Raw genomic sequence first — 55,247 nt, 5'->3', positions numbered from 1 at the left:
TCCCACTCGTCGACGATTTCCGGATGACGCCCGGCGTCGATTCCGACGTGATGCCCGCAACCTACCGCGCGATCATCAGCGGGCTTTCACCGGGTGTCACATTCTTTGCCCTCCATTGCAACGCCCCGGGCGACATCGAGAGCATCGTGCCGCCCCGTGCGCATTGGCGAACGGACGAGTATCGCCTGTTCCGCGGCAACGAGTTCAACGAATGGACGGCGATCCAAGGAGTCCACCCGATCGGATTTCGTCCGATCCGCGAGCTGCTACGTCAGGCCCGAACTGAGTGACATCGTGCACCTTCGAGTGAGCGCGCTCCCGTATTGGCGTTGGAGCTCGCAACCCCAATGGGAATCTTCTCTGATCTCGCCAACGTCCGTGACCGATGCTTGGCACGCCGTTGCCACGCAGTTGATCGCGGGACCAAGTTTTAGTCGACGGACCAAGACCTTAATGGAATACAACCTTCGCCCTCCGAAGGCAGAGGTCGTGAGTTCGAATCTCGCCGGGTCCGCCAGTAACTCATCCAGACATTGCGCGGGCTACGCCGCTGCTGTTCCATCAGCAACGGCATGAGCCGGGCCAAGCGCATCGTGATCTGTGGCGGCGGCGCGATCGGCGTCGCGATCGCCTACTTCTGCAGCCGACGCGGCGCACGGCCCGTCGTGATAGAGCGTCACGCTGTCGCCGGTGCAGCGTCCGGCAAGTCGGGTGGCTTCCTGGCCTTCGACTGGTGCCGCGACAGCGCGCTCGATCAACTGACGCGGCGGAGCTTCCATCTTCACGCCGACCTCGCCGCCGAACTGGGCAATCCCTGGGGCTATCGGCGCCTCGCGACCTACGGCGGTTACGCCATCGAGAACGATCCAGCGCTCGGCCCGGGCCCGCGACCGTGGCTGGCCGGACGGGTGGCGATCACGGGTCGGCTCGGCTCGCCGCGGACGACGGCGTTGGTCGAGCCGCACGCCTTCACCATGGGCTTGATGCGCGCCGCTCAGGCACATGGCGCGGAACTGCAGCGCGGCGTGATTGCCGGGCTGGTGCGTCGCCCCGGCGGCGCAGTGGTCGGTGTCGTGCTCGAAGGCGGCGAGCTTGTCGAAGCCGACGCCGTGATCATCGCCATGGGACCCTGGTCGACGCTGGCTGCGCAATGGCTGCCCCTCCCCGCGGTGTTCGGTTACAAGGGTCATAGCCTCGTATTCGACACCGGCGAGACCATTCCTGCAGAGGCGCTCTTCCTCGAGTACCAGGAGGCGAGCGGCGAAGTCCTGACTCCCGAGCTGTTTCCCCGCGGCGATGGCACGACGTGGATCTGCGCGATCTCGACGGCCCGGCCGGTGCCCATCGATCCCGCCGACGTCGCGCCCGACGAGGGGGCGTATGCGCGGCTCGAGGCGATGTGCCGCAATATCTCGCCGGCACTCGCCGCGGCGCCGATCAGGACGCGACAGGCCTGTTTCCGGCCGGTCACCGAGGATGGCCTGCCGCTGATCGGCCGGGTGCCAGGGGTGGACGGGGCCTACGTGGCGACCGGGCACAGCGTCTGGGGCATGCTCAACGCGCCCGCGACCGGAGAGGCCATGGCAGAGCTGATCCTCGACGGCGCTGCGCGCCAGGTCGACCTGGCGCCTTTCGCGGCCGGCCGACTGCGCGCGCTCGACCCGGCGTGAGTCGGCGGAAGTCCCTTGCGCGGCCGACTGGTCCTGCCGTCACGCCGTCCGAACGAGGCGGAGCTCGGCGCCCTTGTTCCACCCTTGGCCCCTCACCTCCGCCTCCTCGAACTCGGCCGCGGCAATCGCCCGATCGAGAGCGGCGCGCAGCTCCCTGGCCGTCTCCAGGGTCAGCTCGATCCCGGCCCGCGCCCCGGGGTCGAGGCGCGTATTGATGAAATCGAGCGTGATGACGTCGCCCCGCGGCGCATGGCGCGCATGGTCGTAGGCGACCACTGCCTGCGACAGCGGGAACCATTCGTCGCCGCGCTTTGCCATGCCTTCCGCGCGGGCGATCTCGATGATGGACGTGCACATGTGAGGGTCTCCTACTTCGCCAGATGCTCGCCGAAGAAGGCGTACACCTTGCTCCAGCCGTCCATCGCCTGCTCGATCCGGTAGAGCGGTCGGTGCCAGTAGAAGAAGCCGTGGCCGGCACCGTCGTAACGATGGAACTCGTGCACCTTGCCGTGTTTCTTCAGCTCGGCCTCGTGCTGGTTCACTTGCTCGGGGCTTGGTGCGCGGTCATCGTTGCCGAACAGGCCGAGCAGCGGACAGCAGAGGTCCTTGGTCATGTCGATCGGCGCCACCGGCGTCTTGGCATTGAGTTCCTCCTTACCCATCACCACGCGGCCGCCCCACAGGTCGGCGCAGGCATCGACGTCCTTCTTCCGGCAGGCGTAGATGAAGGCGTGACGGCCGCCGGAGCAGGTGCCGATCGCGCCGACCTTGCCGTTGTGATTGGGCTGCGCGCGCAGCCATTGCACGGCGGCCTCGGTGTCGCCGACCATCTGGGCGTCGGCAATGCCTCCGTCGGCACGCACCTTGGCGGCAACATCGTCCGGATTGTTCTGGCCGCCCTCGCGCTCATAGAGGTTGTGGCAAATGGCATTGTAGCCTGCGTGCGCGAACCGACGCGTCATCTCCATGTAGTAGTCGTCCCAGCCCGGCAGGTGGTGGATCAGCACGACGCCCGGAACCTTGCCGGACACGCCGGTGGTCTTGGCCACGTAGGCGGTGATCGGGGTTCCCTTGTCGCCCTTTATGGTCACATTCTCGCAGGTCATGCCTCGGTAGAATGACATCGATCCTCCTCCATGAGCGTAAGCGTTGATGGTCCCTCGGCGCATCGGAGCGCCGCCGCGCTTGTCGATAGGCGGGCCGAACTTGCCTTTGCCGCCGGATGCCGTTGCGGCAAGTATTCGACGATCGCCTATTCGGCGCAACCGAGGCGGCCGAGCGCTTCGACCCCAGATCCGTCATTTCACCCTTGTCAGACGATCCTCGGGGAGTGGACCCTCAGCCTCGTGTACCGGGCCGCCAGGCATCAAGGGGGATGCGCATGATCGTGAACAGGCGGGCGACGATCGCGGCCTTGCTCTCTGTCAACGCGGGATCGTTCCTGGCGAAGCCGGCTCGCAGCAAGGCGCCCTCTCAGATGGGGCTGCAGCTGTACACGGTTCGAGCCCTGTTGGAGCAGGATTTCGAAGGCACCCTCGCCCGGATCGCCGCCATCGGCTACCGGCAGGTAGAATTTGCGGGGCTTTACGGTCCGTCATTCCAGCAGACAGCTGCCATGCTGAAGCGGCACGGATTGTCCGCCCCGTCGGCGCACGTGAGTTACGAACAACTCGAACGAGAACTTCCGCTTGCCATCCGGGATGCCAACGAGCTGGGGCAAAAGTTCATCGTCTGCCCATTCATCGATGAACGGCGCCGTCGGACGCTCGACGACTGGAAGCGCGTATCCCATCGCTTCAATGAAATTGGAGAGCAAGTGCGCAAGGCGGGGCTGAGCTTTGCCTATCACAATCATGATTTCGAGTTCCGTCCGATAGACGGGCGGATTCCATACGACGTCATGCTGGCGGAGACCGATCCAGGCCTGGTCAAACTAGAAATCGATTTGTATTGGGCAACGAGAGGAAAGAGGGACCCTGTCGCCTATTTCCAGGAGTATCCGCAGCGCTTCCCGCTCGTGCACGTCAAGGACATGGCGCGCGACGGAACGATCACCGATGTCGGCAGCGGAACGATCGACTTCAAGCGCATCCTTGGTCAGTCGGCGCTTGCGGGAATGGTTTGCTGGTTCGTCGAGCACGACAACCCCCGCGATCCGATGCGCAGCATCGAGACAAGCTTGAGGTTTGTGCAACAGCTCGACGTCTAGGTAGCGCGAGGCCTCGTCGTGGCCGAAGGAGCGACTGTCCGGATTCGTTCGCCGGAGGCGGTACCGGCGCGCGGCTGCAGCGGCCCGCCTCGCGTCTCGCCGCGATCGATGCAGCGGGTTGCGGGGCGGTCCGCCAGCGCTCCGGTGTCCCGCTCTGCCCGGCCTTCAGGCCATCCATCGTACGACGCGCCGGGTCTGGCATCCGGCGGCCGGTTTTTGGCCCCGGGTGCCGTTCCATGCGGGCGGTTTCTTGACAGGCTTTCGCCCGCGACGATAGGCTCCGCGTCGCCTCACCACGTGTAAACAAGAAGAGTTCCGGCCAACGCCCGGCTGCACAGGGAGGAGTGGATGACAAACCGTCGAACCGCCGGTGCGGCTGCCTCGCGCCGGGATGTGCTGCGCATTGCCGCTGTCGGCACCCTGGGATCTCTGGTCGGCGCGCCCTCGGCCGGCGCAGCGCCCAAGCCGCTGACCTTCCTCCACGACAGCTCCTTCATCCGGGACTTCGACGCCTATTTCAAGAAGGAGCTCGGGCCGCGCTACGAGAAGGAGACCGGTACCCGGATCGACTACGAACTCACCAGCGTCGGCACGCTGCAGACACGCGTCTCGGCGGTGCTGGAGACCGGGTCGGGCGCCGATGTCGTCCTGAACGGCTTCAACTGGCCCTTCCTCTACGACCAGAAATACGTCGATGTCAGCGACATCGCCGAGGAGGTCGGCAAGGCCCAGGGCGGCTGGTACGACGTCGCCAAGGAGGCGGTGGTCGTCAACGGCAAATGGAAGGCCATCCCGTTCGGCAATATCGGCCAGCTCATGAACTACCGCATCGACTGGTTCCACGAGGTCGGCTTCGACAAGTTTCCGGAGACTTGGGACGAACTCCTGGAGGCCGGGATCAAGCTCAAGGCCAAAGGCCACCCGTTCGGCTTCGAGCTTGGCCACGGCTTCGGCGACAATCACGGCTGGGTCTATCCGCTGATGTGGTCCTATGGCGCCCACGAAGTCGATCCGGATGGCAAGACCGTGGTCGTCGACAGTGACGAGATGGCGCGCTGCGTCGACTTCGCCCGCAACTTCTTCCAGAAGACCACGCTCGAGGACTGCCTCGGCTGGAACGACGCCAGCAACAACAAGGCGTATCTCAGCCAGCAGATCTCCTGCACCAACAACGCCGAGAGCATCCTCTGGGTGGCCAAGCGCGACTTCCCCGAGATCGGCAAGGTGACGGGCCAGGCCCTCAACCCGAAAGGGCCGACCGGCAAGCGCTTCCACATCCTCAATCCCTGGAGCCATTCGGTCTTCACCGGCGCCTCCGACATCGAGGCGGCAAGAAAATTCCTGCGCTGGCTGAACCAGCCGGAGCAGCTCGCCGGCTGGTTCGCCTCGGCCGACAGCTATTACGCGCCCTTCCTGCACGCCTACGACAACGCCAAGTTCTGGACCGTCGAGCCGCGCAACCTGCCGTTCCGCGATTCGATGGAGTCCTCGCACCTGCCGGGCTGGCCGGCGCCGGTCAGCCGGCCGCAGGCCGAGGTGATCGCCAAGTACGTGATCATCGACATGTTCGCCAAGGCTTGCAGCGGTGGCGCCACCAAGGATGTGATCAAGACCGCCCAGGCGCAGGTGAAGCAGATCTACGGCCAGGCCTGAGGCCGGTGACAGCCCTGCCCTCCGATTCGGCCATCGCCCTCGAGTTGCGGCGCGTTCCCCGGCCGCGTTTTCGCGTCAAGGAAGGAACGGCCTTCGGCTGGCTCATGGTGCTCCCGCCGGTGCTCTTCCTCCTCGCCTTCGTCGGCTATCCCTTCATCTACGGCATCTGGCTCAGCCTCGAGGACCGCGCCGTTGCCCGACCCGCCGTCTTCGTCGGCCTCGCCAACTTCATCACCGACGCCCACGACCCGATCTTCTGGCAGGTGGTCCGCAACACCTTCATCTACACCATCGTCGCCACCGCGCTGAAGGCGGCGGGCGGACTCGGGCTGGCGCTGGTCATGAACCAGCATTTCCGCTTCAAGAACCTGGTGCGCGCGCTCGTGCTGCTGCCCTTCATCGTGCCGACCGTCCTCAGCACCATCGCCTGGATGTGGATCCTCGATCCCGCGTTCAGCGTCATCAACTGGGTGCTGGTGCATCTGGGCGTGACGCCGCCCGGGCCGTCCTGGCTCGGCAATCCCTATCTCGCAATGGGCTCGGTCATCCTGGTCAATGTCTGGCGCGGCCTGCCGTTCTACGCCATCACCCTGCTCGCAGGACTGCAGACCATCCCCGGTGATCTCTACGATGCGGCGACCATCGACGGCACGGATTCCTGGCAACGCTTCCGCTACGTCACGCTACCGCTGCTGCAGCCCGTGCTGCTGATCGTCACCCTCTTCTCGTTGATCTTCACCTTCGCCGACTTCCAACTCGTCTATGTGCTGACGCGCGGCGGGCCTGCCAACGCCACGCACCTGTTCGCGACCTATTCCTTCGACATCGCCATGACGGCAGGTCAGCTCGGCCATGGTGCCTCGGTGGCGCTGGCCATGCTGCCGCCGCTCGCCCTGCTGATCGTGGCGCTCACCCTCTACATGCGGAGGCAGTGATGGTCGTGGCCCGTGGCTGGCGCGTGAAGCTCCTGCAGCTCTGGCTGCCGCTCGCGCTGGCTCTCGTGTTCACGCTGTTCCCCTTCTACTGGATGGCGGTGACGTCGCTGAAGCCCAACTCCGAGCTCTACAACACGCAGATGATGCCGCTGCTGCTCTATCACCCGACGCTCAAGCACTATGTCGACCTGTTCACCCAGACGCCGTTCCTGGTCTGGACCTGGAACACCATGCTGGTCGCCGTGGTAACGACCGCGATCTCGCTCGTGCTCGGTGTCATGCTGGCCTATCCGCTGGCGCGCATAAACTTTCCCGGCGCGGCGCTGATCGCCGTCGGGGTGGCGGGCAGCTATCTCGTGCCGCAGCCGCTGCTCTTCATCCCGATGGCCGACATCATCAACCGCATGGGACTCGGCAACACGCTGACCTCGGTGATCCTTACCTATCCGACGTTGCTGGTGCCGTTCTGCGCCTGGCTGCTCATGGGCTATTTCAAGAGCGTGCCGCACGAGCTCGAGGAGGCGGCGCGGATCGACGGCGCGAGCTATTTCCAGGCGATGTGGCGCATCGTGCTGCCGCTTTGCACGCCGGGCTTCATCTCCGCTGGCATCTTCGCCTTCACCCTGGCGCAGAACGAGTTCCTCTATGCCCTGATCTTCCTCACCAAGACCGATGTCCGCACCGTGCCGGTCGGCGCCATCGCCGAGCTGATCCGCGGCGACGTGTTCTACTGGGGCCAGCTCATGGCGGCGGCGCTGCTGGGCTCGGTGCCAGTGGCGATCATCTACTCGTTCTTCGTCGAGCACTACGTCGCCGGGCTGACCGCGGGATCGGTGAAGGGCTAGCTCGCTTTCCCGGAGCACGTCAGCCGGCGGCAGGATGCAGCCGGCGCCAGTGCCGCGCGATGTCGATCCGCCGCGCAACCCACACACGCGGCTGGTCGGTCAGCCAGTCGAGGGTGCGGGCAAGCCCCATGGCACGCCCGGGATGGGCAATGATCCGATTGTGCAGGCCGAAGCTCAGCAGGCGCGGCGGATCCTCCTCCAGCACGCACTGCACCGCGTTCTTGACGTAGGCCAGATACTCGTCGCCCGAGGTCATGCCCTGCCGGATGAAGCGGACGTCGTTGTGGACGAGCGAATAGGGAACGACGAGCTGGCGGCGGTGGCCGACGCGGACCCAGTAAGGCAGCTCGTCGTCATAGGCGTCGCTGTCGTATTCGTAGCCGGCATCGAGCAGCATGCCGCGGGTATGGAGCGAGGGTGCGTATCGGCTGTACCAGCCGAGCGGACGGATGCCGATCGCCTGCGCGATGCCTTCGGTAGCCAGCCGGATCTGCTCGCGCTCGTCGTCCGGCTGGAGATTGGCGTGGATCTCCCATCGATTGCCGTGGCCCGCCACGTCCCAATCCGCTTCGCGCATGGCGGCACACGCCGCGGGATTGCGGGCGAGCGCCCGGGCGATGGCGAACACCGTGCACGGCAGCGCGCGCTTGGTGAACATCCGGTGAAGACGCCAGAAGCCCGCGCGGCTGCCATACTGGAACATGCTCTCCGCGCCGAGATCGCGCCCCTTCACCGCCGCCGTAGAGCCTTCCGTCAGTGCGGTCTCGGAGGCGCCATCGCCGTCCGGCACGGCATGCTCGCCTCCCTCCTCGTAGTTGATGACGAAATTGACCGCGACATGCGCGCCACCGGGCCACTGCGGATCAGGCGGGTTGCGTCCGTAGCCCACGAAGTCGCGCACCCGGCCGGCCTCTTCTTCGGTCATGGATCGCCTCCCGCTTGCCAGTTCACCAAAAGCTTATCGGAAAAGGAAGGCGGGCGCCGATTCCCGCGCCTGCGCTCGACTTGAGATCGGCCGACGGCCGTCTAAGCTTGGTGATCGGATGAGAATGGAGGATTGCGATGGCGTCTGATGCGGCAAGGGTCGCCTGCGTGGTCGATGCTCCCGGCGCCGCCGTGCAAGCCCTGTTCACGGAAGCCGTCGCCGCCTGGCGCGAGTCGGGCGTCAAGGTCGTCGGGGTGGTGGCCGAGGCGCACGGCCTTGCCGATCGGAGCTGCGGCGCGGGCTTTCTGCGCGATATCCAGTCCGGCCGGCCCTTCACGATCTATTTGCAGGAGCGGCCCGCTCACACCTCGTGCCATCTCGATGCGGATGGCGTCAATGCGGCCTGTGCGATGGTGCGCCGGCAGATTCCCGGCAGCGATCTGGTCGTGCTGAGCAAGTTCGGCAAGCTCGAGGCCATGGGCTCGGGCCTGGCGGACGCCTTCCATGCGGCGATCGCCGCCGGCAAGCCCATCCTCACATCGGTGTCCGACAAGCATCGAGACACATGGCGGGTGATGATGCCGGATGCGACTTCATTGCCCGCTGATCACGCGGCGCTCCGAAGATGGTGGCAGGCAGCTCGAACCGGCAGGCCACCCGACGTGCGGTCCCTGGAGAGCATTTGAGTTTCGCGCAGGGCCGCGGACCCGTCCGTCACTCGGCCCAAAGCCGGCCGCCGTCCTTGAGATTGGCCAACCGAACCAGTTCGTGAGCCGCGCAACCTTGCCCCTGGCGTCCGCAATATCTGTCGAGATCGGCGATGGTGACGCGAACGCGGACGGCTTCGCCGTCCGGGCTTCCCGCCAGCCAATCCGCTTCGATGCGGTCGAGCTCTGCGACATAAGCGGGGTAAGAGGATCGAAGGCCATGAACACGGCGCGCGAATTCGGGAAAATCACGCTCCGCGATCACGGCGAGCCACGTTGTTGTCATTGGTGCGCCCCCTGGTCATCCCGCGCCCTCGTCCTGAGTTGAGGGCGCATCCCGTCCGAAGGCCGCCGACTGCCAGCCACCCCCAAAGGGCGGCAGTCGGCGGTTGGAGCTATTCCAGCCGCGGGATGGTGCTCTGCCTAGGCGTCCTTCCATCCCGCAGTGGAGCGATCGCCGTCGCACCCCACACGATGGCGCAGACGACGAGGAGACTTGCCATGATCGGATCGCCCCAACGTGCGAACCCGGCCGCAGCAAGGACGAAAGCGGTGGCGCCGATTAACTGGTACATTGCACCCTCCACAATCGAGGGCGCTATTTTGGGTAAGCTTGGTAACGCGATGATGTTGCAATCTGTTCAATCGCGTTTCGTGCGTTTCGCGGCTCCGCCGCAGCCGGCGGTGGAAACGATCAGGCTTCTGTCCGCACCTGCGGAACCGACGCGGGAATTCAGGTCTCGCAGAGAGGCCCGGCAGCCGCCTCGGGCAGGGTGATCTCGCCGCGGTCCAGGCTCGTGCCGATCAATTCGCAGGTGGCAAGGAAAGGATCACCGCGGCCATCGCGCCAGGCCGCCAGCACGTCGTCGATCGCCAGTCGCGCGCCCAGCACCAGTCGGCACCCTCGCTCGCAAAGCCAGAATTCCCACGCCTCGTCGATTGGCAGGACGCAGACCTTCAGCGCGCGGTCCTTGTAGGTGAGATCGAAGCGGCGACCCATGTTGTCCTTCCCATTCCCGCCCGATCAACGCGACGGAAATTCCGGTGGTTGCTGGTTGCGGGTTCGCCTCACATTTCGGACGGCCATCGTGTTCTGCGCGCAACACACCGTGACGCAGAGCCGACCTCGGCCGCTCCATGATTTGGCCGTGATGTCCTCCAAAGGTCACGTCGGAGAGCCGGCAGGCCGATGCCGGTGGCACTCATTTGGCCAAAGGTAAGGCCCTGATCCCGTTTGGTTTTGCGGGCGACCTCTTTCCTGTCGGACCAATGCCTCGCCGCACTCGGGGTGACGCGACGGCCAAGTTTGGCAGGGCGCGACAATCGGTGAACTGCTAAGCTAGAGGGTTGCTTGCTCACACGTTTGTGACGCTTGACGCGCTTCTTCACCTCGGCTCGGCCGTGAGCGGTGGACGATCGGGGATAGAATAGGGCTCGTTGCGTCGGCGGGTTGGGGCTGGCGACGCGCCGGCGCGAGTCGGTGACGATGAGCGCAGGCATGTGCGAAGGGATGACGGGCGTGAAGAGATCGTCGGGAATTGCCGCCGCGGTAACGGTCGTGGTCGTGCTGACGGGCGGTTATTTCCTCCTCGAACAGACAGGCCGGGACAACGCGCGCGCGGCCGCCGCAGCGTCGCCGGCCGGCCCGGTCGTGCCGATCACGATCACGGTCGCGGAAAAGAAGGATGTTCCCGTCTTCGTGCGCGGTATCGGGACGGTCCAGGCCTACAAGACCGTCCAGGTCAAGAGCCGTGTCGACGGCCAGATCGTGAAGATCGCTTTCGAGGAAGGCCAGGACGTGAAGGCTGGCGATCCGCTGTTCCAGATCGACCCGCGGCCGTTCAAGGCCCTGCTCGAGCAGGCCCAGGCGGCCAAGCAGCGAGACGAAGCCCAGCTTGCCGGCGCCCAGCTCGACCTCGATCGCTACAGCAAGCTGATCGGCTCGGGCTTCCAGTCGCGGCAGACCTACGATCAGCAGAAGACGACGGTCGAGGCGCTGAAGGGCTCGATCGCCGCCGACCAGGCGCAGATCGACACGGCGCAGCTCAACCTCGCCTATTCCGACATCCGCGCGCCGATCGACGGCCGGACCGGCCAGCGCTTCGTCGATCTCGGCAACCTGGTCCAGGCGGGCCAGGGAACGAACCTCGTCACCATCACGCAGATCAAGCCGATCTTCGTCAACTTCACGATCCCGCAATACGCCAACCACAACCTGCGCAAGAACCAGGCTCGCCATCCTCTGACGGTTCTGGCCTACAGCGCCGACGACAGCTTCAAGCTCGCCGAGGGCGAGGTTACGCTGGTCGACAACCAGATCGACACCGCGACTGGAACGCTGCGGCTGAAGGCGAGCTTCGAGAACCTGGACGAGCGGCTGTGGCCGGGCGAGTTCGTCAACGTGCGTCTGCAGCTCTCGGTGCGCAAGGACGCGATCACGGTGCCGCAGCGCGCCATCATGCAGGGGCCCAACGGCTACTACGCCTACGTCGTCAAGCCCGACCTGACGGCGGAGCGGCGCGACGTCGAGGTCGTCGCCCAGCAGGACGGGCTGGCCATCATCGGCAAGGGCTTCGCCGCCGGCGAGAAGGTCGTGCTCGACGGCCAGTATCGCCTCGTCAACGGCGCGCGCGTGCGGATCGATCAGCCGACGGCGGGCTCGGCGTCTGCTGCCGACAAGGCCGGCTGACGCCGTCGAATGAATATCTCCGAAACCTACATCAAACGGCCGATCGCGACGTCGTTGATGATGCTCGGACTGCTGGTGTTCGGCGCCGCGACCTACGACCTGCTGCCGGTATCGGCGCTGCCCAACGTCGATTTCCCGACCATCACCGTCAGCGCCACGCTGCCCGGCGCGAGTCCGGAGACCATGGCGTCCTCGGTCGCCACGCCGCTCGAGCAGCAGTTCGCAGCGATCCCGGGCCTCGCTTCGATGAATTCGACCAGCGGGCTCGGCACGACCTCGATCACGCTCCAGTTCGAGCTCGACCGCAAGATCGACGGCGCCGCGACCGACGTGCAGACCGCGATCAATGCGGCCAGCGGCCTCCTGCCCAAGGACCTGCCCAATCCGCCGACCTACCGCAAGGTCAACCCGGCGGACCGTGCGGTGCTGATCTACGCGCTCTATTCCGACGACCTGCCGATGTACAAGGTCGACAACTACGCCTTCGTCATCCTGGCGCAGAAGCTCTCCGCCGTTTCGGGCGTGTCGCAGGTGTACGTCGCCGGCCAGCAGGACTACGCCGTGCGCGTCCAGGCGAATCCGGCAGCCCTCGCCTCGCGTGGTATCTCGCTCGAGGACGTGCGCACCGCGATAACCAATTCCACGCTCAATCAGGCCAAGGGAAACCTGGAGAACGAGCACCTTTCGCTCATGCTGGACACGAACGACCAGCTTTTCGACGCCGCCGCCTACCGCAACATCATCGTCGCCTACCGTAACGGCGCCGCGGTCAAGCTGCAGGATATCGGCGACGTGATCGACGGCACCCGGTCGCCGCGCACGGGCGCCTGGTACAACGGCAAGCGCGCCGAGCTGCTGTTGATCTACCGCCAGCCGGGCGCGAACACGGTGGAGATCGTCAACAGGATCAAGGCGATCATGCCTCGCCTGCTGGCCTCGATTCCGCAGACGGTCCATGTCGATCTGATGTCGGACCGCTCGCAGTCGATCCGCGATTCGGTCTTCGATGTCCAGTTGACGCTGCTCGTGACCGTCGCGCTGGTGGTCCTGGTCATCTTTCTCTTCCTGCGCCACATGTGGGCGACGATCATCCCGAGCGTCACCGTGCCGCTCGCGCTCGTGGGTACGTTCGGCGTGATGTATGTCTGCGGCTACTCGATCGACAATCTGTCGCTGATGGCCCTCACCATCGCGGTCGGCTTCGTCGTCGACGATGCGATCGTGATGATCGAGAACATCGTGCGCTACATCGAGGAGGGCGAGCGTCCGTTCGATGCCGCGATGAAGGGCGCGGGCCAGATCGGCTTCACCATCGTGTCGATCACCTTCTCGCTCATCGCCGTGTTCATCCCGCTCCTGTTCATGGGCGGCATCGTCGGCCGGCTGTTCCGCGAGTTCGCCGTGGTGGTGACAGTGGCGGTTTGCATGTCGGCGTTCGTCTCGCTGACCCTCACGCCCGTGATGTGCGCCCAGTTCCTGAAGCGCGAGGCCCACCACCGGCGCAGCCGGCTGAATCAGGCGTGCGAGAACGCCTTCGAGGCCGTGGTGCGCTACTATGACCGCGGACTGCGCTGGGTCTTCCGTCACCAGTTCCTGACGCTGATGTCGACGATCGCGCTGATCTTCGTTACCGGCTATCTCTACGTCACGATCCCGAAGGGCTTCTTTCCGGAGCAGGATACGGGCTTCATCTTCGGTCAGGCCGAGGCGCGCCAGGACATCTCCTTCTATGCGATGGCCGACATCCAGAACCAGCTCGCTGCCATCATCAAGCAGGAGCCGGGCGTTTCGGGCGTCGTCGGCTTCGTCGGCTCGACCGGCGGCAATTCCGCGGAAAATACCGCGCGAATGTTCATCCAGCTCAAGCCGTTTGACGAGCGCCGCGGCCTGTCGGCGCAGAGGATCATCCAGCGTCTGCGGCCCAAGGTGGCGAAGGTGCCGGGAGTGAAGTTCTTCATGCAAGCCGGGCAGGACATCAATGTCGGCGGCCGGCTGGCGAAGACGGAATACCAGTACACCATCACTTCCACCGACAGCGAGGAACTGAACCACTGGGCGCCGATCATCGAGCAGCACATGGCCAAGATGCCGGAGCTGCAGGATGTGGCGTCGGATCAGCAGATCGCCTCGCCCCACGTCGCCATCGACATCGACCGCGACACCGCCTCCCGGCTCGGGCTGTCGCTGGCCCAGATCGACCAGACCCTCTACGACGCCTTCGGCCAGCGTCAGGTCGCCACGATCTATACCTCGTCCACCCAGTACAAGGTCGTGCTCGAGGTCCAGCCGGAATTCCAGAGCGATCCCACTGCCCTGTCGCGCATCTACGTCCCCGGTAACGGCGGCGTGCAGGTTCCGCTGAGCACCGTGGCCCGCTTCGTCAATCGGATCGCGCCGCTCACCATCAGCCACCAGGGCCAGTTCCCTGCCGTCACCCTCTCGTTCAACCTCGCGCCGGGCGTGGCACTCGGCCAGGCGGTCGAGAAGATCAAGGACATGCAGACCGAGCTCAAGACGCCGATCACGCTCGACGGCTCGTTCCAGGGAACGGCGCAGGCCTTCCAGTCTTCGCTGGCCTCGACCCCCCTCCTGATCGCGGCCGCCATCCTGGCCGTCTATATCGTGCTCGGCATGCTCTACGAGAGCTACGTTCATCCCATCACCATCCTGTCGGCGCTGCCGTCCGCCGGCGTCGGCGCCCTGCTGGCGCTGATGCTCTTCCGCTACGACCTCAGCGTGATCGCCTTGATCGGCATCATCCTGCTGATCGGCATCGTGAAGAAGAACGCCATCATGATGATCGACTTCGCCCTCGAGGCGGAGCGCGAGCAGGGCAAGAGTCCGCTCGAGGCGATCCACGAAGCCTGCCTGCTCCGCTTCCGGCCGATCATGATGACGACCTTCGCCGCGATCGGCGGCGGTCTGCCGATCGCCATCGGCCAGGGCGCCGGATCGGAACTGCGCCGGCCACTCGGCATCGCCATCGTCGGCGGCCTCCTGGTCTCGCAGTGGCTCACGCTCTACACCACGCCGGTCATCTACCTCTACTTCGATCGCTTCGCCCACTGGCTGAGCGGCAAGCGCCGCCGCCCGACCGGCGAGATTCCGGCGGCCATTCCCGCCATCTCCGAAAGTCCGGCGGATGCCGGAACGCGCGCCGCCGACTAAGGGGGACTGCCCGTGACGGAGAGCCGGTACGAAAGGGAAGAGTACCTGGAGCAGGACGAGGACGAGGCCGAGAAGGCCGCCCGCACGAAGAGCCTGGTGGCGCTGGCGGTCCTGGCCGCCCTTGTCATCGCCGGGATCTTCCTGTTCGAGAGGCTGCGCGACGTATCGCGGCTTCAGGATTGCCTGATGGCGCGCGCCAGCAATTGCAACGATATGGTCGAGCCGCCGCGGCCGGCGGGCAACCTGCGCTGACGCGTCCCGGCTTCAGCTCGCCCTCGCCTTGCGGCGGGCCCTCCACCAGTCGCCGATCTCGCCGACCAGTCCTTTGCGGAACGCCATCACGATGACGACGAAGATGGCGCCCTGGATCACGAGGACGAACTCGCCGAACGAGGCAAGGTAGTTCTGCATCGCGACGATCGCGAAGGCGCCGATCACCGGTCCGAAGATGGTGCCGAGCCCGCCCACCAGCGCCATGAGGACGACCTCGCCCGACATGCCGGCGCTCACGTCGGTCAAGGTAGCGAACTGGAGCACCAGCGCCTTGGTGGCGCCGGCAAGTCCCGCCAGCGACGCCGACAGCACGAAGGCCAAGAGCTTGTAGCGGTCCGCCTCGTAGCCGAGCGAGACCGCGCGCTGCTCGTTGTCGCGGATCGCCTTCAAGACCTGCCCGAAAGGCGAATGGATGACGCGATAGATGGCCGCGAAGCCGAACAGGAAGATCACCAGCACGACATAGTAGAGGGCGAGGTCGTTCGTGATCGGGATCAGGCCGCCCAGCAGCGGCCGCCGCGGAATGCCCTGCAGCCCGTCCTCGCCGCCCGTGAACGGGGCCTGCACGCAAATGAAGTACACCATCTGCGCGAAGGCGAGCGTGATCATGGCGAAATAGATGCCCTGGCGCCGGATCGCCAGCGCGCCCGTCACGAGACCGAGCAGCGCCGCACCGCCGACCCCGGCCACCAGGCCGACCTCGGGCGGAAAGTCCATTGTCTTGACGACATAGCCGAAGAAATATCCGCCCATGCCGAAGAACATCGCGTGACCGAAGCTCATCAGGCCGGCATAGCCGAGCAGCAGATTGAACGCGCAGGCGAACAGGGCGAAGCAGAGCGCCGTCATCAGGAAGACCGGATAGACGAAGAGCGGCGCGAGCAGCGCGGCCACGATCAGGACGGCCGCGAGGACGAAGCGCTGGTTGATCATTTGGCCTGCCCGAACAGCCCGGCCGGCTTCACCATCAGCACGATCGCCATGACGACGAAGATCACGGTGTTGGAGGCCGGCGGATAGACGACCTTGGTGAAGCCCTCGATCAGGCCGAGACCGAAGCCGGTGACGATCGAACCCATGATCGAGCCCATGCCGCCGATCACGACCACGGCGAACACCACCAGCACGAGATTGGTGCCCATCAGCGCTGAAACCTGCTGGATCGGCGCCGCCAGCACGCCCGCCAGAGCCGCCAGGGCCACGCCCAGTCCGTAGGTGAGGGTGATGAGCCGCGGGACGTTGATGCCGAAGGCGCGCACCAGCGTCGGGTTCTCGGTCGCGGCGCGCAGATAGGCGCCAAGCCGCGTCCGCTCAATGCCGTACCAGGTGGCCAGGCAAATCACGAGTGCCGCCACCACGACGAAGCCGCGATAGGCCGGCATGAACATGAAGCCGAGGTTGTAGCCGCCGGGGATTGGCGCCGGATAGGGAGCACCGGAGGATCCCCATTTCCACTGGAACAGCCCCTCGATCACCAGCGCCAGGCCGAAGGTGAGCAGGAAGCCGTAAAGGTGGTCGAGATGGTAGATGCGCTTCAGCATCAGACGCTCGATCACGACGCCGAACAGGCCGACGATCAGCGGTGCCAGCACGAGCGATGCCCAGAACGGGATTGCGAGATTGGTCAGCAGCAGCCAGGCGGCGAACGCGCCCAGCATGTACTGCGCGCCATGCGTGAAATTGATGACGTTCAGCATACCGAAGATGACCGCGAGGCCGAGGCTCAGCATGGCGTAGAAGGCGCCGTTGATCAGGCCGAGCAGCAGCTGGCCGAACAGCGCCGGCAGCGGGATACTGAAGATGTCGAGCATCGCTCGTTCAAACTCCCAGATAGGTCTGCAGCTTGTCGATGCTTTGCGCCACGTCCGCGGCCGCGATCATGTCGACCACGCGGCCGTCTTCCATGACGTAGTGGCGGTCGGCCACGGTGGCGGCAAAGTGGAAGTTCTGCTCCACGAGGAGGATGGTGAAGCCGCGCTGCTTGAGCTGGCGGATGATCTCGCCGATGCGCTGCACGATTACCGGCGCCAGGCCTTCGGTCGGCTCGTCCAGCAGCAGCAGGTCGGCGCCGGTGCGCAGGATGCGGCCGATCGCCAGCATCTGCTGCTCGCCGCCGGAGAGCTTCGTTCCCTGGCTGCGGCGGCGCTCCTTGAGATTGGGGAAGAGGCCGTAGATGTCGTCGATGCCCATGCCGCCCGGCTTCACTGCCGGCGGCAGCATGAGATTTTCCTCCACGTTCAGGCTCGAGAAGATGCCGCGCTCCTCGGGGCAATAGGCGATGCCGAGACGGGCGATCGCATTGGATGGCTGGCCCACCGTTTCCTTGCCATCGAAGCGTACCGAGCCCTTGCGCCTGCCGACGATGCCCATGATCGAACGCAACGTCGTCGTCTTGCCCGCGCCGTTGCGGCCGAGCAGCGTGACGAGCTCGCCGCGACCAATCTCGAAGCCAACGCCGTGCAGGATGTGCGACTCGCCGTACCAGGCTTCGAGTCCCTCGACCGCGAGGAGGACGTCATGCATGGCCGGTTCCGACATAGGCCTCGACGACCTGCGGGTTCTTCGACACGGTTTCGTAAGGTCCTTCTGCCAGCACCTCGCCCCGCGCCAGCACGGTGATGGTGTTGGAAAGATCGGCGACGACCGACATGTTGTGCTCGACCATCAGCACGGTGCGGTCGCGCGCGACGGTGCGGATGAGGCTGGCGATGCGCTTGATGTCTTCATGGCCGAGGCCAGCCATCGGCTCGTCGAGCAGCATCATCTCCGGATCGAGCGCGAGCGTGGTAGCGATCTCCAGCGCGCGCTTGCGGCCGTAGGGCAGCTCGACCGCGGGCAGTTCCGAGAAGGCGCCGAGGCCGACCGCCTCGACCAGCTCGAGCGCCCGCGCATCCAGCCTGTCGAGAGCGCGCTCGGATCGCCAGAAGAAGAAGGAATTGCGAAGCTTCCGCTGCAAGGCGACGCGCACGTTCTCCCGCACGCTGAGATGCGGGAAGACAGCCGAGATCTGGAAAGAGCGAACCAATCCCATGCGCGCGATGGCCGCAGGCGAGTTGCCCGTGATTTCGCGTCCGTTGAAACGGATGCGGCCTGACGTCGGCGTCAGGAAATGGGTGAGGAGATTGAAGCAGGTCGTCTTGCCGGCGCCGTTGGGACCGATCAGCGCATGAATCGTATGGCGGCGAACGTGCAAATTCACGTCCTTGACCGCCACAAAACCCCTGAATTCCTTGGTTAATCCCGTTGCCTCGAGAATTGCTTCTTCTTTGGCCATCCGCTCTCCCTTTGCGGTGCCGCGACTTAATCGAAGCTTTGTCGCGATGTCCAGCGGGCGCTATGCCCCAGGTTTGTCACCGCGCTTCCGACCGGGCGCGTGCTACCCACACGCTGAGGGGTAGGGTGCAAAATGGCGGTGGCTGCCGGAAAGCCCGAGGCGTTGCCTTTGGGTCATGACACCAATCCACCGGCGGGCGACTTTTCGTCCGCGTGGCTGGTGGCGCCGGCATCGCTGCGCAAGGTGTTGGGGCTGGCAGCGCTACCGGTCCTGATCTCGATCTGGGCGCTGCTGTCGCCGCCGGTCGTCCTGTCGCTGGAGATGACCTGGGACTTCCTGTTCAATCTTGCGGGCGCCTGGCACCTGCATTTCGGCCATGTCCCCCATGTCGACTTCCACGAGCCCGTCGGCCAATTGAACTTCCTGCTGACGGCGATCGGCTTCGATCTGGTGGGCTTCGGCCCGCCCGCCTTCCTCGTTGGCTCCGTGCTGATGGCGGTGGCACTTTTCGTGGCGGCGACCGGCGTGGCATGGCGGCGGCTGCCCGCTGTGCCGGCTGCGATCTTCGTCGTTTTCGTCTGTCTGCTCGCCCTGATGCCTGCCAACGTCGGTGACCGACCCACCGCTTACTCCTTCGCCATGTCCTACAATCGATATGGCTGGAGCTGCATAAGCATCCTGTTCCTGATCCTGTTCCTGCCCGCACATTCGGGACGCCGGATCGATGCCGTGGATATCGCGGTCGCGGCCGCCGTGCTGGTGGCGATGTTCTACCTCAAGATGACCTACTTCGTGATGGGTATCGCGGCGCTCTTCGTGGCGGCGTTCGTTTGCCCGCATGTCCGACGGGCGCACGCCGGCTGGACCGCGGTCGCGATCGGCGCCTTCGCGTTGGCGGTGGCGCCCTTCAACAGACCTTACTGGGCTGACCTCCTTGCCGCGGCGGGCTCGGGGCAGCTGCGCAACGAACTGAGCGACTACATCAACAGTTTCCTCACATACGTCAGCGAGTATGCGCCCTATCTCGCGGCCCTTGCCGTCGCCCTCTGGATGTGGCGGCGAAGGGACGCGCCGTTGCGGCTGCCCGTGGCGACCGGCTTCATCCTGGCCGCCAGTTCCGCCCTGCTGTCGCAGAATGCGCAAACGCACCGCCTGCCGGCAGCAGTCGTCATTGTCTTTCTGTTCTATGCCGTGCTGCGCGAACGTCGCCTGCGGCACCTCCATGGCGGAAGCCTGGGTCTTCTGTTGGCTCTTCTGGTCTTCCCGCTGCTCTCCATCGGCACGTCGCTGAAAAGCCTCAGCAGCTATCATCGCGACGCCATGCGCCAGAACGCGCAGATAATCGACAGCACCAACTTGCGCGGGCTTGCCGTTCGCCCCGCGGAGCCCGGCCTCCTTGCGGCATTTTCGAGCGGCCCGGCCGACTACCACCTGCTGAACCGAGTGCGAGCCGTCTCGCCGCGCTTCGAGTTGTCGCCCGGCGAGTATGTCGAGACGCTGCTCGACGCCGCGGCGTTGCTTAAAAAAATCCCGGGCGGCGTCGGCCGTGTCGTGGTTCTCGACCAGGTCAATCCATTTCCCTTCATGCTCGGCTTGACGCCGCCGCGCGGCGGCAATCTCTGGGCGTGGACAGGCGCGCCCCTGCAGCCTGCCGAAAAGGTCTTCGCCGATGCCGATCACGTGCTGATCCCGAAATTTTCGACGTACAGCTTGTGGACCAACCGAGCGCTGGCCGCGTATGGGCCCCATCTCGAGCGGCGCTTTCCCATCCGCTCCGAGAGCAAGAGCTGGATCCTGCTGAACCGCGGCCCCGCCGCTTCAGCAGGCGGAGACGGCGGCCAGCCCGCATCGGCAGCGTTGTTGGCCACCGAAGCCACGGAGCAAGCTCCCTGAAAGCGCCAGCGGTGTTGGTTACGCCCTTGGCACGGCAGCAGAAGAAACGCTAAGGTCCGGCCGTGTGCGGCGCTGCCGCATGTGGGAGGTAGTATCGTATGAGAGTTTCGAATGTTGCCCGGCTCGCGGCCACCCTCGCGGCCGGTGTGGGCCTCACCGTCATGGGGCTCGCCGTCATCGCCCGGGCCCAGACGCCGGCGCCCCTCAAGATCGGTGTCATGGATGGCTTCTCCGGCGTCTACGGCGACCTGACGCAGGGTGAGGTCGAGGCCATGCAGCTCGCCATCGAGGATGTCGGCGGCAAGGTGCTTGGCCGCCCGATCGAGATCCTGTCGGCCGACCATCAGACCAAGCCCGATGTCGGCGCGGCTATTGCGCGCAGATGGTACGACGTCGACGGCGTGAAGATGATCACCGGCCTCGGCACCTCGTCGGTCGCGCTGGCCGTGCGCAAGATCAGCCAGGAAAAGGGCTTGATCGACATCAACACGGGCGCGGCCTCGGCCGATCTCACCGGCCCCGCCTGTTCGGCGACGGGCGCTCATTGGGTCTACGATACCTATGCGCTGGCCCACGTGACCGGCGATGCGATGGTGAAGGCCGGCGGCGACAGCTGGTTCTTCATCACTGCCGACTATGCCTTCGGCCACTCGCTCGAACGCGACGTTACTGCGGTCGTGAAAGCCGCCGGCGGCAAGGTGCTGGGCAGCGTGCGACATCCGCTCAGCACGCAGGACTTCTCGTCGTATCTGCTGCAGGCCCAGGCCTCGAAGGCCAAGGTGATCGGCCTTGCCAATGCCGGGCAGGACACGATCAACGCCATCAAGCAGGCCGGCGAGTTCGGCATCGTCAAGGGCGGCCAGAAGCTTGCCGGCCTGCTGGTGTTCGCCACCGACGTGCAGTCGCTGACCCTTCCGGTGGCTCAGGGCCTGGTGCTGACCGAAGCATTCTACTGGGATCTGAACGACGAGACCCGCGCCTGGACCAAGCGCTATCGCGCCAAGAAGGACAAGCTGCCGAGCATGCTGACGGCCGGTGTCTACAGCTCGACCCTGCACTACCTCAAGGCAGTCCAGGCCGCGGGCACGGACGATGCCAAGGCCGTGATGGCGAAGATGCGCGAGATGCCGGTCAACGACATGATGACCAAGAACGGCAAGCTGCGCGAGGATGGCCGCCTCATCCGCGACATGTACCTGTTCCAGGTGAAGTCGCCGGCGGAATCCAAGAGCAAGGACGACATCTACAAGCTGATCGCCACGGTACCGGGCGACAAGGCCTATCGCCCGCTCAAGGAAGGCAAATGCCCGCTGATCAAGGATTAGCCTCCTGCATCTTTTTCCGAAAGGGCGCCCAAACCGGCGCCCTTTCTATTTGCATCGAAGGCGCGCGCGTTTCTCTGCCTCCGCCCTTGCGTCCGGTCGAGGCGCCCTGTCTTATCGCCGGACGCAGTCTGCGAACCAGGGCCTAGGGAGTGACGTCAGGTGACTGTTCAAGATCGCCCACTGAGGGGCGCCTGGAAGATTACCGGGCTGCTGTTCCTCTTCATGCTGATCAACTTCGGCGACAAGGTCGTGGTCGGCCTCGCCAAGGGGCCGATCTCCGAAGAACTGAACCTGAGCCCCGAGCAATACGGTCTCCTCGCCTCGTCCTTCTTCTTCCTCTTCGCGGTGTCGGCCGTGGTGGTCGGCTTTATCGCCAATCGGATACGGGCGCGCCGGGTCCTGCTGGCGATGGCCATCATCTGGTCCCTGGTGCAGTTTCCCATGCTGACGACGGTGAACCTGGAAGTGCTGATGGCGTGCCGGATCGTCCTCGGCATAGGGGAAGGGCCGGCCGCGGCCGTGGCCGTGCACGCAACCTACAAATGGTTCCCCGACAAGCTGCGCGGACTGCCGACGGCGATTCTCGCCCAAGGCTCCGCGCTCGGCGTCATTGTCACCGTTCCGGCGCTCAACTGGATCATCCTGCACTATTCCTGGCATTGGGCCTTTGGCGCCCTCGGCATCGCCGGACTGCTGTGGGCGGTGGCGTGGCTGATCTTCGGTAGCGAAGGCACGCTGGTCGACCACCCGGCTGGCGGCGGCTCCCACGACGCCCACATCCCATACCGCTACCTGCTGACCTGCCCCAGCATCGTCGCGGCGGCCTGCACTTGCTTTTCCGCCTACTGGGGCCTGTCGCTCGGCCTCACCTGGTTCACCTCCTACCTGCGCGAGGCTTTGGGTTACTCGCAGCAGGAGGCTGGCACCTTCACCATCCTGCCGTGGATCTTCGGCTTCTTCGTCGTGATGATCGGCGGCTATATCTCCCAGCGGCTGAGCTCGAAGGGCGCTTCGAGCCGCATCGCCCGCGGCATCTTCCCTGCCACCACCCTGATCCTGGGCGGCTGTCTCATGCCGTTCGTTGGCAGCCTGCCGTCGCCGGCATTCAATCTCGCCCTTCTCATTTTCGGCTCGGCGATCGGCAGCACAGTCTATGTCGTCCTGCCGATGATTGTCAGCGAGCTGACGCCGCACCCTCAGCGAGCGGCGATGCTCGCCACATCGGGCGCGTTCTACACCTTGGCCGGTATCATCGCCCCCTTCGTCATGGGCAAGGTCATTCAGGACGCCGCCACGCCGGCTGCGGGATACGAGTTCGGCTATCTGATCATGGGCTGTCTGATGATCGCGGGCGGCCTGATCGGCTTCCTGTTGATCCGGCCGGAAGCAGACCGCAAGCGCCTTGCCATGCGTATGACAACTGCCCCGGCGATGCGGACGGCCAGCGCCTGACGGCCGAAGAACAGTCCGCTCCAATTCGCGCCTAAGTCTGGCCGTCGAGAAAGGCGCGCAGGAGTCCAGCGCATTGGGACGCGTGCGAGAAGGGCAGGCCATGTCGCGCCCGCCCCACGATGTTGAGCCGCGCGTCAGGCAGCAAGCGATGCAGCTCGGCCATGATCGGCACAGGGATGAACGGGCTGCCGTCGGGATGCAGCAGGAGAACCGGGCAGCAAACCTCGTCGAGCCGCGACGTGAGATCGGTGCCGACCAGGACACCGAGCGCCTTCAGGATCGAGTCGCGTGGCCAGTCGGCCTGTTGCGCCTCGAACCATGTTTCCTCCTTTGCCTCGAGGACACCGGAGTGGAAGCGATCGGGCATGAAGGCATGCGACCAGCCGGCAGAACCGCCGTGATCGAGCTGACCGCACCACACCTCGACGCGCCGGATCGACGATCCGAGGTGCGCACCGTTGCTCACCGTCAGCGTGGCGATGCGTTCGGGTCGCGCGATCGCCGCGGCCAACGCGACCGTGCCGCCCAGCGACTCGCCGACAAGATTGAAGCGGTCGAGGCCGGCGGCGTCGGCCACGGCGAACAGATCGTCGATCATGCGTTGCAATGACCATTCGAAGTCCGCCGGCGGACGCGACGAGCGGCCGCAGCCGCGCATGTCGAAGGCGACGAGCGGATAGCGATCGATCAGCGCCGGGAACCAGCCCCGCCACAGCATCGCGCTGCTGCCGATGCCGTGATGGAACACGATCGGCAGTCCCTTGGTCCGCCATGGGGCGGTGATATCGACGGCGTCGTAGTGCACCGCGCCGTCGGCCGTCCGGGCGACGGGCATCACAACCGGCTATTTCACCGAAGAGAAAGCCGTGGGCGCGAGGAACTGATTGGAGACATTGGCGACGATCTGACCGTCCTTCTCCGTCTCGGCGCGCCTCGCATGCCATTCCGGGTCGGCGGCGAAGGCGTTCCACTTCTTCTCACGATCGGCCAGCGACTCCCACTGCAGGAAGTAGGTCAGCTCCTGGTTCGACTCGCCCACCAGCGTGGTGAAGAAGCCCGCCTGCTTGATGCCGTGCTTCTCCCACAGCTTCAGCGTGATGTTGGCGAAGCGGTTGAGCAGCGCCGGCAGCCGTCCGGGCAGACAACGATAGACACGCATTTCATAGATCATGTTTTGCTCCCTCTGGAAATGGCCGGTCAGTAACCGCCGCCGAAGCGCGGCGCGAATCCGCCGGCCTTGGATTCGATGTGGCAGGTGAAGGGCGCGCCGAAGTGGCAAGGCATCAACCTTGCACCGGACCCGGCGCAATGCTCCAGCGCCGTCTTGCGGCTCTTGCGGGCGTTGTCCTGGTCGAGGCAGGCGAAGCTGTTCCACTCGGGATGATAGATCTGCAGCGCATGATGCAGGATGTCGCCGCAGAACAGCGCTTTCTCGCCTTTCGATTCGAACTTGATGGCAATGGTGCCGGGCGTGTGGCCGGGCGCGGGTTCTACTTTCAGAGTTTCGTCGAGGGCAGCGGCCCCCGTCACCATCTGCGCGAGGCCGGCCTCGACTACCGGCAGCACCGAGTCGCGAAACGAGCCCCCGTTGGCCGGCCCCTTCTGCGGGGTCGTTGTCGATCTGCCGATAGAAGTCGTAGTCCTCGCGGCTGAAGACGTACTTCGCGTTCCTGAACGTCGGCACCCAGCGGCCGTTGTCCAACCTCGTGTTCCAGCCGACATGATCGACATGCAGGTGTGTGCACATCACCATGTCGATCTCGTCAGGCTTGACGCGCGCCGTCGCCAGACGCTCGAGATACCTGGTCTCCATCATGTGCCACTTCGGCCGATAGGCGCGCGGCTTGTGATTGCCGACACAGGTGTCGATCAGGATACGCTTGCCGCCGATCTTGATCAGCCAGCTATGGACGCTGAGCTTCAGGAAGCCAGAGGCTTCGTCATAGTGATTGGGCAAGAGCCAGTCGCGATGCTGGCGCACGACATCGGTGTTCCAGGCCGGAAAGAATTGCTGGGCCTCGAAGTTGAGCTCGTAGCTCTCCTCGATACGGGTGACGATGGCGCCACCCAGCTCCAGTTCGACCATTGTTTCCCCTTCTGGCTCCGGCGGCGAGCTTAAGGGGATGACGTCGCCTAGAACAGGCGGACACCGAGCGATTTTCGATAGCCGAACACCGCGCCCGCGGCGGCACATGCGGTCCCGACGACCAGCACGGCGAGAACACAAAGCCCGACCAGATGCGCATCGAGAAGCCGCGGCCAGGCGCGCGCGATCAACAGCGCCAGGGTGAAATAGAGGGTCGCGGACACGATGCCGAGCGGCACGCCGAACAAGGCGCCCAGGTAAGCATTGGACACCCAACGCCGACCGGCAAAGAATCCCATCGCCACAGCGATGAGGCTCGCAAGAACGGCCCCGACGGTTTCCACGATACGCAACGCTCCTTCACTGAATTCTCGCCTTCCGACGAGGCACGGTCGAATCTGCGGCCAACCTACACGACCTTGCAGCATGCCGGGACAAGCGAACTCGCATGTCTGACGAGCCGATTTCGACCTCGCCCGCCGCGCTTCGATCACGTCCGGTGTCCGGCGAGCAAGACCGAAAAGCCCGGCGGCGAAGGCAATATCGAGGGCCGCGGCTTCCATAGGCGAAGGCGACGGCGAGTTCACTTGTCCAGTTGTAACATTTGAAGCTGCACGTTTATTTGGCACCCTGTGGCCGATCTGGAGTAGGTAGGAGCGCATGTCTGATCGCCCCTTGCATTGGCTTACGGCGGCCGAACTCGCTGCACTTTACGCCCGTCGCGAACTCTCCCCCGTCGAAACGACCGATGCCATGTTGAAGCGCGCTGAAGCATTCCAGCCGCGCCTCAATTTCCTGGTGCTGATCGACCATGGCGGCGCACTCGATGCGGCCCGCGCCTCCGAAGCGCGCTGGATGAAAGGCGAGCCCCTGTCGCCGCTGGATGGCGTGCCGACCTCGATCAAGGATACGACCGCCGTCAAAGGCTGGCCGACACGGCTCGGCTCCCAAGCCACCGACGAGACGCCGGCCGGCGAGGACGCACCGGTGGTCGCCTGCCTGCGCGCAGCCGGCATGCCCATCCTGGGCAAGACGACAACACCCGAGTTCGGCTGGAAGGCGCTCACCGACTCACCATTGCAGGGGACCACTCGCAGCCCGTGGAACCTTGCGCACTCACCGGGCGGCTCGTCAGGGGGCGCCGCGGCGATGACCGCTGCCGGCGTGGCGCCGTTCAATCACGGCACCGATGGCGGCGGCTCGATCCGTATCCCGGCGGCGCATACCGGCCTCGTCGGACTGAAGCCGTCATTCGGACGCATCGCCCAGTATCCGGCCGATGCGCCGTTCGCCGATGTGGTGAGCCAAGGCGTTTTGGCGCGCAGCGTCCTCGACACGGCCCTCGCCCTGAATGCCGCAGCCGGGCCTGATCCGCGCGACTGGCGCTCCCTGCCGCCCGATCCGCGCGATCACACGATCGGTCTCGAGGACGGCGTGCGCGGCTGGAAGATCGGGCTGAGCCTCGACTTCGGGCATGTCGAGGCCGACCCCGAGGTACGTACGCTCGTGGCTGCAGCGGCCGGGCGCTTCGAACAGCTCGGCGCCCATGTCGAGGAAGTGGGCCCGCTGATCGAGCCGTTGCAACGCGCCTTCGAGCCGCTCTGGATCGGCAGCTTCGCCACGCGCCTGCGTCAGATCCCGAGCCAGCTTCATGGCAAGCTCGATCCCGGCTTCCGCGCCGCCGCCGAGAAGGGGCTTGCGATCACATTGGCCGACTATGCGCGGTCGTATGAAGCACGATCCCGGCTCGCGCGCGACATGGCCCTGTGGCACCAGAACTACGACTTGCTGCTGGCGCCGGTGACGCCCACCGCCGCGCCGACGGTCGACACACTCTACAATTCGGAGACTTTCCCGCGTTGGACCAAGGGCGCCCCCTACACCTTGCCCTTCAATCTTACCGGACAGCCGGCAGCCTCGATGCCGGCCGGTCTCACCTCGGCCGGCCTGCCGGTCGGAATCCAGATCGTCGGTCCGGTCCGCGCCGACCATCTCGTCCTGCGCGCGATGCGCGCCTACGAGAGCCGAGGCGACTGGACCTGGCCGCAGACCATAGTTGTGAAAACCTTGGCCGGCCTTTAGCCGTACACGGCCTGGAGGGCCTCAAGCGGCCGCACGGGCGAATGCGCCCGCGATGATCAATCGAGATCCATTCCGTCCATGCCGGCGTTCCTGCGCGCCTTCTTGGCCAGCTCGGAAAGGACCTTGCCGGCCTGGTAGGGATCGATCACCTGCTCCGCCATCGGCCCCTTGTGCCAGCCCTCGGCGACGGCGAACTGGCCGTTGCCGGCCTGGAAGACGCGGCCGGTGATATCGCGGCTCTGCTCGCTCACCAGCCAGGTCGCGACCGGCGCGATCCACCTGGGATCGCGCCGCTTCTTGTCGTCGTCGCTGTATTGCCGCAGATCCTCGGTCATGCGCGTGAAGGCCGAGGGCGAGATCGAGTTGACGGTGATGCCGTAGCGGCCGAGCTCACGCGCGGCGATGACGGTGAAAGAGGCGATGCCGGCCTTGGCAGCGCCGTAGTTGGTCTGGCCGATATTGCCGTAAATGCCCGACACGGAGGTGGTGGTGACGATGCGCGCGTCGACCGGCCCACCCTTTTGCTTGGCGAGATCGCGCCAATAGGCGGCGGCATGGCGCGCCGGCGCGAAGGTGCCCTTGAGATGCACCTTGATCACGGCGTCCCACTCGTCCTCGCTCATGTTGACCAGCATGCGGTCGCGCAGGATGCCGGCGTTCAGCACCAGCGCGTCGAGCTTGCCGAAAGCCTGGATCGCCTGGTCCACCATGCGCTTGGCGCCGTTCCAGTCCGACACGTCGTCGCCGTTGGCGACCGCCTCCCCGCCCTTGGCCTTGATCTCGTTCACGACCTGTTGAGCAGGCCCGACATCGTGACCCTTGCCGGCGCGGTCGCCACCCAGATCGTTGACGACCACCTTGGCGCCGTGCTCGGCCAGCATCAGGCAATGCTCGCGGCCGACCCCCCGGGCCCCGCCCGTCACGATCGCCACACGGCCTTCACACAATCTCGCCATTGCACCCTCCCGTCTTTTGCGTGTCTGGAAAGCTCGGTCCTGCGCTAGTCTAGCGGCTGGAAGAGGAGGATCGCCATGGACACGCTGCCGCTCGCCACTCCCGAACAGGTCGGCCTTTCCGCAGCGCGGCTCGCGCGTGTCGGCCACTGGATGAAGACCTGGGTCGATAGCGGGCGGCTCCCGGGCCTCGTGACCTGCGTGATGCGCCGGGGCGAACTCGCCTTCGCCGAGGCCTACGGCAAGGCCGACGTGGAGCGCAACAAGCCGGTGCGGCCGGACACCATCTTTCGCATCTACTCCATGACCAAGCCGCTCACCTCGACGGCGATCATGATGCTCTACGAAGAGGGGCGCTTCCAGCTCGACGACCCGATCTCGAGGTTCCTGCCGGCCTTCAGGAACATGCGGGTCTTCGCCGGCGGCAGCCGTGGCAAGATCGAGTCGGTGCCGGCCGAGCGCGAGATCACCTTCCGGGACCTGCTCACGCACACGTCGGGCCTCACCTACGGCTTCATGGAGAGCAATCCCGTCGATGCGCTCTATCGCGCCAAGGACGGAGTCGATTTCCAGACCGCCGAGACGAGGCTCGCCGAGGTCGTGGACAAGCTCGCGACGTTCCCGTTGATCGCCCAACCCGGCACGGCGTGGAACTACAGCGTCTCGACCGACGTGCTCGGCCGCCTCGTCGAGGTGATCTCGGGCGAGCCATTCGAGAAGTATCTCATCGAGAAGGTCACACGGCCGCTCGGCATGGTCGACACCGATTTCCACGTGCCGAATGCCAAGCACGATCGCTTCGCTGCCAACTATCAGCCCAGCCCGGACGGCAAGCTCGCATTGATCGACGATCCGGCAAAGAGCCGCTACCTCAAGCCGCGCAAGGTGAATTCGGGCGGCGGCGGGCTGGTCTCGACCGCCGCCGACTATCTCCGCTTCTGCAGGTTCATGCTGAACAAGGGCCAGCTCGACGGCGTGCGCCTGCTCGGCCGCAAGACGGTCGAGCTGATGACCATGAACCATCTCAAAGGCGACATGGCCGACATGGGCACGCCCCGCTTCTCCGAGTCCACCTATTACGGCATCGGCTTCGGCCTCGGCTTCTCGATCATGATCGATCCCGCCAAGGCGCACATCGTCGGGACGCCCGGCGAATATGCGTGGGGCGGCGCGGCCTCGACCGCCTTCTGGTGCGATCCCGCCGAGGACATGGCCGTGGTGCTGCTGACCCAGCTCATGCCCTCCTCGACCTATCCAATCCGCCGCGAGCTGCGGGTACTCACCTATCAGGCGATCGTGGACTGAAGCGGCGCGCGGCGAGGCGTATGCGCAACACCGGGCCCATCACCGTCAGGAAGCTGCATCCGCTCTTTGGAGCGGAGGTCTCGGGCATCGACATCACTCGCCCGCTGAGCGCTCGCGAGTTCGGGCCGATCCGCGCGGCCTTCGAGGAGCATTCGGTGCTCCTGTTCCGCGATCAGCCGATGGATGACGAAAAGCAGATCCGGTTCAGCGAGAATTTCGGGCCGCTCGATACGACCGGCAGCGCCAATCCCGCCGCCGGAACAAAATTCGCGCGCCAGTCGAACCTCGACATCCTGACCGGCGAGCCGATCCCGCCCGACGACATGCGCATGATCTACCAGAAGGCCAACTACTTCTGGCACTCGGACTCCTCGTTCAAGCGCATCCCCTCGCTCTGCTCCATCCTGACCGCACGCATCTGCCCTCCCGAAGGCGGCAACACGGAATTCCTCAGCATGCGCGCGGCATGGCAGGCGCTGCCGCCGGCGCTGCAGGCGACGATCGAGCCCTTGATCGCAGAGCATGCGCTGGAATATTCGCGCAACCGCGTGCAGAAGGGGATTCTCAGCGCGAAGGCCCTGGCCGAGCTGCCGCCCGTGAAGCAGCGGCTGTTCCGGGACAATCCCGTCAACGGTCGGCGCGCGCTCTATATCGGCGCCCATGCCGGCTTCATCGTCGGCTGGCCGCGCGCGACCGGCGAGGCGCTGCTCTTCGAGCTGACCGAGCGCGCCGACCAACCCGGGTTTCGCTTGTCACATGCCTGGCGTGAAGGCGACGTGATCGTCTGGGACAATCGCGCCGTCCTGCACCGTGCCACCCACTACGATGCGGTGAAGCACAAGCGTCTGATGCAACGTACGACCATCGGCGGCGACGCAGCGACGGTGATGCAATAGGCGATGCCCTACTCGACGTCCGTCGCCCCGCCCGTCAAGCCGACCGCAGCCGTTCCCGACGGTCTTCCGCCTGGCCTCCCACGCGTTCTGGCGGTGGCCACCATCACCATCGGGCTGTCGATGGCGGTGCTCAGCAACTCGATGACCAATCTGGCGCTGCCCTACATCGCCCAGGATCTGGAGATCTCGGCCGAAACGTCGATCTGGATCGTGAACGCGAGCCAGATCGCCCAGATGATCTGCCTGCTGCCCCTCGCAGCACTGGGCGACATCGTCGGCTATCGCCATGTCTACCGCGCCGGGCTGCTGCTGTTCTGCGTCGCCTCCGTAGGCTGTGCACTCGCCCCGTCGCTCGCCTGGCTGCTGGCCGCCCGCACCCTTCAGGGGCTCGGTGGCGCCGGCCTGATGGCGATCCAGCCGGCGCTGGTACGCGCCATCTATCCGCGCAACATGCTGGGGCGCGGGCTCGGCTTCAACACCACCGTCGTCGCCACCACGCTTGCCGCCGGCCCCAGCCTTGGCGCAGCGCTCCTCACCGTTTCGTCCTGGCCGATCCTGTTCGCGGTCTACATTCCGCTTGGCCTCGTCTCGTTCGTCCTGGGTGAGCGCTATCTGCCGCGCACCACCCACGTGCGCCGGCCGTTCGACATCCTCTCGGCGATCCTGTCGGGCACGACTTTCGGCCTGCTGATCTTCGGCATCGACGGCATCGCACACGGACATTCCTGGGAGGTCATCCTGGCCGAGATGGGAGGCGCGGCGTCGCTCGGCGCGCTGTTCATCTGGCGGCAAACGCGGCTCGCCCACCCCATGATGCCGATCGACATTTTCAAGCGGCCGATCTTCTCGCTCTCGATCACTACCTCGAGCTGCACCTTCGTGGCGCAGGGGCTGGCCTATGTCAGCCTGCCGTTTTTCTTCCACACGGTACTCGGACGCAGTGCCACCGACACCGGCATCCTGCTCACCGCCTGGCCTCTGGCTCTCGCCGTCATCGCGCCGTTCGCCGGGCGACTCGCCGACCGCTATCATGCCGGCGTCCTGGGAGCGATCGGCCTGTCGAGCATGACGACGGGTCTCGTCCTCACCGCCCTTCTGCCGGAGCAACCCTCGACCGCCGACATCATGTGGCGGCTGATGCTGTGCGGGGCCGGCTTCGGCATCTTCGCCTCGCCCAACAACCGCCTGATGATGAACGCCGTGCCGCGCGATCGCAGCGGCAGCGCCGGCGGCATTATCGCCACCTCGCGCACGCTCGGCCAGACCATGGGCGCCGCACTGGTGGCGCTGACCTTCGGCCTGTTCGATTTCTCCGGCGGGGGCGAGGAGGCCAACGCCGCCGCCCACGCCGCTCTCTGGCTGGGCGCCGGCTTCGCCGGCACCGCGCTGGTCATCGGCAGCATGCGCATGCGGCTGCAGCGGTGAAGCCATGACTCGCGCGATTTTCGCCCTCCTCCTCCTCGCGGCGGCCATAGGTGGATGCGTCACCACCTCCGACAGCGACAGGGCACTCGAGCGAATGCAGCGCAATCACTACGCAGCCGTCGAGACAGCCGCCTGAGCGGGCGGGTTCACGCTCGCCTATCTGTTTCGTGATTCCCTGCGGTCACCACCGCCAACCTATCCTGAACGCATCCGGAGGTTGCCATGCCTCTTTTGACGTTCCTCGCGCTCGTCGCCCTGCTCGTCGAACTTTGCGCCTGCAGCACCGACCCGAAGAAGCAGGCCGCCATCGAAGAGCTGGAGCGTCGCCATACGACCTGGGCCGAAACCATGGGTGGCGGCGGGATGTAGTCAGGCCGCGCGGTGCATTTCGCGGAACAGTGAGGGCGCCATTCCAAATCCGCGCTCGAAGGCCGCGCCCAACCGCGCCGAAGAGCCGAGGCCGACGCGGCTTGCGATTACCTTGAGCGGCAGGTCCTTGGCGAGCAACGTGCGCGCCGCCTCGAGCCGCAGGCGTTCGACGAACTGCGCCGGCGTCTTGCCGGTGGCCTCGGTGAACTTGCGGTAGAAGCTCCGCTCCGTGAGCCCGGCACGGCGGGCGAGGGTCGGCACGTCGAGCGGCCCGTCGAGACGGGACTGCATCCATTCGACGAGCTCGGCGAACGGCGCCTCGGCCCTGGTCTGCGCCTGCAGGAGCGGACTGAACTGCGACTGGTAGCCGGGCCGGCGCACGTAAAGCACGAAGTGGCGCGCGATGAGGTTCGCGGTGGCGGCGCCAAGATCTGCCTCGACAATCGCCAGCGCCATATCGATGCCGGTAGTGACACCGGCCGAGGTCCAGACCTTGCCGTCCGCGACATAGAGTGCGTCGGCGTCGACCGACAGCGCCGGATAGCGTTGCGCGAGCTTGTGGCAGCTCGCCCAATGCGTCGCCACGCGCCTGCCGTCGAGCAGCCCGGCGGCCGCCAGGACGAAGGCGCCGGTACAGACCGAGCCGTACCGCCTGGCGCGCGGCGTAGCGCGCTGCAGCCAGCGCCTGAGGTCGGCACGCGCCGTCACCGCCGGCAAGCCGCGCGAGCCACCCGCGACCAGAAGCGTGTCGGGCTGACCGCCGAAACGGCGACTTTGGATCTCGACGCCGCTGTTGGTCGCGACCGTGCCGCCGTCCGGAGAGACAATCCGCAGATCGTAGACCTGGCGGCCCGCCACCTCGTTGGCCGCGCCGAACACGGCGGCGGGCCCGGTGACATCGAGGAGCTGGCAGCCTTCATAGGCCAGGATGAAGAGGCGGTGCGGACGGGGCATTGGCAGATAATAGATGATATTTGTCATTCCTGCCAAGGGCGGAAGCGCCTAGACTCGGACTGAAACGAAACCATCGCCGGAGGCCAACATGACCGCGCCGCTCCATATCGGCATTTTGATCTACCCCAAGGTGACGCAGCTCGACGCCACCGGTCCGGCGCAGATGCTGGCGCGCGTGCCCGGCGCCAAGATCCATATGATCTGGAAGTCGCGCGATCCCGTGCCGACCGATGCCGGCTTTTCGATCGTGCCCAACGCAACCTTCGCAGACTGCCCGCAACTCGACCTCGTCTGCGTGCCCGGCGGCACCGGGCAGATCGAGCTGATGACCGATCAGGAGACGCTCGATTTCCTGCGCAAGCAGGCTGCGGGCGCGCGCTACGTCACGTCGGTCTGCACCGGATCGCTGGTGCTCGGGGCAGCCGGCCTGCTGAAGGGCTACAAGTCGGCCTGCCACTGGGCGTGGCGCGACATGCTGCCGGCCTTCGGCGCCATCCCGGTCGCAGAGCGCGTCGTCCGCGACCGCAATCGTATCTCCGGCGGCGGCGTGACGGCCGGCATCGATTTCGGTCTCGCCGTCGCGGCCGAGCTGGCGGGCGAGGAGACCGCCAAGTCGATCCAGCTCGCGTTCGAATACGACCCGCAGCCGCCCTTCGACTGCGGCTCGCCGGAGAAGGCCGGCGCCGGGCGCGTGGCCCGGATGCGCGAGCAACTCTCGGGCCTGCTCGAGGTCAGGCGCCGGGCGAACGATGCCGCGGCTGCCAGCCTTCCGTAGAATCCCTGGAAGCGTTTGATACAGAAGGATCGTTGGCCGACGGCGTCTCTCCCGCGATGATACAGCGGGAGGAATTCTGTCTTTGCCTGCGATCCCTGCATCCGTCCGATCAGCTTTTTCCGCGCTGGCTTGCACCCTTGCGCTGCTGTTCGGCGTCGGCGCCTCGGCGCAGGAGCTTCCCGCGTCCAAGATCACCGGCGAGGACCTCCGTCGCGCCCTGATCTGGACGGGCCACTACAGCGTGATGAGCGGCGGCGAGCCAGGCGTCATATTCCAAGAGGCCTTCCAGAGCTGGCAGAAGTCCAAGGGCTACATCGTCACCGATAAATTGTCCGAGGAGCAGGTCTCGGAACTCCTGGCAGAGGGGGCCAAGCAGCGCGACGAGCTCGGCTGGACCATGCTTGAGGACAAGTCGGTCGGGTTCTCGGTCGGCGTGCCGACGAAGCTCGTGAAGTTCGTGGCGGCGCGGCCGGCCGACGGGGCCCTTCGCTACGACTTCGAGGGCAAGGTCGGATACGTGGTCTGGGCGCACTACGGCGATCTCAGCTGCACCAAGATGGTCCAGGGATATGCCAGGCTGCTGCGCTTCGCCCACCCCTTCTACCGCGCCTACTATGGCGGAGGATTTGCCATGGCGGCCAAGGCGGGCGGCGGACAGATCGACTATCTGTACGTGCTCTGCCGAACCTCCGGGGGCATCGCGGCAGAGATCGACATTCCCGGTGGGCTGGTCGCCCGGCACGAGCTCCTGTTCTCCGCCATGGCCGACAGCCTGCGCCTCGATCGCCGCTTCAATCCGACCGCGCTGGCGCATCCCAGGATCGAGCCGCCGACGCCAACGGCTAGCGATTTCTACGTCGCCTCCACGTCCGGTTCTGCGGCGGCAAAAACCAAGCCGCAGGGCAAGGCCGACGACGCCGGCAAGACCGGCGAGATCAAGCGCGAGACCCGCGGCGACGAAAATCTCAGCGTCGAGCAGGTCTTCGACAAGGCATCGGCCGCCGTCTACAAGGTGGATGCCGGAGAGCGCCTGGGATCGGCGGTGGCGATCAGCGATCGCGAACTGCTGACCAACTGTCACGTCGTGAAGGACAAGACGCGTGTCACCATCGCACATGACAAGAGTCAACTGTCGGCCGATGTCGTGTCGATCAACGAGAGCGCCGATCGCTGTGTCCTACGCGCCGAGGCGGCGCTATCCAAGTGGGTAACGATACGGCCCTACGATGACATCAAGGTCGGCGAGCGTGCCGTCACGATCGGGACGCCCCAGGGATTGGAGCTTACGGTCGCCGAAGGCATCGTCTCCTCCAAGCGCACGCTGGAAGGCCGGCGCCTGGTCCAGACGACAGCCGCGATCTCGCAGGGCTCGTCCGGCGGCGGCCTGTTCGATGCCGAGGGCCACCTTCTCGGCATCACGACGTTCTACCTGAAGGTCGGCCAGAACCTGAACTTCGCGGTCGCGGCCGAGGACTTCGCAAAGTAGCGCGTGGACGGCTTCAGGCGGAGCCGGCGGTCGCGCTTTCGATGGTGACCGCCTTGCCCGCCGCCATGTCGAACTTCAGGCGCCGGACGTAGTCGAGGTCGCGGCCGGTCACGCGCACGAAGCGGCTGCCTTCGGGATAGTCGATGGCGTGGATGGCGCCCACGTCATAGACGCCGGCATGGCCGGGCTCGAGGCGGTAGCTCTTGACCTTCTCGAGCTTCGCCTCGCCCGCGCCGGTCCCTCGATCGACACGGCGGAATTCGGTCATATCGGTATGCTTGATCGCCTGCCCATAGACCGCCCACGAGCTGCCATGGTCGTGCGGCGGGCTCTTGTGCGGTTTGGCATTGCAATGCGCCAGCACGACAAAGCCCAGCTCCTTGTCCTCGTAGAGCTTGCGCGTGCCCATGGGCGCATCGGGTCCCACCGCCGCCTCGACGAACTGCCTGTTGGTCAGCAGCCTCTCCACAAGGACGCGTACCTTCTCGCGGCCCGCCGGCCCGTCGTTGGCTCCGAGCGCTGCTTGGGCGTCCTTGACGAACTGGTCGAGCGTGTAGGTCATTTGCAGACTCCGTCGATGTCGACAGGGAGCATCCGCAGCGCGCGGCGCTTCGTCAACCCGAGGAGCCGGCTCAGTGCGCCGCACCCAGCAGCCGCCGTGCAATGACCATGCGATGCACTTCCGACGGACCCTCGTAGACGCGCATGGTGCGCACCTTCTGGGCCATCAACGCGAGCGGCAGTTCCTGCGTCACCCCCATCGCGCCGAATGCCTGCTGCGCATGATCGATTACCTCGGTCGCCATCTCGGTCGCGAAGACCTTGATCATCGAGGCTTCCATGCGCACGTCGCGTCCCTCGTCCTGTTTGACCGCGGCATCCATCACCATGAGCCGGCAGGCGTGCAGCTTGGTGGCAGCGTCGGCCACCCACCACTGGATCGCCTGACGGTCGGCGAGCTTCTGGCCGAAGGTCACGCGCTGGTTGGCATGGCTGCACAGCATGTCGAGCGCGCGCTGCGTCATGCCGATGCACCAGGCGCCCATCTGCAGGCGGCGCACGGTGAGCCTGAGCTGCATGGGGGCGAAGCCGGCACCGATGCGGCCCAGCACCTGGCTCTCGTGGACGCGGCAATCCTCGAACACGACCTCGTAGGTGCGCTGGCCTGCGAGCATCGGGATGGCGCGCGCCACGACCAGGCCGGGCGTGCCCTTGTCGACCAGGAACGCGGTGATGCCGCCGCGCGATCCGAGGTTGGGATCGGTGACAGCCATGACGATCGTGAAGTCGGCCTTTGCGATCCGGCTGATCCAGATCTTGCGACCGTTGATCACCCAGTGATCACCTTCCTTCACCGCCTTTGTCTTCATGCCGGCCGGATCGCCGCCGGCGCCGGGCTCGGAGATGGCGATGGCCGACACAGTTTCACCCGCCGCATAGGGTTCGAGATATTTCCGGCGTTGTTCGGGATTGGCTGTCGCCAGCAACATATGGAGGTTGGGCGAGTCGGGTGGAAAGGTGAAAGGCACGCAGGTATAGCCCAGCTCCTCGTTGACCCCGACCAGCGCCACGTTGGGAAGGTTGGCGCCGCCCGCCTCCTCCGGCACGTCGAGCGCCCACAGGCCAAGCTCCTTGCATTGCTTGAACAGCCTGCCGTTCTCCTCGTCGGAGAGGGCGGCAGGCTGGCCTGCGGCGAAGCGATCGAGGATGTTCTTCTCGAGCGGGACGAGTTCGTTGGTCACGAACTTCTTCACCAGGTCGCGCAGCATCCGGTGCTCATCGCTCACCTTGTACATGTCCGCTCCTATGGTTTGCCGATGCCCTTGTTCACGAAATCGAGCGCGTAGGCCAGTCGCGCGTCGAGCCCTTTGGGGAAGACCCCGACATCGACCATCTGCTCGTAGAAGTCCCGCCAGCGCTTCTCGCTCATGGCGCCGATGCCGCCGGCTAGCGCATCGCCCGAGAGGACGATCCCGCGCTCATTGAGCACCTTGACGGCGTAACTGATCCGATCGTCAGTCTGATCGGGGTTGTCGCGCTTGATCAGCGCATTGGCCGCGTCGGTCTCGGGCCCGCCCTTGAGATATTGGGCCCAGCCTTCGAGCGTCGCATCGACGAAGCGCTGGATCAGCTCCTTCTTCTCCGTCGCCAGCCTGCGCGAGATGGCGATGGTGGCCTGATAGGCGCTGAAGCCCGCATCGGCGATCAGCATCACTTCTGGCAGCTTGCCCAGGACCTTGGCGATCGAATAGGGCTCCGACGAGAGAAAGCCCTGCTGCACGGCATCGGGATCGGCCAGAAAGGGCGCTGAATTGAAGGTGTAGGGCCGGAGCTGGCTGTCGGAGAGGCCGTACTTCTTGCGCAAGTACGGCCAGTAGGTCACGCGCCCGCCGCTGCCGATCAGGAGCGTATGGCCCTTGAGCTTGTCGAAGCTCGTGATGCCCGAGCCGGGATGGGCGATCAGCACCTGCGGATCCTTCTGGAAGATCGCGGCGATGGTGAAGAACGGCGCCTTCTCGCGCACGTAGGTGAATGCCTCGAAGCTGTTCGACATGATCATGTCGACGCGGCCCGCCAGCAGGAGCTCGCTGATGTTGAGGTTCGGTCCACCCGGCCGCAGGTCGCAGTCGATGCCATACTTCCGGTAGATGCCGGCCGCCACCGCCTGGTAGTAGCCGCCATGCTCGGCCTGCGCGCGCCAGTCGGTGTTGAAGCTCAGCCGATCGAGCGCTCGCGCGCGCGCTCGGCGCGCCAGCCGCCCCAGCAGCGGTGTCGCCAGGCCGAGCCCCAGCGCCGCGCGCCGGCTGAGCCGCCAGGCGCCTGTCACCTTGCCTCCGCGCCGATGCGCCAGTCGAACGTGATTGAGAGGATCTCCCTCAGTGCCAGACATGCGATCGAGAGCGAGTCGGCCGAGGGAATCCAGTTCTCCCACACCGGCCGCGCTTCTCTTACCGCCCGGTAATCGGTGGGGAACGCCGAAACCGCAAGCTTCTCTCGTGCCGCAATCAGCAGGGCGCGCGGCATGTGATAGGCCGAGGTCACCAGCGCCACGCGCCGGTCGCCGACCATGCGATGCACGTACCGCATGTTCTCTATGGTATTGATCGAACGGCCTTCGGAGACGATCGCGTCGGACGGCACACCGAGATCGATCAGGAACAGGCGCATCGCGCTGGCCTCGGTCGTCGCCGCGTCCTCCTCGCGCGCCATGAACCCTCCGCCGCTCACGATGACGCGCGGCGCGATCCCCTGGCGAAAGAGCCTCGCCGCCAGCCACATCCGGTCGGCACTGTCATTCAGGTCGGGGAAGACCCGGGCCGGCGGGATGGCCGGCATGATCCCGCCGCCCAGCACGACGATGGCGTCGAAGCAGCAGCCTGGTCCCGAAGCCGCCGCGGCGCGCGCCCGATCCTCGAGGTGCTCCATCATCGCGTCGCTGACCGGCGGAAACGACAGGATCACGGTCTCGGCGACCGCGAGCGCCAGTAGCGCCAGCGCCAAACGTCGCCTCTCCAGGAACAGCAGAAGAAGGCACAGGACCGCCGCGACTGCGACGGATGCCGGCGGCAGGATCAGGCTGCTGAGAACCTTGAGGGCAATGAAGCTAGTCATGTCGGGCGTGATCGCGAGGTCATACTAGCCTGCGATCGCGCCCGGCATGGAGCGCCAAAATATCGTCGGTTAGACCCGATCGATGCCGCTGTGCGGGATACGTCCCCGGCAGTGCGACTCTCAGACCGGGACGGAGCCTGCCGGCTGGCGGCTGGCGGCGTTGAGCCGATTCCAGGCATTGATCAGCGCGATCTCGATGAGCAACGCCGCCAGCGCCCGTTCGTCGAAGTGCCCCGCCGCCGCGCCCCAGATGTCGTCAGGCACGGCATCGGCGCGATCGGCGAGCCGCGTCGCGGCTTCCGTCAGCGCCAGTGCCGCCCGTTCGGGATCGGTGAAATAGGGTGATTCCCGCCACGCCGCGACACCGAAGATGCGTTCGTCCGGCGCGCCCGCCTTCCTGAGCTCCCGGGAGTGCATATCGACGCAGACGCCGCAGCCATTGATCTGACTCGCGCGGAGATGCACCAGGAGTGCCGTTTGCGGCGGCAAGCCGCCTTTCTTTGCCGCCTGCCCCACGGCCAGAAGAGCCTGCAGGGCTTCGGGGATGACCATGACCGGGTTGTTCATTCGCGCTTTCATGATGTCTCCTCGTCACATCGACAGGATGTCGTTCGTCACTGTGATGACGCACGACGCTGCGGAGATGTGACAGAGGGACGAAAAGAATCGGCTGGCGGAGCGCTTCGAAACCATCGCTCATGCCCTGCGCGGCGTCGCCTGTCGGTTGCTCGGCTCGCCAATCGAGCGCGATGACGCCCGGCCAGAAGGCCCGGCTGCGCCTCAGCCGCGCTGGTTCCAAAGCGCGCCTGAACGCGAAGCCGTGGCGGCCCATCACGGATCCCGATCTCGGCGCCGGCTCGACCTCGCGCTCCCGGATACCTGGCGCTCCCATAGAAAAAGGCGGGCTCGACTTGCATCGAGGCCCGCCTTGATCTTCCAGGCGACAGGTTAGATCGCTTCCTTCAGATCCTTGGCGACGCGGAAGGCGACCTTCTTCGACGCCTTGATCTTGATTGCCTCGCCTGTGGCCGGATTGCGGCCCATACGCGCCGGGCGGTTGCGCACCTGAAGGATGCCGAGGCCCGTGATGCGGACCTTGTTGCCCTTCTTGAGGTGCTTCACGACCAGGCCGACGAACTCGTCGAGGGCGCCAGTAGCGTCCTTCTTCGTCATGCCCGTTTTCTCGGCCAGCTCGGCCGCCACCTTGGACAGCGGGACGGTAGGAGTGGAGGGTTTGGTAGCCATAGTTGAGGGGTCCCTTGCGATTTTATCGTTCCGCCGGCGGTCCCTGACGCCCCAAGGCTTGCGCCGACGAGCCCAAGGTTATCCACGAATCGCGGCGTCGCAAGCCCTCAATCCACGAAAAATGTCGATTTCTGGGGCTTTTTCGGCCATTTGAGGCGGCCATCCACAGGTTGCAGAGAGTGCCTCGTGTGCCAATGCCCGTTTTGATCCCGACTTTCACCACCGCGGTGAACACTTGGCAGTGCGATGAGAACGACCATCTGAACGTCCAGTTCTACACCGAGTTCGTCCACGAGGCGTCGGCGCATCTGCTTCATCGGCTTGGCTTGGGGCCGCGTGCGCAACGCGCCGCAGGCCTCATCGTGCGCGCGAGCGAGGACCATATTCGCTATCTTCGCGAGTTTCGCGTCGTCGATTCGGTCGAGGTACGTTCGGCGCCGGTGCAGCTCGGCAAGGACGACGTCATTTTCTATCACGAGATGCGGAACCCGGCGGACAGTTCACTTGCAGCGACCGCCTGCCGGCGCTTCGCGAGCGGCAAGCCCTGGCCCGATGAATTCCGTGCCCGCGTCGAGGCTGCCCGAATCGAGCTGCCAGGCAGTGCGCGGCCGCGAAGTGTCGGCATTCCGCAACTGCCGGATATCAGGTTCGACGATGCGGAAAGCATCGGCCTGATCACGGTGGGGCGTACGATAATCAAGCCGGCCGAATGTGACGAGCAGGGGATTCTTTTGCCGCGTCACCAGTTCGCCCGCTACTCCGACGCCGCGCCGATGCTCTGGAACCATTTCGGCTTCGGCCGGACCGCCATGCAGGAACGCGGCGAGGGAACGGTGGTCGTGGAGACGCTGCACACCTATCGTGCGTGGCTCGGTGCAGGAAATCTGCTCGTGGTCATGAGCGGTCTGGCCGATTTCTCGGACAGGATCCTGAAATTGGCTCATTACGCCTTCGACGCCGAGTCGGGCACCCTTGCCGCGTCGGCCGAAGGCATCGCCATGAAGTTCGACCAAACGGCCCGCAGGATCATGACTTTCTCGGCAGAAGATCGAGCGCGGCTTGCCAGGCTGAAGCTGCGTCTCTTTGCATAAGGAGAAATCCATGGATGAAAAGACCAGAACCGCTGCCGGCATCGCCGCGGGCCTCCAGGGATTGAAGTACGACGACGGGCGCCTGGCCGAACTCGCAGCCGAAGTCGACGTGCTGAATGACGCCGTACGCAAGGCGGCGGCCGAACGGCTCACCTTCGACGACGACCCTGCCGCTTTCGCGAGTCTCCTGGAGCGCGAGGCACGCAAATGAGGAACGATGATCTGGCGCTCGTCGATCTGAGCGAGATCGCCGAGGCGATCGCGGCTCGCCGCGTTACCTCGGTCGAAGTGACCGAGGCCTGCCTCGCCCGCATCGAAACCTGGCAGCCGCGAACCAACGCCTTCCTGCGCCTGAACAGGGAGAAGGCGCTCGCCCAGGCGAAGACCCTGGATAGCGAGCTCGCCGCGGGCAAGCGCCGCGGGCCCCTGCACGGTGTGCCGATGGCGCACAAGGACATGTACTACCGCAAGGGCGAGCTCTCGACCGGCGGCAGCGCCATCCGCCGTGACTGGCGTGCCCCCGTGACGGCGACGGTGTTGCAGAAGCTCGACGCGGCAGGCGTGGTCGAGCTGGGCTTCCTCAACATGGCGGAATTTGCCGCCGGTCCGACGGGCCACAATGTCCATCATGGCCATTGCCGCAATCCCTGGGATAGCAAGCGCGTTACCGGCGGCAGCTCGAGCGGCTCGGGCGCATCGGTGGCGGCGCGCGTGGTGTATGGCGCCCTGGGATCCGACACGGGTGGCTCGATTCGCCTCCCCGCGTCCGCCTGCGGTGTGGTCGGCATGAAGGCGACCTACGGCCGCGTGAGCCGCGCCGGCGCGCTGGCCCGTTCCTGGAGTCTCGATCATGTCGGTCCGCTCACGCGGACGGTGCGGGACAATGCCCGGCTCCTCGGCGTGATCGCCGGCCATGATCCGGACGACTCGACTGCCAGCGAGAGGCCGGTGCCAGACTATGAGAGGCTGCTGGAAGGTGGTGTGTCGGGCCTCAGGCTCGGGCTTGCCTTGCCGAACGACGGGTCCGCGCCGCTCGATGCGGAAGTCGGCGGCGCTGTCCAGACGGCAGCCGACGCTCTGGGCAAGCTTGGCGCCCGTGTCACGCCGGCGACGCTGCCCGACTTCACCGCGCTCTACCGTGCCGCCGAGGTGATCGTGAAATGTGAGGCCGCCGCGATGCATCGGCCGTGGCTGGAGAAGATGCCGGACGCCTATGCCAACCAGGTGCGCACGCGCATGGAAGCCGGTTTCTTCATTCCGGCGACGCAGTATATCGACGCGCTGCGCCTCCGCGGGCATTTCCTGAGGGAGTTCCTGACAACGGCGCTGGAGGGCGTCGATGCCGTTCTGTTGCCAGCCATCCCCTTCCCCATCCCGACCATCGAGGAGACCGATGTGGAAGCCAAAGGCGGACCGGCAACGCTCGGCATGGTCGGCCGCTTCACCGCCCTCACCCGTCCTTTCAACACGCTCGGCGTACCGGCGCTGTCGGTCCCCTGCGGCTTCGATGCCAACGGGCTGCCGATCGGCATGCAGCTCGTCGGCCGGCCGTTCGACGAGGCGCTGCTCTATCGCATCGGCCACGCCTATCAGGGCGTGACGGAATTTCATAGGCGGGTGCCAACCTGAAAAAGGAAAAGTGCCTCGCCTCCGATTCGGGATCTTTGGTCCTCACACCGCCAGATTGACCGTCACGCTCTTCCTCTGCGTGAAGCTGTCGAGCATGCCTTCGAGCGAGAATTCGCGGCCGATGCCGCTTTGCTTGTAACCGCCGTAGGACATGCCGGGCGTCTGGCCGCCGCCCTGGTTGACCTGTACCCAGCCCGACTCGATGGCATGCGCAGCGCGCAGGCCCCGGCCGATATCGTGGGTCCAGACATAGGCGGCAAGCCCGTAGTGGCTGTCGTTGGCCATGCGGATCGCCTCGGCCTCGTCGCTCCAGCGGATCGCAACCAACACCGGCCCGAAGATCTCCTCGCGCGCCAGCCGCCAGTCGTTGGAGCGGTCGGCGAACACGGTCGGAATGGTGAAATAGCCTTCGCTCAAGGGACCGGTCTTGGGCGGCAGGCCCCCGAACACCAGCTTGGCATCGCTGCGGTCGAGGCCGTCCTGCACGTACTTGCAGACCTTGGTGTACTGCTTGTTGTTGATGATGGTGCCGACGTCGGTCGCCTCGTCGAGCGGGTCGCCGATCTTGAGGGCGGTCGTCTTCTTCTCGAGCTTGTTCAGGAAGGAGTCGAAGATGTCCTCATGCAGGAAGAGCCGCGAGCCCGCGGTGCAGCTCTGGCTCTGGCGGGTGAAGCGCATGGCGCCGATGATCCCGTCGACCGTCCACTCCTCGTCGACGTCGGGATAGACGATCGACGGGCTCTTGCCGCCGAGCTCCAGCGACACGGGCACGATTCGCTCCGCTGCGGCCCGCATGATCACCTTGCCGACCTCGGTCGAGCCGGTGAAGGAGAGCTTGCGGATCTTCGGATGATTGGCGAGCGGTCCACCGCATTCCTGGCCGTAGCCCGTCAACATGTTGAGCACGCCGGCCGGCAGGAACTCCTGGCAGATGTCGGCCATCATCAGCACGCCGAGCGGCGCATCCTCGGCGGCCTTCATCACCATCACATTGCCGGCGCAAAGAGCCGGCGCGATCTTGAGCGCGCCCAGCATCACCGGCGCATTCCACGGAATGATGGCGCCCACGATGCCGATCGGCTCGCGCCGCGTATAGGACAGAACATGCTCGCCAAGCGGCACGGTCTCGCCTTTCAGCTCTGAGGCCAGGCCGCCGAAATAGCGGAAGATGTCGGCAGTGAGCTTGGCCTCGCCGCGCGCCTGCGTCCTCAGCGCATTGCCCGTTTCGAGGGCGATGGTGCGCGCGAGTTCCTCGACTCTTGGCTCGATCGCCTCGGCGATCTTGAGCAGGAGCTTGCCGCGCTCGCGCGGCACGACCGATTTCCAGGCCGGGAATGCCTTGTCCGCCGCGGCAACCGCCGCCTCGACATCGGCGGCCGCCGCGCGGGGCACTTCGGCGATGGAGGTGCGCTTGGCGGGATTCTCGACGGCGAAGCGTTGACCGGAGGCGGCGCCGACCCATTTGCCGCCGATCAGCATGCCTTTGGGTTGATATGTACCGGGAACGGCGGGCTGCGACTTCACTTGCATTGCGGTCATCGACATGAGGGCTCTCCGGATCCAGTTTGGCCGGAGTTTGGCCCGCATGCCGTGGCGCTACAAGGTTCGGCGGCCTCAGGCCGCCCGTGCGAGTTGCGGCACAAGCGCCTCTTCTGCACTGAGCGTGCGGGCAACGGCGTGGACCACGGCCGCGATCCGCACCGCCGCCTGGATCTGCTCCGCCGAAAGACCATGCTCCCGGCAAACCTTCTCGTGGCTCTCCAGGCACATGCCGCAGCCATTCACGGCCGAGACGACGAGCGACCAGAGCTCGAAATCGACCTTGTCGACGCCGGGCTTGGCCATCGCGGTCATGCGCAGCTTCGCCGGCAAGGTCTTGTAGTCGGACGCGTCCACAAGGTGCACGAAGCGATAGTAGATGTTGTTCATCGCCATCAACGCCGCCGCGATCTTGACGGCATTGAGCACTTCCGGTGAAAGCTGGCTCGCGAAGGCGTCGACCACCGCCCTGGTAGTCGGCGCATGGTCGGCAGCGAGTGCGGCTGCGATGAAGCTGCCGGCCTTCTGCTGCTCCGTAAGGACCTGCTCCGACGCGAGGCTCGACAGGTTGAGCTTGAGGTCGCGGGCATAGTCCGGCAGCCGCTCCTTGAGGAGATCGAGTGACATCATCTTCTCCTTGTTCCCTAGGCGGCCTTCAGGACCTCTTCGCCCTTCTGCCAGTTGCAGGGGCACAGCTCGTCGGTCTGCAGCGCATCGAGGACGCGCAGCACTTCCTGCGGGTTGCGCCCGACCGAGAGGTCGTTCACCGACACGAAGCGGATAATGCCATCGGGATCGACGATGAAGGTCGCGCGCAGGGCCACGCCCTCGTTCTTGTCCAGGATGCCGAGCATGCTCGAGAGCTCGCGCTTCTGGTCCGAAAGCATCGCGAAGGGCAGCGCCTTGAGGTCGGCGTGGTTCTGACGCCACGCGAGATGCACGTACTCGGAGTCGATCGACACGCCATAGACGACAGCATCACGGTCGTTGAACTCGCGGTTCAGTTTGCCGAAGGCCGCGATCTCGGTCGGGCAGACGAAGGTGAAATCCTTCGGCCAGAAGAACACGACCTTCCACTTGCCCTTGTCGGACTTGTCGTTGATTTGCCTGAAGGCGCTCTTGGGGTCGCTGCCCACCACCGCCTTAAGATCGAAGGAGGGAAACTTGTCGCCGATGGTCATCATGAAACGCTCCGTAGGTCTTTAGTTTGGAACGTTTCCAATATTGGTGGCCGCCGGTCGGGTTGCAAGTCATTCGCAGGAGTATTCCAAAGTGGTAATTATCCCTTTTTCTTCAATGCCTTGGCCTTCGACTTCTTGGCTGTGAGCTCACCGTATTTCATGCCCTCGAGCTTCAGCCCGTCGGGATCGAGGAAAAAGACGGCGTAGTAGTCCTCGTAGTATTCGTCGGCCGGATCGACGATTTTCACCTTTTGCTTCTCGAGCCAAGCCTGCAGCTCGTCGACATCTCGGCGATTGCGCAGCTCGAACGCGTAGTGGTGGAAGCCGACGTCGCCGATCTTGTACTGCTTGCGGCCCTCGGCTTCGGCGATCCAGTAGCGCGTGTGGCCATTGGTCCAGCCGATCGTGCCGGGATATTCGTCCGAAACCTCGAAACCGAGGAACCCGAACAGTTTCGAATAGAACGCTTTCGACTTCTCGTAGTCGCTGACCCTGATGGAGATATGGTCAATGCCGGCGACACGACACGGGGTCCGGGGCATGGCGGCCTCCTTCCAGGCACAGGTGGACAACCGAAGCCTACGGCCTAAGTTCCCTGACCGATGCGTCTTTCCGTACTCGATCAGTCGATCGCCGTCGCCGGCCGTCCCCATGACCAATCGATCCGCAACACCGTGGCGCTGGCGCGCCATTGCGAGTCGCTGGGCTACGAGCGCTTCTGGGTGTCCGAGCACCATAACCACCCTACCATCGTGGGCACGGCGCCGGAAATCGTGATGGCGGCGATCGCGGCCACTACCGAGCGCATCCGCATCGGCAGCGCCGGCATCATGCTGCCGCACTACTCGCCGTTCAAAGTGGCGGAGGTGTTCCGCGTTCTCGATGCACTGGCGCCGGGCCGCATCGACCTGGGTCTGGGCCGCGCGCCAGGCTCGGACGGCCGAACCGCCTTTGCCCTCAATCCCGCCGCCCACGAGCGGCCCGAGCATTTCCCTGCCGACGTGCGCGACCTGATGGCCTGGGTGCAGGACGAACCTCTGGTGGAGGGCCATCCGTTCGCGCCTGTGAAAGCCTATCCCAGCGGCCCCACCTCACCCGAGATCTGGATCCTGGGCAGTTCCGACTACGGGGCACAGGTCGCGGCGCTGTTCGGCCTTCCCTACTGCTTCGCCTGGTTCTTCAGCGACGGCGCCGGCGGCGAGCGCGCCATCGAGCTCTACAAGAAGAACTACCGGCCGAGCGCGCGCCACCCCGAGCCGCATTCCGCCCTCTGCGTCTGGGCGCTCGCCGCCGACAGCATGGAGGAGGCGCAATATCATCTCACGTCGCGGGCGCTGTCGCGCATCAACCGCGACAAGGGATTGCTCGGGCCGCTCGTGGCGCCCGACGTGGCCGCGGCGGCGACACTTGCCCCGCAGGAGCAGGCGAAGATGGAACGGCTGCGCAGGGAAGCTTTCGTCGGCACCGGCGCCGACGTCATGGCGCGCATCGTCGACCTGAAGGACCGGGTCGGTGTCGACGAGATGGCCGTGGTGACCTGGACTCATGACGAGGCCGTGCGTCGCAGGAGCTACACCCTGCTGGCGGAAGCCGGGAGCTCTGCAAGCTAGCCGAGGAAAGCCGCACGATGCCGCTGCACATAGCGGAGATGAGGCCAAAGGCCTTTGTCCTTCGGCAAGTGAATCCTTGCAAGTTGATTTTGGAAGAGGGATCGCAGTTCGCTGGGTACCCTGTTATGCGAGACCAGTAGTCCATAGTCGTCGGTCAGCGATATGAGGTGGCGATCGAAGAGCCAATGAGCTGTCGCGGAAAGGGCCAGCCCGTTCTGCACGACGTCCGGGCCACCGTCCGAGACCGGCCAGATATGGGCGGCCTGGACTTCGGCCTTTCCCCCGCCATTGATCATGCGCAACCGGCTGACCGCGCAGGTGTTGTCGTAGGCATCACACACCTGAAGTCGAAAACTCGCGTCTCGAATCTTTCGGTTCATCAGGATCTGCACGATTTTCCTTTCCCATTCCTCCTCTGGTGCGCTGACAAGGGAAAGTGTGCTGGAATCGGTGTGGGCCGGGTCCAGACCCAGACGAACGGCATTGGCCGGCGCCAAAGTCTCCGCCAAGCCGGCGTGAACGATCTGGCCAAACTCCATGTCGGATATGGTCCGTACGGATCTGCCCTGAAGCGCTTGTCCGATGAGAGATCTCGACTTTTTGGCCGCGAAGTCCAACCGCTGCTCGAAAAAACCCTTCGGCCTCTCCAGAGGGACGGTCCTGTCAAATGGCAGAAAGTCCGCCATGCGCGCGTATGAATGCCCCACAAGCCTCGCATCGGGATCAATGCCGACGACACGCGCCGCGGCGAAGTAGCCGATCTTTTCTCCGCCTCTTCGTGTTGCCCGATAGACGATCCAGTCGCCGACCGCCTTCCGCGCCTCGTCGATATAGCGATCAGGGAAGTGATATCGGGTCTGGATTTCGTCGTCGTATCGGGAACCAGGCCGGGTATCGAAGACTGCCTTCATCGTAACCGGCTTGCAGCCTAACGTGGCTCCGTCCAGCTCTCGGAGAAGGCGAGCGCGCAGGTGCTGAAGGGCTGGCCCTCGCGTTCGCGCGGCCATGGCTGGCCCTTCGCCTGGGCGCCGTTCAGCGTCAGCCGGGCGGCGAGCGCCGGGACCAGCAGGGTACAGACGCCATAGGGCCTGGGATTGGGCGGCGCGTTGGGTTGCGTGTGGATGAGCAGCGGCTCGCCGATATCGTGCCAGGTGAGCGAAATCTCGGCTTCCGCCGACGAAACGTGCTCGGTCCAGAAATAGCGCGGATCACCCGACTTGACGAACGAGGCGTCCATCACCGGAATCGTCGGATCCTTCAGCTCGGGATTGAGCATCCCCTGCACCGTCTTCTGCAGCCAGCGCGCCATCGCAATGTTGTCCGAATAGATGCGCCAGCGTCCGTCGGTGAGTTCGCTCTTGAGATAGAGAACATGGCCGGGCCCGGCAGGGCAGAAGAGGATGCGCCAGAAGCTCGCATCGGTCGAATTCGGATCGCCATCCCGTGCACTTAGCCGGATGAACGGATTCTCACCCGTCAGAATCGTACGATTGGGATCTGCGACGGCCATGTGGTCCTCCCGCCGGAACTGGAATTGAGGCGCGGCGTTGCCTTATTTGCCGACATATACCCTGTCGAGGAGCTGAAAACATGCGGCATTCCGTTTGTCTCTTCCTCATGCTGGGTATCGGGCTTGCGGCGTCGAGCGGTACCGCGTCTGCGCAGGCCGATCCGCCGGGCCGTGTCGGCCGCATCGCCTATGTGCGAGGGCCTGTTTCATTTCATGACGCGCGACAGGATGCGTGGTCGCCAGCGGCTCTCAACCGACCAATAACGACCGGCGATTCGCTGTCGACCGAGCCCAACGGTCACGGCGAGATCCAGATCGGCGGCACGCGGGTGCGCATGGACGGCAACAGCGAGCTCGACGTCCTGGCGCTCGATGACAGCCAGACCCGCCTGCAGCTCGACCGGGGCCGGCTCGACATCCGGGTATTCAGCATGGACAACGGCCAGCCCTATCAAGTCCTGACGCCGCGCGGCATGGTCATGCTCGAGCAGCAGGGCGATTACTACATCCACGCAGGTTCGGCCGACGATGCGACGGTGCTCGGCGTGCGCGCCGGCGCCGCCCGGATCGAGGCCTCGAATGGTCAGGTGCTCGCCGTTCGCTCCGGCGAGCAGGCCGAGTTGATCGGTGGCAGCGAGAGCGTGCAGCTCCGTCTCGTCCACAGTGCCCCGCCGTCCATGCCGGCTTACTGGGCCGAACGCGATCGCATGATAGGTTCCGCCCCGCCGCAATATCTGTCGGCCGGCGTGACCGGCTATGAGGACCTTGCCCATTACGGTGCTTGGACCGCCGATCCCGAATACGGCGAAGTCTGGTATCCCAATTCAGTGCCCCTGGGCTGGCAGCCCTACGGCACCGGTTACTGGACTTATGTCGGGCCCTGGGGCTGGACCTGGGTCGACGCGCAGCCGTGGGGCTTCGCGCCTTTTCATTACGGCCGCTGGGCCCATCGCGGCGAACGCTGGTGCTGGATTCCGCCGCAACGCGCCGAGCGGCCGGTCTATGCTCCCGCGCTCGTGGCATTCGTCGGCGGCAGCGAGCTCGGCGCCGTGGCCGGCTTGCAGAACCGCGCCCCGGTCGGCTGGTTCCCGCTCGGGCCCCACGAACCCTATGTGCCGCCCTACGTCGCCGATCCGAACTACTATCGCCGCATCAATGCCACCGACCGTGTCCAGCAGGCGGTGCTGGACGAGCACTGGCGGCGCGCCGAGCGTCACGAAGCGTCGCGCACCGGCGATCAGCATGAGAGCTGGCTGAACCGGCGATTCGCCACGGTCGTGCCCGCGGAGGATTTTGCCCATTCGCGGCCGGTGCAGCAGGTCGCGCTCAAGATCGCCGCTGACAAACTTGGCTCCGCACCGGTGGCGCCGGTCGCCGCGCCGCCGATGCCCGATCGTCCGCTCGCCGCGGCCCTGCAGGCGCCCGCCAATCGAAACGGCGAGCCGCAGGCGCACGCTTCGCGGCCGGGTGCGTTGCCTGCCCTGCCGACCCGCTTCGCCAACATGGAACAGATCGGCCGGCCCGCTCCCGCCACGCAACCGCACGCCGCGTCCGGACCGAAGATCGTCGAGCACACGAACGGTGCGAGCGATCGGTCCAACCTGCCACCGCTGCTGCCGCACCCCGGCGCGGTTCCTCCTTCCCAAGGCGCTGGCGCTCCGGCGGCTTCAACGACACCGTCGCAAGCCAGTCATCAAGAGCCGCAGCGGCCGGCGGCCGAGATCCGGCGCGCCGAGCCGCCACCTCCACGCTCGACTCCTTCGACAGCACATCCAGAAGTCCAGAAGGCTCTGCCTGAAAGACCGCCGCCAGTGCAACGGCCAGCCGAGACGCACGCGTCGGGCGTCGCACCACCACGGCAGGCGAACGTCCCGGCTCCCGCAGTAATGCATCCTGCCGAGGGCCGACATGCTCAGCCGCAGGCCATGCCGCAGCACGTCGCACCGCAAGTTCATGCTCCTGCGTCACCACCGCAGCAGGCGCACGCGCCGATGCCGCCACCTGTGGCCCGCTCCGTGGCGCCTCCACCGCAGGTCCGCGCACCGGCACCGCCCCCTGCCCCGCATCCAGCGGCAGTGCCGCAGCAATCCCAGGCGCCGCGTCCGGCACCGCAAGGGCAGCACAATTCCAGCTCTCAGGGCGGGCACGACCAGAATCAGAAGAAGTAGCCGATGGTCTCGGTCAAAGAACCTGGTTGCGCAACGTAGACTCTCCTCGCCACAGGCGCTCCAGGTTGTCGATCAGGATGTCGAGCACGTTGTCCTCGTAGCGGCGCGTCTCGCCCGCCGTGTGCGGCGTGATGAAGACGTTGGGCATCGTCCAGAGCGGCGATGCCGCCGGCAGCGGCTCGTCCGCCGTGACGTCGAGCGCCGCCGCCCAGATCCGTCCAACCTTCATCGTGTCGATCAGCGCCGCTTCGTCCGCCACCTTGCCGCGCGCCACGTTCACGAATACGGACGACGGCTTCATCGCCGCGAACGCCGCCGCGTTCATGAGACCGGTGGTCTCCGGGGTGAGCGCACAGGTCAGCGTCACGAAGTCGGCCTGTGGAACCAGCTTCACCAGATCGGTCGTGGCATGGATCGAGTCTGCACCGTTGGTGCCCTGCACCGGATCGCGCCGGATGCCGATCACCTTCATGTCGAAAGCCTTCGCAAGCCTTGCCAGATGGCTGCCGATGCGGCCCATGCCGACCACCAGCATCGTCTTGCCGCCGAGCTCGTCCTCTCGCTCGGCGAGATCGCCGATCATGCCGCGCCACATTTTCCTGTGCTGGTTGTCGCGCGCTTCGGGCAGCCGCCGCGCCACGGCCAGGATCAGCGACATGGCATGCTCGGCCACGGCGCGCGCGTTGACGCCGGCGGCACTCGCCAGGCGCACCTTTTTCGCCGCGAGCTGCTCCCTGGAATACTGGTCCATGCCCGAGCTGATGGACTGGATGAATCTCAGCCTTGCCGCGTGCGCAATCAGGTCGTTCTTCCACATGCCGGAAACCACGACCACGTCGGCCTCGCCGATCCGCTTCTGCAGGTCGTCATAGGCGCGGACCTCGAAGTTCGTGATTCCGGTGCGTCGTGCATCGAACCGGTTCTTCATCCGGTAGGCTGCGTGCGCAAAGCAGATGGTGAGCTGGTCCTTCGACGGAAACATTGGCACTCCCCCGAGGCAAAATGCGAAACTGGCGTCCATCGCACTTACCGGGGAAACGTCATGCGCCGCAACCTGCTTCGTGAACGCCTCAACGCCGGACAGCCGACCGTCGGCACGCATATCCTGTCCTGCTGGCCCACCCTGGTCGAACTGATCGGCCATTCCGGCCAGTACGACTATGTCGAGTTCACGGCCGAGTACGCTCCGTTCGACATGCACGACCTCGACAATCTCGGCCGCGCCTTCGAGGTGGCGGGGCTTGGCGGCATGATCAAGATCGAGCAGACGCAATACACGCATCAGGCGATGCGCGCGATCGGCTCGGGCTTTCAGAGCGTGCTGTTCGCCGACATCCGCTCGGTCGAGGATACCAGGGCTGCCGTGAACGCGGTCCGCGCCGAGACGACGATGGCAAGAGGCGCACGCGGCCGGGGCCTCATGGGCGTGGGTATGCGGCGCGACGTGGGGGTCGTGCGGCAGGGCGGGCAGCCTGCCTATGTCGAGGCGCTGAACGACGTCGTGATCGCCATCATGGTCGAGAAGAAGTCGTGCGTGGACGATCTCGACGCCATCCTCTCGGTGCCGGGCATCGATATGGTGCAGTTCGGAGCGTCGGACTTCTCCATGAGCATCGGCAAGCCGGCGCAATATGGCGATCCCGAGGTCCTGGCAGCCGAGACAAAGACCATCGAGATGGCTCTGAGGAAGGGTCTGCATCCGCGCGTCGAGCTGCGCGATCCGGGCCAGGCGGAAAAATATCTCAAGATCGGCGTCAAGCATTTCTGTATCGGCTGGGACGTGCGCATTCTCGCCGACTGGTGGGACAGCAAGGGTGCCGAGATGCGCGGCCTGCTCGAGGGCAGGGCGCAGGCACCGGCCAAGCCCGCCGTCAAGGCCGTCGGCAACTATTGAGGGACCGTTGGACTTGCCGCCCATCGCGCCGCGGCACCCGTCGCAACGCACGCTGCATGGCGCCACCCTCACCGACGACTATGCCTGGCTGAAGGACGAGAACTGGCAGCAGGTACTACGCGATCCGTCGCGCCTCGATCCCGACATTCGCTCGTACCTCGAGGCCGAGAATCGCTACACCGAAGCCGTTCTCGCACCTACCGAAGCCCTTCAGAAGACGCTCGTCGAGGAGATGCGAGGCCGCATCAGGGAAGACGATTCGGGCGTGCCCATGCCCGACGGCCCCTACGGCTATCTCTGGAAGTACCGCGAGGGCGGTCAGCATACCCTGATTGGACGGGTACCGAGGGACGGCGGCGATTTCCAGCTCGTGCTCGACGGCGATGCGATCGCCAAGGACTCCGCCTATTTCAAGTTCGGGGGCACGCGTCATTCTCCCGATCACCGGCTCGAAGCCTGGAGCGCCGACCAGCGCGGCTCGGAGTATTTCACCATCCGCGTCCGTCGCTGGGCGACGGGTGAGGACACCGGCGACATCGTCGAGCAGACCGGCGGCAGCGTCGTCTGGGGCCTTGATTCGACGTTCTTCCTCTATGTACGGCTTGACGACAATCACCGACCGCTGCAGGTCTTCCGCCACCGGCTGGGTACGCCCCAATCGGACGACGTCCTCGTCCATGAGGAGAAGGACGCGGGCTGGTTCACGAGCATCGAGGAGAGCGCCAGCCGCCGCTTCTGCGTCATCGCAGGCGGCGACCACGATACCTCGGAGCAATGGCTGGTCGATCTTGCACGGCCGGACGCGACGCCGCGCCTGGTCGCCGCGCGGGAGAAGGGTGTGCGCTACAGCGTCGCCGATCGCGGTGACGAACTCTTCATCCTGACGAACGATGGCGGCGCGATCGATTTCCGCATCGTCACGGTATCGCTTTCGTCGCCCGGTCGCGAGAACTGGCGTGAGCTCATTCCTCATCGCCCCGGCGTATTTCTCTTGGGCCTCGAACTCTATGCCAATCACATGGTGCGCCTGGAGCGCGCCAACGCCTTGCCCTCGATCGTGATCCGCGACCTGAAGGACGGCACCGAACACACGATAATCTTCGAGGAAGCGGCCTATTCGCTCGACGTCATCGGTGGCTACGAATTCTATACCACTTCCTTGCGCTTCGCCTATTCCTCGATGACGACTCCGACGGAGGTCTACGACTACGACATGGTGGGTCGCACCCGCGTCTTGCGCAAGCGGCAGGAGATCCCGTCGGGTCACGATCCCGCCGCCTACCTGACGATACGCATCATGGCGCGGTCACACGACGGCGCGCAGGTCCCGGTCTCGATCCTGCACCGCCGGGATTTCGTCCCCGACGGCAGCGCCCCGCTTCTCCTCTACGGGTACGGGTCCTACGGCATGGCGATGCCGGCCTCGTTCTCCTCGAACCGGCTGTCACTGGTCGATCGCGGCTTCGTCTATGCCATCGCCCACGTCCGCGGCGGCGCGGACAAGGGATGGGCGTGGTACCTCGACGGCAAGCGCGAGAAGAAGACGAACACCTTCGACGACTTCATTGCCGCCGCGCACGCCCTTGTCGAGCGCAAGTACACCTCGGCCAAGCGCATCGTGGCCCACGGCGGCAGCGCCGGCGGCATGCTGATGGGGGCCATCGCCAACCGGGCCGGCGAGCTGTTTGCAGGAATCGTCGCCGAGGTGCCGTTCGTCGACGTGCTCAACACCATGCTGGACGACAGGCTGCCGCTCACACCGCCCGAGTGGCCCGAATGGGGCAATCCCATCGCCGACGAGGCGGCCTTCCGCACCATCCTTTCCTATTCGCCATACGAGAACGTCCAGGCGAAGGCCTACCCGGCGATCCTCGCCATGGCAGGTCTCACCGATCCGCGCGTCACCTATTGGGAGGCTGCCAAATGGGTCGCGCGGCTGCGCGCGACCATGACCTCGGGCGGCCCGATCCTGCTGCGCACCAACATGGGCGCAGGCCATGGCGGCGCCGCCGGCCGCTTCGACCGCCTCGACGAAGTCGCCATTGCCTATGCCTTCGCACTCTGGGCGATGGGCTTGGCGTGATCGGACCGGTCAACGCCGCATGGCGGCGCGCTTGCCGCTCGCCTCGTCGGCATTCATCTGCCGGAAGGTAGCGACGGCCCGCGCGTGGAAGGCGCGTTCCTCGGGACCCGCCTCCATGACCGGGCGGCGCTCGTCGTCGAAGTGGCCGTGACGGTCCTGGCCGCGCACCAGCATCGCAGTGACGCGTGTCGGGCTGGTGCAGCGCGCCCAGGTCGGGATGTAGCTGATGCCGAGCCCGATCCGCCGGTCGTTCGAGCGGTTGGGCCGCGAATTGTGCACGAGATGCGTGTGGTGCAACGAGAACTGGCCGGCCTTCACCGGCATGTAGGCCGTCCT

General features: G+C 65.5%; 57 protein-coding genes and 1 pseudogene (1 of these 58 running past the window's edge). 27 read left to right on the top strand and 31 right to left on the bottom strand.

Annotation, left to right across the window (positions count from 1 at the left end; genetic code table 11):
• Positions 1–290: the end of a polysaccharide deacetylase family protein gene (locus VH499_RS01395; RefSeq protein ID WP_332050886.1), read on the top strand. It extends 613 nt beyond the left edge of the window; the window shows 290 of its 903 coding nt (coding positions 614–903); its start codon lies off the left edge, out of view; its stop codon occupies positions 288–290.
• A 282-nt stretch (positions 291–572) separates the two neighbouring features.
• Positions 573–1,670, top strand: a complete 1,098-nt coding sequence (locus tag VH499_RS01390) for an FAD-dependent oxidoreductase (RefSeq protein WP_332050885.1) — start codon at positions 573–575, stop codon at positions 1,668–1,670.
• Between the two features lie 39 nt (positions 1,671–1,709).
• Here the strand turns inward: VH499_RS01390 and VH499_RS01385 are convergent, their stop codons facing one another.
• Entirely contained in the window at positions 1,710–2,027 is a 318-nt protein-coding gene (locus VH499_RS01385; RefSeq protein WP_332050884.1) for a DUF6295 family protein, read from the bottom strand.
• Between the two features lie 11 nt (positions 2,028–2,038).
• Entirely contained in the window at positions 2,039–2,794 is a 756-nt protein-coding gene (locus tag VH499_RS01380) for a dienelactone hydrolase family protein (RefSeq protein WP_332050883.1), read from the bottom strand.
• Between the two features lie 257 nt (positions 2,795–3,051).
• Between VH499_RS01380 and VH499_RS01375 the strand changes: the two genes are divergently transcribed.
• The 4 genes from VH499_RS01375 (at position 3,052) to VH499_RS01360 (ending at position 7,312) form a co-directional block, all read left to right on the top strand.
• Positions 3,052–3,879, top strand: a complete 828-nt coding sequence (locus tag VH499_RS01375) for a sugar phosphate isomerase/epimerase (RefSeq protein WP_332050882.1) — start codon at positions 3,052–3,054, stop codon at positions 3,877–3,879.
• A 348-nt stretch (positions 3,880–4,227) separates the two neighbouring features.
• Positions 4,228–5,532, top strand: a complete 1,305-nt coding sequence (locus VH499_RS01370) for an ABC transporter substrate-binding protein (RefSeq protein WP_332050881.1) — start codon at positions 4,228–4,230, stop codon at positions 5,530–5,532.
• Positions 5,533–5,636: 104 nt separating this feature from the next.
• A complete protein-coding gene (locus tag VH499_RS01365) occupies positions 5,637–6,467 on the top strand; it encodes a carbohydrate ABC transporter permease (protein WP_414709729.1) in 831 nt (276 codons plus the stop codon).
• Entirely contained in the window at positions 6,467–7,312 is an 846-nt protein-coding gene (locus VH499_RS01360) for a carbohydrate ABC transporter permease (RefSeq protein ID WP_332050879.1), read from the top strand. Before VH499_RS01365 ends, VH499_RS01360 begins: the two co-directional genes overlap by 1 nt.
• 19 nt (positions 7,313–7,331) lie before the next feature.
• Here the strand turns inward: VH499_RS01360 and VH499_RS01355 are convergent, their stop codons facing one another.
• Complete coding sequence (locus tag VH499_RS01355) at positions 7,332–8,237, bottom strand: polysaccharide deacetylase family protein (RefSeq protein WP_332050878.1); 906 nt, start codon at positions 8,235–8,237, stop codon at positions 7,332–7,334.
• Between the two features lie 137 nt (positions 8,238–8,374).
• Between VH499_RS01355 and VH499_RS01350 the strand changes: the two genes are divergently transcribed.
• A complete protein-coding gene (locus tag VH499_RS01350) occupies positions 8,375–8,923 on the top strand; it encodes a DUF2478 domain-containing protein (RefSeq protein WP_332050877.1) in 549 nt (182 codons plus the stop codon).
• 28 nt (positions 8,924–8,951) lie between these two features.
• Here VH499_RS01350 and VH499_RS01345 read toward each other — a convergent pair whose 3' ends face one another.
• From VH499_RS01345 to VH499_RS01335, 3 genes are all read right to left on the bottom strand, one after another.
• Positions 8,952–9,230, bottom strand: a complete 279-nt coding sequence (locus tag VH499_RS01345; RefSeq protein ID WP_332050876.1) for a hypothetical protein — start codon at positions 9,228–9,230, stop codon at positions 8,952–8,954.
• 109 nt (positions 9,231–9,339) lie between these two features.
• Positions 9,340–9,519 (bottom strand): hypothetical protein, encoded by a 180-nt coding sequence (locus tag VH499_RS01340; RefSeq protein ID WP_332050875.1) that lies wholly within the window; start codon positions 9,517–9,519, stop codon positions 9,340–9,342.
• Positions 9,520–9,677: 158 nt separating this feature from the next.
• The gene (locus VH499_RS01335) at positions 9,678–9,944 is read right to left on the bottom strand and encodes a hypothetical protein (protein WP_332050874.1); all 267 of its coding nucleotides are present in this window, start codon (positions 9,942–9,944) and stop codon (positions 9,678–9,680) included.
• A gap of 519 nt (positions 9,945–10,463) precedes the next feature.
• Here VH499_RS01335 and VH499_RS01330 point away from each other — a divergent pair.
• The 3 genes from VH499_RS01330 to VH499_RS01320 are packed head-to-tail and all read left to right on the top strand — an operon-like array spanning position 10,464 to position 15,053.
• On the top strand, positions 10,464–11,633 hold the full coding sequence (locus VH499_RS01330; RefSeq protein WP_332050873.1) for an efflux RND transporter periplasmic adaptor subunit: 1,170 nt from the start codon (positions 10,464–10,466) through the stop codon (positions 11,631–11,633).
• A gap of 9 nt (positions 11,634–11,642) precedes the next feature.
• A complete protein-coding gene (locus VH499_RS01325) occupies positions 11,643–14,801 on the top strand; it encodes a multidrug efflux RND transporter permease subunit (protein WP_332050872.1) in 3,159 nt (1,052 codons plus the stop codon).
• Between the two features lie 12 nt (positions 14,802–14,813).
• Positions 14,814–15,053 carry a hypothetical protein gene (locus VH499_RS01320; protein ID WP_332050871.1) on the top strand — a complete coding sequence of 80 codons (240 nt, stop codon included), beginning with the start codon at positions 14,814–14,816 and terminating at the stop codon, positions 15,051–15,053.
• A 12-nt stretch (positions 15,054–15,065) separates the two neighbouring features.
• Here VH499_RS01320 and VH499_RS01315 read toward each other — a convergent pair whose 3' ends face one another.
• Genes VH499_RS01315 through VH499_RS01300 form a run of 4 tightly spaced genes read right to left on the bottom strand, consistent with a single transcriptional unit; the run spans position 15,066 to position 18,348 of the window.
• Positions 15,066–16,007, bottom strand: coding sequence for a branched-chain amino acid ABC transporter permease (locus tag VH499_RS01315; RefSeq protein ID WP_332050870.1), 942 nt, complete (start codon positions 16,005–16,007; stop codon positions 15,066–15,068).
• The gene (locus tag VH499_RS01310) at positions 16,004–16,885 is read right to left on the bottom strand and encodes a branched-chain amino acid ABC transporter permease (RefSeq protein ID WP_332050869.1); all 882 of its coding nucleotides are present in this window, start codon (positions 16,883–16,885) and stop codon (positions 16,004–16,006) included. The genes VH499_RS01315 and VH499_RS01310 overlap by 4 nt, the downstream gene beginning before the upstream one ends.
• Positions 16,886–16,892: 7 nt before the next feature.
• On the bottom strand, positions 16,893–17,597 hold the full coding sequence (locus VH499_RS01305) for an ABC transporter ATP-binding protein (protein WP_332050868.1): 705 nt from the start codon (positions 17,595–17,597) through the stop codon (positions 16,893–16,895).
• On the bottom strand, positions 17,590–18,348 hold the full coding sequence (locus VH499_RS01300) for an ABC transporter ATP-binding protein (RefSeq protein WP_332050867.1): 759 nt from the start codon (positions 18,346–18,348) through the stop codon (positions 17,590–17,592). The genes VH499_RS01305 and VH499_RS01300 overlap by 8 nt, the downstream gene beginning before the upstream one ends.
• Positions 18,349–18,480: 132 nt before the next feature.
• On the opposite strand from VH499_RS01300, the gene VH499_RS01295 reads away from it, so the two are divergent.
• From VH499_RS01295 to VH499_RS01285, 3 genes are all read left to right on the top strand, one after another.
• A complete protein-coding gene (locus VH499_RS01295; protein ID WP_332050866.1) occupies positions 18,481–20,241 on the top strand; it encodes a hypothetical protein in 1,761 nt (586 codons plus the stop codon).
• 98 nt (positions 20,242–20,339) lie between these two features.
• Positions 20,340–21,566 (top strand): ABC transporter substrate-binding protein, encoded by a 1,227-nt coding sequence (locus VH499_RS01290; protein ID WP_414709728.1) that lies wholly within the window; start codon positions 20,340–20,342, stop codon positions 21,564–21,566.
• Between the two features lie 159 nt (positions 21,567–21,725).
• Positions 21,726–23,018 (top strand): MFS transporter, encoded by a 1,293-nt coding sequence (locus VH499_RS01285; protein WP_332050865.1) that lies wholly within the window; start codon positions 21,726–21,728, stop codon positions 23,016–23,018.
• Positions 23,019–23,049: 31 nt separating this feature from the next.
• Here VH499_RS01285 and VH499_RS01280 read toward each other — a convergent pair whose 3' ends face one another.
• The 5 genes and pseudogenes from VH499_RS01280 to VH499_RS01260 all read right to left on the bottom strand — a co-directional run bounded on the left by VH499_RS01280 (position 23,050) and on the right by VH499_RS01260 (position 25,448).
• Complete coding sequence (locus tag VH499_RS01280; RefSeq protein WP_332050864.1) at positions 23,050–23,853, bottom strand: alpha/beta hydrolase; 804 nt, start codon at positions 23,851–23,853, stop codon at positions 23,050–23,052.
• 9 nt (positions 23,854–23,862) lie between these two features.
• The gene (locus VH499_RS01275; protein ID WP_332050863.1) at positions 23,863–24,189 is read right to left on the bottom strand and encodes an NIPSNAP family protein; all 327 of its coding nucleotides are present in this window, start codon (positions 24,187–24,189) and stop codon (positions 23,863–23,865) included.
• Positions 24,190–24,215: 26 nt separating this feature from the next.
• Positions 24,216–24,584, bottom strand: a complete 369-nt coding sequence (locus tag VH499_RS01270; RefSeq protein ID WP_332050862.1) for an MBL fold metallo-hydrolase — start codon at positions 24,582–24,584, stop codon at positions 24,216–24,218.
• 94 nt (positions 24,585–24,678) lie between these two features.
• A pseudogene (locus tag VH499_RS26105) lies at positions 24,679–25,104 on the bottom strand (MBL fold metallo-hydrolase); the annotation flags it as partial.
• Positions 25,105–25,151: 47 nt separating this feature from the next.
• Positions 25,152–25,448 carry a hypothetical protein gene (locus VH499_RS01260; protein WP_332050860.1) on the bottom strand — a complete coding sequence of 99 codons (297 nt, stop codon included), beginning with the start codon at positions 25,446–25,448 and terminating at the stop codon, positions 25,152–25,154.
• 316 nt (positions 25,449–25,764) lie between these two features.
• Here VH499_RS01260 and VH499_RS01255 point away from each other — a divergent pair, with 316 nt between their 5' ends.
• Positions 25,765–27,186 carry an amidase gene (locus VH499_RS01255; RefSeq protein ID WP_332050859.1) on the top strand — a complete coding sequence of 474 codons (1,422 nt, stop codon included), beginning with the start codon at positions 25,765–25,767 and terminating at the stop codon, positions 27,184–27,186.
• 56 nt (positions 27,187–27,242) lie between these two features.
• On the opposite strand, the gene VH499_RS01250 is transcribed toward VH499_RS01255, so the two are convergent.
• The gene (locus tag VH499_RS01250) at positions 27,243–28,142 is read right to left on the bottom strand and encodes an SDR family NAD(P)-dependent oxidoreductase (protein WP_332050858.1); all 900 of its coding nucleotides are present in this window, start codon (positions 28,140–28,142) and stop codon (positions 27,243–27,245) included.
• 75 nt (positions 28,143–28,217) lie between these two features.
• Here VH499_RS01250 and VH499_RS01245 point away from each other — a divergent pair, with 75 nt between their 5' ends.
• The 4 genes from VH499_RS01245 to VH499_RS01230 all read left to right on the top strand — a co-directional run bounded on the left by VH499_RS01245 (position 28,218) and on the right by VH499_RS01230 (position 32,134).
• Positions 28,218–29,444, top strand: coding sequence for a serine hydrolase domain-containing protein (locus tag VH499_RS01245; protein WP_332050857.1), 1,227 nt, complete (start codon positions 28,218–28,220; stop codon positions 29,442–29,444).
• Between the two features lie 20 nt (positions 29,445–29,464).
• Positions 29,465–30,340 carry a TauD/TfdA family dioxygenase gene (locus VH499_RS01240; RefSeq protein WP_332050856.1) on the top strand — a complete coding sequence of 292 codons (876 nt, stop codon included), beginning with the start codon at positions 29,465–29,467 and terminating at the stop codon, positions 30,338–30,340.
• Positions 30,341–30,343: 3 nt separating this feature from the next.
• A complete protein-coding gene (locus VH499_RS01235; protein WP_332050855.1) occupies positions 30,344–31,765 on the top strand; it encodes an MFS transporter in 1,422 nt (473 codons plus the stop codon).
• 222 nt (positions 31,766–31,987) lie between these two features.
• On the top strand, positions 31,988–32,134 hold the full coding sequence (locus VH499_RS01230) for a hypothetical protein (protein ID WP_332050854.1): 147 nt from the start codon (positions 31,988–31,990) through the stop codon (positions 32,132–32,134).
• On the opposite strand, the gene VH499_RS01225 is transcribed toward VH499_RS01230, so the two are convergent.
• On the bottom strand, positions 32,135–33,088 hold the full coding sequence (locus tag VH499_RS01225; RefSeq protein WP_332050853.1) for a GlxA family transcriptional regulator: 954 nt from the start codon (positions 33,086–33,088) through the stop codon (positions 32,135–32,137).
• Between the two features lie 88 nt (positions 33,089–33,176).
• Here VH499_RS01225 and VH499_RS01220 point away from each other — a divergent pair, with 88 nt between their 5' ends.
• Both VH499_RS01220 and VH499_RS01215 read left to right on the top strand, forming a co-directional pair.
• Positions 33,177–33,863 (top strand): DJ-1/PfpI family protein, encoded by a 687-nt coding sequence (locus tag VH499_RS01220; RefSeq protein WP_332050852.1) that lies wholly within the window; start codon positions 33,177–33,179, stop codon positions 33,861–33,863.
• 82 nt (positions 33,864–33,945) lie between these two features.
• Positions 33,946–35,349: a serine protease gene (locus tag VH499_RS01215; RefSeq protein WP_332050851.1), complete on the top strand. Its 1,404-nt coding sequence runs from the start codon at positions 33,946–33,948 to the stop codon at positions 35,347–35,349.
• 13 nt (positions 35,350–35,362) lie between these two features.
• Here the strand turns inward: VH499_RS01215 and VH499_RS01210 are convergent, their stop codons facing one another.
• The 6 genes from VH499_RS01210 to VH499_RS01185 form a co-directional block, all read right to left on the bottom strand.
• Positions 35,363–35,911 carry a hypothetical protein gene (locus VH499_RS01210; RefSeq protein ID WP_332050850.1) on the bottom strand — a complete coding sequence of 183 codons (549 nt, stop codon included), beginning with the start codon at positions 35,909–35,911 and terminating at the stop codon, positions 35,363–35,365.
• A gap of 70 nt (positions 35,912–35,981) precedes the next feature.
• Complete coding sequence (locus VH499_RS01205; RefSeq protein ID WP_332050849.1) at positions 35,982–37,145, bottom strand: acyl-CoA dehydrogenase family protein; 1,164 nt, start codon at positions 37,143–37,145, stop codon at positions 35,982–35,984.
• Between the two features lie 8 nt (positions 37,146–37,153).
• A complete protein-coding gene (locus VH499_RS01200; protein ID WP_332050848.1) occupies positions 37,154–38,176 on the bottom strand; it encodes an ABC transporter substrate-binding protein in 1,023 nt (340 codons plus the stop codon).
• Positions 38,173–38,961 (bottom strand): YdcF family protein, encoded by a 789-nt coding sequence (locus VH499_RS01195; RefSeq protein ID WP_332050847.1) that lies wholly within the window; start codon positions 38,959–38,961, stop codon positions 38,173–38,175. The genes VH499_RS01200 and VH499_RS01195 overlap by 4 nt, the downstream gene beginning before the upstream one ends.
• A 120-nt stretch (positions 38,962–39,081) precedes the next feature.
• Positions 39,082–39,540, bottom strand: coding sequence for a carboxymuconolactone decarboxylase family protein (locus tag VH499_RS01190; RefSeq protein WP_332050846.1), 459 nt, complete (start codon positions 39,538–39,540; stop codon positions 39,082–39,084).
• Between the two features lie 369 nt (positions 39,541–39,909).
• Positions 39,910–40,206 (bottom strand): HU family DNA-binding protein, encoded by a 297-nt coding sequence (locus VH499_RS01185; protein WP_332050845.1) that lies wholly within the window; start codon positions 40,204–40,206, stop codon positions 39,910–39,912.
• Positions 40,207–40,400: 194 nt separating this feature from the next.
• Here VH499_RS01185 and VH499_RS01180 point away from each other — a divergent pair, with 194 nt between their 5' ends.
• Genes VH499_RS01180 through VH499_RS01170 form a run of 3 tightly spaced genes read left to right on the top strand, consistent with a single transcriptional unit; the run spans position 40,401 to position 42,926 of the window.
• Positions 40,401–41,297, top strand: coding sequence for a thioesterase family protein (locus tag VH499_RS01180; protein WP_332050844.1), 897 nt, complete (start codon positions 40,401–40,403; stop codon positions 41,295–41,297).
• A gap of 10 nt (positions 41,298–41,307) precedes the next feature.
• Complete coding sequence (locus tag VH499_RS01175) at positions 41,308–41,508, top strand: hypothetical protein (protein ID WP_332050843.1); 201 nt, start codon at positions 41,308–41,310, stop codon at positions 41,506–41,508.
• The gene (locus VH499_RS01170; RefSeq protein ID WP_332050842.1) at positions 41,505–42,926 is read left to right on the top strand and encodes an amidase; all 1,422 of its coding nucleotides are present in this window, start codon (positions 41,505–41,507) and stop codon (positions 42,924–42,926) included. The genes VH499_RS01175 and VH499_RS01170 overlap by 4 nt, the downstream gene beginning before the upstream one ends.
• Positions 42,927–42,968: 42 nt before the next feature.
• Here VH499_RS01170 and VH499_RS01165 read toward each other — a convergent pair whose 3' ends face one another.
• The 4 genes from VH499_RS01165 to VH499_RS01150 all read right to left on the bottom strand — a co-directional run bounded on the left by VH499_RS01165 (position 42,969) and on the right by VH499_RS01150 (position 46,188).
• The gene (locus VH499_RS01165) at positions 42,969–44,471 is read right to left on the bottom strand and encodes an aldehyde dehydrogenase family protein (RefSeq protein ID WP_332050841.1); all 1,503 of its coding nucleotides are present in this window, start codon (positions 44,469–44,471) and stop codon (positions 42,969–42,971) included.
• Positions 44,472–44,540: 69 nt separating this feature from the next.
• Positions 44,541–45,092, bottom strand: coding sequence for a carboxymuconolactone decarboxylase family protein (locus tag VH499_RS01160; RefSeq protein ID WP_332050840.1), 552 nt, complete (start codon positions 45,090–45,092; stop codon positions 44,541–44,543).
• 17 nt (positions 45,093–45,109) lie between these two features.
• Positions 45,110–45,649 carry a peroxiredoxin gene (locus VH499_RS01155; protein WP_332050839.1) on the bottom strand — a complete coding sequence of 180 codons (540 nt, stop codon included), beginning with the start codon at positions 45,647–45,649 and terminating at the stop codon, positions 45,110–45,112.
• Between the two features lie 95 nt (positions 45,650–45,744).
• Positions 45,745–46,188 (bottom strand): VOC family protein, encoded by a 444-nt coding sequence (locus VH499_RS01150; RefSeq protein ID WP_332050838.1) that lies wholly within the window; start codon positions 46,186–46,188, stop codon positions 45,745–45,747.
• Between the two features lie 60 nt (positions 46,189–46,248).
• Here VH499_RS01150 and VH499_RS01145 point away from each other — a divergent pair, with 60 nt between their 5' ends.
• On the top strand, positions 46,249–47,256 hold the full coding sequence (locus VH499_RS01145; protein WP_332050837.1) for an LLM class flavin-dependent oxidoreductase: 1,008 nt from the start codon (positions 46,249–46,251) through the stop codon (positions 47,254–47,256).
• Here the strand turns inward: VH499_RS01145 and VH499_RS01140 are convergent.
• On the bottom strand, positions 47,253–48,167 hold the full coding sequence (locus tag VH499_RS01140) for an HNH endonuclease (RefSeq protein WP_332050836.1): 915 nt from the start codon (positions 48,165–48,167) through the stop codon (positions 47,253–47,255). The two genes, VH499_RS01145 and VH499_RS01140, sit on opposite strands and share 4 nt — an antisense overlap.
• A 17-nt stretch (positions 48,168–48,184) precedes the next feature.
• The gene (locus VH499_RS01135; protein WP_332050835.1) at positions 48,185–48,766 is read right to left on the bottom strand and encodes a hypothetical protein; all 582 of its coding nucleotides are present in this window, start codon (positions 48,764–48,766) and stop codon (positions 48,185–48,187) included.
• Between the two features lie 80 nt (positions 48,767–48,846).
• Between VH499_RS01135 and VH499_RS01130 the strand changes: the two genes are divergently transcribed.
• A complete protein-coding gene (locus VH499_RS01130; RefSeq protein ID WP_332050834.1) occupies positions 48,847–50,934 on the top strand; it encodes a DUF6600 domain-containing protein in 2,088 nt (695 codons plus the stop codon).
• Between the two features lie 13 nt (positions 50,935–50,947).
• Here the strand turns inward: VH499_RS01130 and VH499_RS01125 are convergent, their stop codons facing one another.
• Positions 50,948–51,916, bottom strand: coding sequence for a D-2-hydroxyacid dehydrogenase (locus VH499_RS01125; RefSeq protein ID WP_332050833.1), 969 nt, complete (start codon positions 51,914–51,916; stop codon positions 50,948–50,950).
• Between the two features lie 60 nt (positions 51,917–51,976).
• Here VH499_RS01125 and VH499_RS01120 point away from each other — a divergent pair, with 60 nt between their 5' ends.
• The gene (locus VH499_RS01120; RefSeq protein WP_332050832.1) at positions 51,977–52,828 is read left to right on the top strand and encodes an HpcH/HpaI aldolase family protein; all 852 of its coding nucleotides are present in this window, start codon (positions 51,977–51,979) and stop codon (positions 52,826–52,828) included.
• 7 nt (positions 52,829–52,835) lie between these two features.
• Positions 52,836–54,911: a S9 family peptidase gene (locus VH499_RS01115; RefSeq protein ID WP_332050831.1), complete on the top strand. Its 2,076-nt coding sequence runs from the start codon at positions 52,836–52,838 to the stop codon at positions 54,909–54,911.
• A gap of 9 nt (positions 54,912–54,920) precedes the next feature.
• Here VH499_RS01115 and VH499_RS01110 read toward each other — a convergent pair.
• On the bottom strand, positions 54,921–55,247 hold a 327-nt coding region (locus VH499_RS01110), incomplete at its 5' end, for a phytanoyl-CoA dioxygenase family protein (RefSeq protein WP_332050830.1).

Origin of the sequence: Reyranella sp. (genome assembly GCF_036558665.1) — a bacterium.
Taxonomy (GTDB): domain Bacteria; phylum Pseudomonadota; class Alphaproteobacteria; order Reyranellales; family Reyranellaceae; genus Reyranella.
This window is presented reverse-complemented; position numbering and strand designations above follow the sequence as displayed.

Bases quoted from the DNA above. Each gene is read 5' to 3' on its own strand.
- VH499_RS01390 (WP_332050885.1), top strand. From the start codon at position 573: ATGAGCCGGGCCAAGCGCATCGTGATCTGTGGCGGCGGCGCGATCGGC.
- VH499_RS01385 (WP_332050884.1), bottom strand. From the start codon at position 2,027: ATGTGCACGTCCATCATCGAGATCGCCCGCGCGGAAGGCATGGCAAAG.
- VH499_RS01380 (WP_332050883.1), bottom strand. From the start codon at position 2,794: ATGTCATTCTACCGAGGCATGACCTGCGAGAATGTGACCATAAAGGGC.
- VH499_RS01375 (WP_332050882.1), top strand. From the start codon at position 3,052: ATGATCGTGAACAGGCGGGCGACGATCGCGGCCTTGCTCTCTGTCAAC.
- VH499_RS01370 (WP_332050881.1), top strand. From the start codon at position 4,228: ATGACAAACCGTCGAACCGCCGGTGCGGCTGCCTCGCGCCGGGATGTG.
- VH499_RS01365 (WP_414709729.1), top strand. From the start codon at position 5,637: ATGGTGCTCCCGCCGGTGCTCTTCCTCCTCGCCTTCGTCGGCTATCCC.
- VH499_RS01360 (WP_332050879.1), top strand. From the start codon at position 6,467: ATGGTCGTGGCCCGTGGCTGGCGCGTGAAGCTCCTGCAGCTCTGGCTG.
- VH499_RS01355 (WP_332050878.1), bottom strand. From the start codon at position 8,237: ATGACCGAAGAAGAGGCCGGCCGGGTGCGCGACTTCGTGGGCTACGGA.
- VH499_RS01350 (WP_332050877.1), top strand. From the start codon at position 8,375: ATGGCGTCTGATGCGGCAAGGGTCGCCTGCGTGGTCGATGCTCCCGGC.
- VH499_RS01345 (WP_332050876.1), bottom strand. From the start codon at position 9,230: ATGACAACAACGTGGCTCGCCGTGATCGCGGAGCGTGATTTTCCCGAA.
- VH499_RS01340 (WP_332050875.1), bottom strand. From the start codon at position 9,519: ATGTACCAGTTAATCGGCGCCACCGCTTTCGTCCTTGCTGCGGCCGGG.
- VH499_RS01335 (WP_332050874.1), bottom strand. From the start codon at position 9,944: ATGGGTCGCCGCTTCGATCTCACCTACAAGGACCGCGCGCTGAAGGTC.
- VH499_RS01325 (WP_332050872.1), top strand. From the start codon at position 11,643: ATGAATATCTCCGAAACCTACATCAAACGGCCGATCGCGACGTCGTTG.
- VH499_RS01315 (WP_332050870.1), bottom strand. From the start codon at position 16,007: ATGATCAACCAGCGCTTCGTCCTCGCGGCCGTCCTGATCGTGGCCGCG.
- VH499_RS01310 (WP_332050869.1), bottom strand. From the start codon at position 16,885: ATGCTCGACATCTTCAGTATCCCGCTGCCGGCGCTGTTCGGCCAGCTG.
- VH499_RS01305 (WP_332050868.1), bottom strand. From the start codon at position 17,597: ATGCATGACGTCCTCCTCGCGGTCGAGGGACTCGAAGCCTGGTACGGC.
- VH499_RS01300 (WP_332050867.1), bottom strand. From the start codon at position 18,348: ATGGCCAAAGAAGAAGCAATTCTCGAGGCAACGGGATTAACCAAGGAA.
- VH499_RS01295 (WP_332050866.1), top strand. From the start codon at position 18,481: ATGGCGGTGGCTGCCGGAAAGCCCGAGGCGTTGCCTTTGGGTCATGAC.
- VH499_RS01290 (WP_414709728.1), top strand. From the start codon at position 20,340: ATGAGAGTTTCGAATGTTGCCCGGCTCGCGGCCACCCTCGCGGCCGGT.
- VH499_RS01280 (WP_332050864.1), bottom strand. From the start codon at position 23,853: ATGCCCGTCGCCCGGACGGCCGACGGCGCGGTGCACTACGACGCCGTC.
- VH499_RS01275 (WP_332050863.1), bottom strand. From the start codon at position 24,189: ATGATCTATGAAATGCGTGTCTATCGTTGTCTGCCCGGACGGCTGCCG.
- VH499_RS01255 (WP_332050859.1), top strand. From the start codon at position 25,765: ATGTCTGATCGCCCCTTGCATTGGCTTACGGCGGCCGAACTCGCTGCA.
- VH499_RS01250 (WP_332050858.1), bottom strand. From the start codon at position 28,142: ATGGCGAGATTGTGTGAAGGCCGTGTGGCGATCGTGACGGGCGGGGCC.
- VH499_RS01245 (WP_332050857.1), top strand. From the start codon at position 28,218: ATGGACACGCTGCCGCTCGCCACTCCCGAACAGGTCGGCCTTTCCGCA.
- VH499_RS01240 (WP_332050856.1), top strand. From the start codon at position 29,465: ATGCGCAACACCGGGCCCATCACCGTCAGGAAGCTGCATCCGCTCTTT.
- VH499_RS01235 (WP_332050855.1), top strand. From the start codon at position 30,344: ATGCCCTACTCGACGTCCGTCGCCCCGCCCGTCAAGCCGACCGCAGCC.
- VH499_RS01230 (WP_332050854.1), top strand. From the start codon at position 31,988: ATGCCTCTTTTGACGTTCCTCGCGCTCGTCGCCCTGCTCGTCGAACTT.
- VH499_RS01225 (WP_332050853.1), bottom strand. From the start codon at position 33,088: ATGCCCCGTCCGCACCGCCTCTTCATCCTGGCCTATGAAGGCTGCCAG.
- VH499_RS01220 (WP_332050852.1), top strand. From the start codon at position 33,177: ATGACCGCGCCGCTCCATATCGGCATTTTGATCTACCCCAAGGTGACG.
- VH499_RS01210 (WP_332050850.1), bottom strand. From the start codon at position 35,911: ATGACCTACACGCTCGACCAGTTCGTCAAGGACGCCCAAGCAGCGCTC.
- VH499_RS01205 (WP_332050849.1), bottom strand. From the start codon at position 37,145: ATGTACAAGGTGAGCGATGAGCACCGGATGCTGCGCGACCTGGTGAAG.
- VH499_RS01195 (WP_332050847.1), bottom strand. From the start codon at position 38,961: ATGACTAGCTTCATTGCCCTCAAGGTTCTCAGCAGCCTGATCCTGCCG.
- VH499_RS01190 (WP_332050846.1), bottom strand. From the start codon at position 39,540: ATGAAAGCGCGAATGAACAACCCGGTCATGGTCATCCCCGAAGCCCTG.
- VH499_RS01185 (WP_332050845.1), bottom strand. From the start codon at position 40,206: ATGGCTACCAAACCCTCCACTCCTACCGTCCCGCTGTCCAAGGTGGCG.
- VH499_RS01180 (WP_332050844.1), top strand. From the start codon at position 40,401: ATGCCCGTTTTGATCCCGACTTTCACCACCGCGGTGAACACTTGGCAG.
- VH499_RS01175 (WP_332050843.1), top strand. From the start codon at position 41,308: ATGGATGAAAAGACCAGAACCGCTGCCGGCATCGCCGCGGGCCTCCAG.
- VH499_RS01170 (WP_332050842.1), top strand. From the start codon at position 41,505: ATGAGGAACGATGATCTGGCGCTCGTCGATCTGAGCGAGATCGCCGAG.
- VH499_RS01165 (WP_332050841.1), bottom strand. From the start codon at position 44,471: ATGTCGATGACCGCAATGCAAGTGAAGTCGCAGCCCGCCGTTCCCGGT.
- VH499_RS01160 (WP_332050840.1), bottom strand. From the start codon at position 45,092: ATGTCACTCGATCTCCTCAAGGAGCGGCTGCCGGACTATGCCCGCGAC.
- VH499_RS01155 (WP_332050839.1), bottom strand. From the start codon at position 45,649: ATGATGACCATCGGCGACAAGTTTCCCTCCTTCGATCTTAAGGCGGTG.
- VH499_RS01150 (WP_332050838.1), bottom strand. From the start codon at position 46,188: ATGCCCCGGACCCCGTGTCGTGTCGCCGGCATTGACCATATCTCCATC.
- VH499_RS01145 (WP_332050837.1), top strand. From the start codon at position 46,249: ATGCGTCTTTCCGTACTCGATCAGTCGATCGCCGTCGCCGGCCGTCCC.
- VH499_RS01140 (WP_332050836.1), bottom strand. From the start codon at position 48,167: ATGAAGGCAGTCTTCGATACCCGGCCTGGTTCCCGATACGACGACGAA.
- VH499_RS01135 (WP_332050835.1), bottom strand. From the start codon at position 48,766: ATGGCCGTCGCAGATCCCAATCGTACGATTCTGACGGGTGAGAATCCG.
- VH499_RS01130 (WP_332050834.1), top strand. From the start codon at position 48,847: ATGCGGCATTCCGTTTGTCTCTTCCTCATGCTGGGTATCGGGCTTGCG.
- VH499_RS01125 (WP_332050833.1), bottom strand. From the start codon at position 51,916: ATGTTTCCGTCGAAGGACCAGCTCACCATCTGCTTTGCGCACGCAGCC.
- VH499_RS01120 (WP_332050832.1), top strand. From the start codon at position 51,977: ATGCGCCGCAACCTGCTTCGTGAACGCCTCAACGCCGGACAGCCGACC.